We start from the raw sequence: 57671 nt of genomic DNA, 5'->3' as shown, positions 1-57671 counted from the left end.
TTGCGATTATCGGCTGTTCATACCCGCATCACGTCGTCACGTTCAGGCGCCGGCCTCAGTTCGCAGTCGGTATTGACAACTTTCGATATGAGTCGAGAGATAAATATCTCAGAGAGATATATAATTCATGGGGTAAATAGGCCCAGGAATTTTGTAGTCCTCTACACGACCAAATGGTTATTTCGTCGAAATCCCCTTGATTTGACTGGAAATAATAATGGAACGCATCAAAAGAATACGGTCACTTTTTGACACTTCCGGCGTTGGTCTGGAAATTGGTGCGAGTTACAATCCTATTCTTCGAAAATCAGATGGATTTAACGTTAAAATCGTCGATCATGCAGATGCGGATGCGCTTAAGTATAAATATAGAAATGTTCCTGGATCTGATAAAATTGAAGAAGTTGATTATGTTTCCGACGGAAGATCATTGATTGATCTGATAAACCTTCATAATTACTTCGATTTTATTATAGCATCTCATGTAGTTGAACATGTACCAGACGTTGTTTCATTTCTAAATGACTGCCATTCTCTTCTGAATGCGAGTGGTGTTCTGGTGCTGGCAGTGCCAGACAAGAGATTTTGCTTCGACGTCTTCCGACCCGTCAGTACCGTCGGCGAAGCTTATGAAGCGTATATGCAGAGGCGCACTCGGCATTCAGCCGCTACGCTGATCGACGACATCATCTACAGCGTCCGAAAGCCATCTGATTTCGTTTGGGTCGAGAAAGATACTGCCGATCTGTGCATGCGGCTTCCAGAGAGCGAAGCACACGCGGCGATCGCCCGCACAAGAGATCTCGCCTACAACGACGCTCACGGTTGGTGTTTTACTCCAAGTTCGTTTCGATTTCTAATCGAGAAATTGAACATGCTAGGGATAATAAAACTTCGCGTTTTGACGCTTAGCAAGTGCTCCGAGCCCATCGACCAACATGAGTTTCTAACTGTCCTCTCCAACCGGGGGGATGCCTCCAAACTGGACGACATTGCTCATTTGCAAGCGATCGAGGACGACCTTCGAGAGATTAGGACACCCGGCCAGATTGCGGCGGAGATCGAGGCGCAAAAGGCAGAGAGTGAACGCATCCGTGTGCTTCAGGACCTTCTTCATCAAGCGGAACGCGACAGGCAAATTGCCCTCGAGCAAGTCGCTGCCGCAGAAGCCGAGGTTGCGCGTATACGTAGTTCCAAGACTTGGCGATATACCGAGACTGCGCGCAACCTCTACGCTCGCATGCGACGAAGTTAGCCCGCTTGGCACGAGCGTTTCGCTGCAATATGCAGCTATGCAGCTATGCAGCAAAATGAGAGCCCTATGTCTGAATTAGCAAAATCGAAAGTCGCTCCAAAAGTGGTTGTCGTGATCCCGTTTTATAACGGATCCGATACGATTGAGAGGGCCGCACGAAGCGTTCTTGATCAAACCATCCCGGCCACCGAGTTCGTCGTTGTTGATGACGGATCGCGAAAGGACGAAGCTGACAAGCTTGATGAGATCGCCGCTCGAATGGGGTTCCGTGTCCTGCGAAAAGAAAACGGCGGACAGGGATCAGCGCGGAACGCTGGTGTCGCCGCAACAACATCACCTTTCATCTGTTTTCTCGATCAAGACGATTTTTACCTTCGTCATCACATTGAGGTGCTCGCTGACGCGATGCCCGAAAACGACTCGCACTTTGGTTGGGTTTATGGCGAACTGTTCGAGGCGGAAAAGGACGGGTCCGTTGTTCGAACGAGCATCGTCAGTCACCATGCCAGCCATCCAAAAACCAACATCTTCGATCTTATTCGATACGATATGCACGTCCTGCCTTCAGCTGCGATGATTGGCCGGGAAGCCTACGAGGCAGTTGGTGGGTTTGATCCTCAGTTCATGGGTTATGAGGATGACGATCTATTTCTTCGAATGTTCCGCAAAGGATATACGAATTACTTTACTGAAAAGCCGGTTACCGTCTGGTGCATTCATACTGAAAGCACTTCATATGGGATTAGAATGGCGCGATCTCGACTTCGATACTTTAAGAAGCTTGCGGGTAGCTTCCCAGATGATGAAATAAAGCGTCGATTTTTTATGAGAGATCTGCTTATACCGCGCTTCCATAACCTTATAATGGATGAGGCTATTCTTGCCTCTGTTGGTGAATTAGGTAAATATGAAACTTATAAAGAAGAATACATTCAGATTGCGAACGAATACGGGGCGATAGTTATTTCGGATAAGTCTGTTCCGAGGCAGCTAAAGCGCCGATTGGCTCTTCATTTGAGCCTAATAAATAGCCCAAGATGGGCAAAACGCATTTACAAGCTTCGTCCATTTATTGGCGTTATTCGTGCAGTAAAGTCTCGTATTCTTCGTATATAGGTGTTTAGTCTCAGGTTTGATGGTGCATTGTTTTCTTCAGAATGGAAGGATGCGCGATTGATGCCCTCAATCCTTACAGCCATGTGATGCCGGAGATCGAAACCGATCTGGACGGGTAGGTTGACGCCGCTATCCAGCGAGCCGTAAAGCGTGCAGTTGGAGGCGTCTAGTAGCAAATCGGTAGTAGCGGCGGCGTAGAGGGCTGCTACAGGTCGAACAGTTCAATGAAAAGAATGCTCGGAAGAGAAGCGTCCCCGGTGGGGCGTCCGGACTTCAAATCCGGGAGGGGCCGTGAGCCGGTCCCTGGTGGGTTCGACTCCCACTCTCCTCCGCCAATCTCTTGAAAGCGGCCTTCGATGAGCGAAACCCATCCTTTCGTCGCTGAACTGGAAGGCGCCGCGCGCGAGAGCGAGCGGGCCGAGGCCGAGTTCCGGCGCACGATGAACGCGCGCGTGGCCGAGCTTGCCCGCCAGAGGGCCTTCGCGTTCCGCCGGATGAACCTGATGAAATCGTTGTTCTCCACGGTCGGGCAGGCGCCCTCGCAGGAGATCGCGCTCGCCGCCGCGCTCGCGGCCCTGCGCACGCGGCTCGGCTGGGTGGAGGATTCGCCGGCCCGCGAGGAGGTTCTGGGCGAGTATGCCAAGGTCGCCGCCAGCGCCTTCGCCGAATTGCATCCGGAGGGCGCGGGGGCCGAAGGCGCACAGGCCCCGCCTGTCCTTCTCGCCTCGCTCGCGCCGGAAGGGCCGGCGGTGAACACGCGCACCGCGCTGGAGCGGTTCGAGGCATGGTATGGTGAGACACGCTCGACACCCTTCTGGGTGCTCTTCGAGCACTACATGCCGGAGACGCAGCTTGTCGATTTCTGAGGATCGGCCGAACCGGTTCAATGACTGGTTGCGCGCCGAATTCTCGGCGCAGGGCGATTTCACCGTTCTCCTGATCCTCGTGGAGATCGGCGAGCCGAGCGTCACGCCGGTTCGCTCCACCTTCCTGAACGTCATCGGCGACGAGGTTCGCTGGAAGGACATGGTCGAGCTCTTCGACCGCTCGGGCGCGGCGTGGAACGGCGCGGCCTTCTTCCCGCTGGAAGGGCTGGTGCCCAGCCAGGCGGCCCGCCTGCATCTGCGCGAGCTGGAAGAGCGGGTGCGCGAGGACCGCCGCGTTTTGAACGAAGGCCATTTCTTCGACGCCTCCGGCCGCCGGATGACCATCGAGGAGGTGATGCGGCATTGAGCGGGGCTCCGACCATCGAGACGGCGCGGCTGCGCCTGCGCGCTCCTACCCTGGAGGATTACGAAGCCTATGCGGCCATGTGGCGCGAGCCGCAGGTGTTGCGCTACACGCTGCGCGAGGCGCCCGGCCCGGAACAGATGTGGGTTCGTTTCCTGCGCAATCCGGGCTTCTGGGCCTATCTCGGCTTCGGCCTCTTCACGGTGGAGGAGCGCGTTTCGGGCCGTTTCGCGGGGCAGGTCGGGTTCTTCGATTCGCGCCGGGAGATCGACCCATCGCTCACGGGCGAGATGGAGGTGGGGTGGACCTTCGCCTCCCGGGCACAGGGCCAGGGCTATGGGAGGGAGGCCACGACCGCGCTGTTCGCCTGGGCGGGGGAGCGCTTTGCCGGGCGGCGCGCGGTGGCCATCATCGATCCGGGCAACGAGGTCTCCCTGAAGGTCGCGGCACGGCTCGGCTTCACGCAGGTGGCGCGGACCACCTATCACGGCGAGGTGGTTCTCCTGTTGGAGCGCACCCTTTAGAATCGTGCGGCGCGCGGCTCGACAGCGCTGCGCGCGGGCTTTAGTTTCCTGGCAGGTTGACGACTCAGCTTCGCCGATGCGCCGTGTGCGTTCGGGGCTCGCAGGTCTCAAGGCGGGGTCCGCCGCCCTTGTGCTCCAAGGGTTCGCCGCAGGTCTCGGAGGGTTCGCCTCCCGGTCTCGAAGCGTCGCCTCCGGTCGATAACAACCCATCGAATTCTCGGAGGAAACCCCATGCATCGCGCCCTGCGCGGCGCGCTTCTCGCCGCGAGCGTCCTGCTCGCGCCGGCGGTTGCGCTCGCCCAAACCCCCACGCTCTACTTCTCGGCGATCCCGGACGATGACGAGACGCGGCTGATGGAGCGCTTCGGCAACGTCGCCGCCTATCTCTCGGAGGAACTCGGCGTGCCGGTCGAGTACGTTCCGGTGAAGAGCTACGCGGCCTCCGTCACCGCCTTCCGCAACAACCAGATCCAGCTCGCCTGGTTCGGCGGTCTTTCCGGCGTGCAGGCGCGCCTGGCCGTGCCTGGCTCGCTCGCGCTGGTGCAGGGCGACGAGGACATGGAGTTCGTCAGCTACTTCATCGCCAACACCGAAACGGGCCTGGAGGAAAGCGACGAGTTCCCGCTCGATGCGCAGGGCCTCAGCTTCACCTTCGGCGCCTCGACCTCCACCTCCGGCCGCCTGTTCCCCGATTTCTACATCCGCGAGGAGACCGGCAAAACGCCGGAGGAGTTCTTCAGCCGCGTCGGATTCTCGGGCGACCATGGCCAGACGCTGCGGCTGGTGGCGAGCGGGGCCTACCAGGTGGGCGCGCTGAACTACACGGTCTACGACACCGCCGTCGCCGAAGGCGCGCCGGAGGCCGAGACCACCCGCATCATCTGGAAGACGCCGCCTTACCCGGACTACAACTTCACCATCCGGGGCGATGCGGACGAGACCTTCGGCGAGGGCTTCACCGAGCGTGTGCGCGAGGCGCTTCTTTCGCTCGACGATCCCGACCTTCTCGCCTCCTTCCCGCGCGCCCGCTTCGTGCCCGCCTCCAACGAGGATTACGCGCCTATCGAGGAGACCGCCCGGCAGATCGGCGTTCTCGACTGACGCGGATGGCCCGCCCCCTGATCGACGGCGAGGAACTCGGCTACGGCGCGACGGTCGTCCTGCGGGACGTGACCTTCGCGCTCGCGCCGGGCGAGCGCGTGGCGGTGCTCGGCCGTTCGGGGGCGGGCAAGTCCACGCTGCTCACCAGCGTCTACCGGCGGCTCACGGCCGCCGGGCGGCGCGTGGCGCTGGTGCCGCAGGACCACGCCCTGGTGCCCCAGCTCTCGGTGTTCCACAACGTGTTCATGGGCCGGCTCGACGAGCGGTCCAGCCTCTACAACCTCGCCAATCTCGCCTGGCCGTTTCCTTCCGAGCGTGCCCGCGTGGAGCCGGTGCTGGAAGAGGTCGGCCTGTCCGGCCTCTCCCGGCGGGAGGTGGGCGCGCTTTCGGGGGGGCAGAAGCAGCGCACGGCGCTGGCGCGCGCGATCCATCGCGGCGGCGACATCCTCATCGGCGACGAGCCCGTCTCGGCGGTGGACGAGCACCAGGCGGCGGCCATCGTGGCGGGGCTGAAGGACCGCTTTCCCACCATGCTCCTCTCGCTCCACGACGTGGAGCTGGCGCGCGGCATCGCCACGCGCATCCTGGGCATCAAGCGCGGCCGGATCGTCTTCGACCGGCCGGCCGGCGAGCTGGAACAAGCCGATTTCGATGACCTCTACACCGCTTGACGCCGCGCCGCCGCGCCGCCTCTCGCGGGTGGGCGTCGCGCTCCTCTTCGTGGCGCTGGCGCTGGCGGCCATTCCCTTCGCCGACCTTTCCATCTCGGGGCACGATCCCTGGCGCGTCGTCTCGCTGATGGCCGCCGGCCTTCTTTCGCCCGACTTCTCGGCGCTGGAGAGCCTGGCCCATGCTGGCGCGGCGACCGTCTCCTTCGCGCTGGTGGGCGTGGCGTGCGGGGCGGGGGCGGGGCTGGCACTCGCGCCTTTCTACCGCCTGCGCCTCGTGCGCGGCCTGTGCGTGGCGGTGCGCGCCATCCACGAACTGTTCTGGGCGCTGGTCTTGATGCAGGTCTTCGGCATCAGCGCCACCACGGGCATATTGGCGCTGGCGCTGCCCTATGCCGGCATCTTCGCCAAGGTCTTCTCCGAATACATGGAGGAGGGGGACCGCCGGCCGGCCGAAGCCATGCCGCCGGGCGCCTCGGTGCTTTCGGTGTTCTTCTACGCGCGGGTGCCCCCGGTGGCGCGGGAATTGGGCGTCTACACGCTCTATCGCCTGGAATGCGGGATGCGCTCCTCGGCCGTCCTCGGCTTCATCGGCCTGCCGACGCTCGGCTTCCAGCTCGACACCTTCTTCCGCCAGGGGCATTACGGCGCCGTCGCCGCCGTCCTCATCCTCTACTATTTCCTCATCGCCACGATCCGCCTGTGGATGCGCTGGCGCCTTTCGCCGCTCTATCTCGGCGCGGCGCTCTGGTATCTGGCCGGTCTCTCCTGGCCGCCCATGGGTTCCGGGGCGCTCTGGCGCTTCCTCGGCCACGACATCGTGCCGGCCCCTCTGCGGGGCGGGGCGCTCGGCGATGCCGCGACCTGGGAGCGGTTCGGCTCCTGGCTTCTCGACATCGTCGTGGGGCAGGGGCTGCCGGGCCTGTTCGCCACCATGCTCGTGGCGCAGATGGCGCTCGTCCTCGCCGGGCTCGTCGCGATCCTCGCCTTTCCCCTCATCGTGCCGCAGCTCACCGGGCGCATCGGTTCCGCCTTCGGTCATCTCGGCCTCGTCGTCGGCCGCTCGACGCCCGAATACATGCTGGCCTACATCCTCGTGCAGGTCTTCGGCCCCTCCATGCTGCCGGCCGTCGTCGCGCTCGGGCTCCACAACGGGGCCATCGTCGCCCATCTCCTCGGCCGGCAGACGGAGGGGTTGCATGGGCGGCTGCGCGTGGACGCGCCGCGCGGGCTCAACCTCTATGCCTTCGAGGTGCTGCCGCGCATCTACGGCTCCTTCCTGGCGCTGCTCTTCTACCGCTGGGAGATCATCGTGCGCGAATCGGCCATCCTCGGCCTCCTGGGCGTTGCGACGCTCGGCTTCTATGTCGACCTGGCCATCGGCGAGATCCGGCTGGACCGGGCGATGGTGCTGCTCGCCCTGACCGTGGCCGCCACGCTGTGCGTGGACGGCGTATCGCGGCGCCTTCGCGCCGGGCTCGGCATCGCCTCCCTCTCCTCCCGCGCCGCCACGGCGCGCGAAACGACCTGAGAGGCCGCCGTCTCAGGTGCGCCAGGAGAGGAAATGGCGCTCGGCCCGCCCGATCAGCCAACTGATGCTCAGGCCCAGGATCGAAAGCATCGCCACGCCCGCGATGAGCTGGTCCGTGGCGAAGATCGCGCCCGCCATCAGGATGTAGGCGCCGATGCCGTATTGCGCGCCGATCATCTCGGCCGCGACGAGCAGCACGATGCCGAGCGAGGCGGAGATGCGAAAGCCCGACAGGATGGCCGGCAGAGCGCCCGGCACGATGATCTTGCGCACGATGGACAGCCAGGACAGGCCGAAGGACTGCCCCATGCGGATCAGGTTGCGGTCGACATTGTCCACACCGCCATAGGTGGCGATGACGGTGGGGAAGAAGGTGCCGAAGAAAATGGTGGCCACCTTCGACCCTTCCCCGATGCCGAACCACACGATGAAGAGGGGAAGCAGGGCGATCTTCGGAATGGGAAAGAGCGCCGAGACGATGGGCGAGAAGCCGGCGCGCGCGACGGAGAACAGGCCGATGGCCAGCCCCGCGAGGACACCGGCCAGCGTGCCGAAGGTCCAGCCCAGCGACAGGCGATAGAGGCTCGCGCCCGCATGGGTCCACAGCATCCCCGTGCGCGCCAGGTCCATGAAGGCGTTGAAGGCCTCCGAGGGCGCGGGAAGGGCGATGGAGCTGATGATGCCCGTCCGCGAGCCGGCCTCCCACAGGCCGATGACCAGGGCGAAGACGAGGGGCGAGACGTAGCGCATGCGCCGCGTGGTGAACCCGCCGCCGCGAAACGGCACCGGCCGCAGGGCCGGCGCGGCCGCCGGTTCGCGCGCGGCGGGCGCCGTGCTCGTCATCTCAATCGACATCGGCCAGCTCCCGGTCGGCGGCGCGCGCTTCCTCGCGCATCAGGTTCCACAGGTGGCGCTGGGTCTCCTCCAGCTCGGCCTGCCGCTCCGGCCGCTCGGCCAGAGGCATGTCGATCTCCACGACCTGGCGCACGCGGCCCGGGCGGCGGGAGAGGACGACGATCTTGTGGCCGAGCCGAACCGCCTCGGCGAGGTTGTGCGTCACGTAGCAGGCGGAGAACCGCTCGCGGGACCACAGCTCGACGAGGTCGTCCAGCAAAAGCTCGCGCGTCTGGCTGTCGAGCGCCGAGAGGGGCTCGTCCATCAGCATGACGGCCGGGTTGACGGCCAGGGCGCGGGCGATGGCCACGCGCTGCTTCATGCCGCCGGAAAGCTGGCGCGGCAGCGCCTTGCGGAAATCGGAGAGCTTGGTGCGCCGCAGCACGTCGTCGATGATGGCCCGGGCCTTTCCGCCGCGTATGCCGTGATCCTCCAGCACGAGGCTGACATTGCCCTCCACCGTGCGCCAGGGCAGGAGGGCGAAGTCCTGGAAGATATAGGTGAGCGGATTGAGGGAGCCCGCCGGCGCCTCGCCCGCCACCAGCACCTGCCCCGATTCCGGCCGCTCCAGCCCGCCGACGATGCGCAGGAGGGTTGACTTCCCGCAGCCCGACGGGCCGATGATGCAGATGATCTCGCCATCCCTCAGGTGAAGGTCGATACCTTCGAGCACGGGCGTGTCCCCGTATCGGTGGCTGATCTTGTCGATGATGAGTTCCATGCATCCTCCTGCCGCGGCGCGGCGAGGCGGGGCCGGGCGTCCTGCCCGGGCCCTCCTGTCCGGTTCAGCGCGTTTCGACGAAGCGCGTGTCGAGAAGGGTTTCCAGCGAGGCGCTGGCGGGCACGAGGTTCTCGGACTTGAACCATTCGAGCTGGTCTTCGATGCTCGCGAGATTGAGCGCCGCGTTCTCGTTGATGCGCATGGCGCCCGCCCGGATCGCCGGCTCGGCCGCCTCGATCGGGCGGTCCGTGTAGACATATTCGTGGACCATGGCCACGATCGCCTCGCTCTCTTCCGGGCTCGTGGTCTCGTCCACGAAGGTGGCGTTGTAGTCGGCGACGCCCCTGGAGAAGGCCGAGAGGAAGCGTTCGGCAAGCCCCGGATCGTTCTCCATGATCCGGGCAGAGGTGAAGAGGGTGGTGGTCTGGTAGCCCTCGACATAGTCCGCGATGGAGCCGATCTCGAAGACCTCGCCGCTGGCCACGAGGTCCTCGGCGATGTTCGGCGTAATGGACCATGCGTCGATCTGGCCGGATCGCAGGGAGGCGATGACCGCCGGCACGCTGTTCAGGGGAACGAGTTCCATCGAGCTGCGCGCGAAACCTTCCCGGTCGGCGATCTTGTGGGCCATGTAGTGGAAGGAGGAGCCGGCGGTCGTGATGCCGAAGCGCCGGCCCTCGAGATCGGCGGGCGTCGTCACGCCGGCCTCGTGGGCCGCGCGCGAGACGAGGATCTTCTGCCCCTCCACATCGGGCGTCTCCTGCAGGGCGCCCCCGATGAGCTTGACCGCGCCGCGCTCGGCCAGGCTGATGAGGCCGGCGGTGAGCGCCGTCATGCCGAAATCGACATCGCCTGAGGCGATGGCGACCGCCATAGGCTGGGCGGCCTGGAACATCACGAATTCGACGTCGATGTCCTGCTCGTCGAAATAGCCCTTGCCCTCGGCGATGATGCTCGGCGAATGCGAGGTCAGCGACAAGAGGCCGACCTTCACCGGTTCGGCATCCGCCCGCGCCGTGCCGGCGCAAAGCAGCGTTGCGGCCGCAAGAGCCAGGATGGTTCGACGTGTCGTTGATGGCATGAAGGTTCCTTCCTCCCGTTGCATCCGCGTTCGGATGGCGTGGCTTGGCGATGGGCGCTGGTTCTGGATGGCGCTGGCGGGTCTGCTCTCTTAGCGGGCGCGTTGCAAGCGCGCCGCCGGCTCGCTCCGGGCCGGCCGCGCCGCGCGCCCGAAACGGCCGCTGCCAGCGGGCGGGCGAGGATCGCCGCCCGCCCGCCGGGCGCCGGCCGCGCGCCGCATGGCGGACACCGGCCCGCGCGCCGGGGCCGCCTTCACGATCTTCCGTCCGAACACAGCGCCTCCGGAAGCCGTCCAGAATCCTCGATTTCGGGAGGTCTAAGTGATTGACGCGGAAAATGTCAACGAAATGAAGCCTGCCTGTAAGGGATACGCGCCGCGAAGCGCCGAAGGCCACGCGGGACGTTCGGCAGCTCCCAAGACCCGCCGCCCGCCACGCGTCCGAGCGACCCACTGCCCAATGTTGCCGGGAGCTTGCACGGCGGGCGTGGATGCCGGTTGACGAATTGGCGGAAATCGGAGAAACACCCCCCAGCGCTGCGGTAGCTCAGTGGTAGAGCACTCCCTTGGTAAGGGAGAGGTCGAGAGTTCAATCCTCTCTCGCAGCACCAGCTTATCCCTTTGAAATATATGTGCTTCCGGGCGAGGCGCTCCGCATGTATGTGCTCGGTGCCGTTTGTCCGCCTTGCGCGTTTTCCTGCGCTGCTGGCGGCGCACGGTTCTTCGCAGCGGCGGTTCTAAGGGGAGGTGGCCGGCGCGCTGGATTCTTTCCGGCAGAGCGAAGTGGGGCGAAGGCCTGTCTGTCGCTGTCGGGTGGTGCGTGCGGAGAGGATCGACGAGCTGAAGGGGTGTGCCCGTCTCGATGAGGCAGGGCGATCTTCCCGGGCCGGTGATGGGGCGTCGATCGCCGGCCTCGCCGCCGCATGCGCCGGCGGCCGGCTTTTTTTTGAATGATTCCAGGAAAGTGGCGGCAAAGCCACATTGCGATCCTGATTCCGCCACACTGAAACATGAGTCGCGGACTCAACTTGAGATTCGGGGGCGGGCTGCGTAAGCAACCAGCAGCGGCCCGCGAGGCCGGGACGTGCCGAAATCCACCCGACATACGCTCGACTGCGTCAGCGCTGCCGTGGGCTCCTGCCTGCGGGGCTAGGAGACATTTTGCCATGAAGAGATGGCCGCCCTTCAACCGTACGCTGACCGCTTTCGGTCTGGTTCTGTCGGTAACGCAGTTGGGCGTGGTCGGCGCGAAAGCGCAAACGCCTGCCGAGGAAAGCGAGATCGTTGAATCGGAGATCACGCTCGACGAGGTGATCATCCTTTCGGCGGACGAGCAGCTCAAGCAGGCGCCGGGCGTCTCGCTGATCACCGCCGAGGATATCGAGCGCCGGCCCGCGACGAACGATCTCTCCGACATCATCCGCCGCCAGCCGGGCGTGAACCTCACCGGCAATTCCGCCTCGGGCGTGCGCGGCAACAATCGCCAGATCGACATTCGCGGCATGGGGCCGGAGAACACGCTGATCCTCATCGACGGCAAGCCCGTGCTCTCGCGCAACTCCGTGCGCTACGGCCGATCGGGCGAGCGCGACACGCGCGGCGACACCAACTGGGTTCCGCCCGAGGCGGTGGAGCGCATCGAGGTGCTGCGCGGCCCGGCGGCGGCCCGCTACGGCTCGGGCGCATCCGGCGGCGTGGTGAACATCATCACCAAGCGCCCCGAGACGCTGAGCACGACGGTCTCGACCTATGTCAACATTCCCCAGCATTCCGATGAAGGCAAGACGGTCCGCCTGAACGTCTTCTCAGGCGGTCCGCTCGGCCAGCACGGCGCCTTCCGAATCTACGGCAACTACAACCGCACGGGCGCGGACGACCCGGACATCAACGCCGATGCGGCCCTCGTCTCCACTGACGTGCCGGCCGGGCGCGAGGGCGTGGAGAACCGCGACGTGCGCGGCGTCTTTACCTGGTACGCCAACGACGAGAACGAGTTCGACTTCGAAGCGGCCTATTCGCGCCAGGGCAACATCTATACAGGCGACCGGCAGCTTGCCGGCGTCAGCGATCTGCTCCAGCAACTGGCGGGGGAGGGGGCGGAGACCAACACGCTCTACCGCACCACGCTTTCCACCACCCATCGCGGCACCTATGGCTGGGGCACCACCAACAGCTACGTGCAGTGGGAGAACACGCGCAACTACCGCTTCCTGGAAGGCACGGCGGGTGCGTCCGAGGGGCGCATCACCGACAGCGCGGAAAAGGGCGTCATCACGCTCCAGAACTGGACGGCCAAGTCCGAGGCCAACATCCCCGTCACGATGATGTTCGACCAGAACGTGACGCTGGGCGCCGAATTCCGGGGCGAGAAGCTGGACGATCCGATCTCGATCCTCCAGGCTGGCGTTCCGGGCCTCGGTACGCCCGCCGACCCGGCGGATCGCGAGACCGAGGCCTCCTCTGAGTTGTATGCGCTCTATGTCGAGGACAACATCTACGTCACCGACAAGCTCATCCTCACGCCGGGCATCCGCGGCGACTACCATTCCGAGTTCGGCGCCAACGCCTCGCCGAGCCTGAACGCCTCCTATGACCTGACCGACGAGATCAGCCTGAAAGCGGGCATCGCGCGCGCCTTCAAGACGCCGAACCTCTACCAGCTCAACGAAAACTATCTCTACTACACGATGGGCAACGGCTGCCCGGCGGGTTTCGGCCTCGGGAGCCTGGGCGGCGGCTGCTACGTGCTCGGCAATCCCGATCTCGATCCGGAGATCAGCGTCAACAAGGAGATCGGCATCGCCTACACCAATGATGGTGGCTGGGCGGCGGGCCTCACCTATTTCCACAACGACTACAAGGACCGGATCACCACGGGCATCAACCAGGTGGCGCTGGTGGCGGCCGCCACCGGCACGGCGCGCGTCTTCCGGTGGGAGAACACGCCGGAGGCGGTGGTCTCGGGGCTGGAAGGCAATCTTCTCGTTCCCATTCTCGACACGCTGAACTGGCGCACCAACGGCACCTATATGATCGAGTCGGAGGACAAGCAGACCGGCCAGCCGCTCTCGCTCGTTCCCGAATACACGATCAACACCGCGCTGGAGTGGCAGGCGACGGATCGCCTGGAGTTCGTCCTCTCCGCCGCCCACTATGGCAAGACAGAAGCGCCGACGCTCAACGTGGTGACCGGCAACGCGCAGGCCAACACCGATTCGCTCGACCCCTACACGATCGTGAATATCGGCGTGGACTTCGAGGCGCATGAGAATCTCCGCCTCGGCGCGGGTGTCACCAACATCTTCGACGAGCGGCTGTTCCGCCAGGGCAGCGGCACCAGCGCCGGCGCCGCCACCTTCAACGAGCCGGGCCGGGCCTTCTACCTGAGGGCCAGCGCGACCTTCTGATACGATCCTCCAGTCAGTCTCACGGAAGCCGGCGGTCGTCCCCGCCGGCTTCCGCCGTTTCGGAAAACGCGGGGCCTCTCCTCGATGACGAGCACCTATGTCGACGATATCGCCTATGTGCACACCGCCCATCGGGAGGCCTCGCCGGTCTGGCTCAATGCCGTTCTCGCCGCGCTGGGGCAGAAGGCGCCGAGGCTGGAGGGCCTTCGGATCTGCGATCTGGGCTGCGGCACCGGCTTCTTCAGCGCGCTGACGGCCGCCGCGCTGCCGTCGTCCACGGTGCAGGGCTACGATGCCTCCGCGCGCCACATCGCCCATGCGCGGGACCTCGCGGGCGAGGCGGGCCTTGCCAATCTGACCGTCGAGGAGGCCGATATCAGGGAACTCGCGGCCCGACCGACGCTGCCGCAATTCGACTTCGTCATCGTCCACGGCGTCCTGTCCTGGGTCTCTCCGCAGGTCCGCGAGGCGATCTTCCGCTTCATCGAGCGGGCGCTGGCGCCGGGTGGCCTGGCCTATCTCCACTACGCGGCGCAGCCGGGCGCGGCCGTCTTCGGCTCCGTGCAGAAGGCGCTGAGCCTTGCCGGCACGCCGGGCAACCGCTCCGACCAGCGCCTTTCCGAGGGGCTGGCGCTGCTCGAGGGGATGCGGGAGGGGGCGGGGCTGTTCCTCGCCCATCCGCAGGCCGCCGCCTCGTTCGACCATCTGCTTTCGGAAAGCCCGGCCTTTCTCGCCCACGAATTCATGGGTCCCGACTGGACGCCGCTGCACAGCGCCGACATCATGGGCCGGATGGAGGCGGCCGGCTGCCGCTTCGTCGGCAGCGCCTCGCCGGAGGAGAATGTCGATGCGCTCTCGCTGCCGGCGCAGACCCTGCCGAGCATTGCGAAGGCCGCGACGCCCGCCCTGCGCGAGACGCTCAAGGACATCGCGCGCGACCAGTCCCTGCGCCGCGACATCTATGTGCGCGACCCCCGGCCGCTGGAGGCGGGGGAGCATCTGGCGGCGCTGCGCGCCCTGTCCTTCCGCCTGCAGCCGGGCAGCCCGGTTGCCGGGCCGCTCGTCTTCGCCACGCGGGCGGGTCCGGTGGACGGGGGCGCCGCGACATTCGATCCGCTTCTGGCGCGCCTGTCGCGCGGGCCCGCGCCGTTCGGGGAACTGGAAAGGCTCGCCCCCTTCGCCGGCCGGCCCGGTCTTCTCAACCAGGCGCTCGCCATGTTGATGTTCGCCGGCTTCGCCTACCCCATGGCGCCGGACGGCGACGGGCGGCCCGCCGCGCGCTTCAACGAGGCGGTGCGCACGCGCCTGCGGGAGGGCACACTCTACCCCGCCTTCGCCGACGCGGCGACGGGCGGCCCCATGCCGGTCTCCCCGAGCGTGCCGGCCCCTTGATGACAGCCGCTACAGCCCGGCCAGCAGCATGAGGGCGGCTGCCACGGGGCGACGCTGCATGGGGCCACCGATGCCGACAGCCTGGGCACATGGTTCACCGCGGCGCTTTCGGTTTTCGTGAAGCAACGGCGTCATCGTCGAGGCGCTCGCGGCGGCGCCCGCACCCCGCCCTCAATGGGCCGACGGCGCGGGGCCGCTCGCCACGGGCGGTTTTTTCAGGAACAGTGTCAGGGCGCAAAGCGCGACGAAGAGAGCGGTCAGCGTCAGGAAGATGTCGGCGAAGGCCATGACGCTGGCCTGCTGGCGGACGATGTCCACCATCCGCGCCGTCGCGCCGGCCTGCCCGTCCACGCCGTGGGTTCCCAGCGAGGCGGCGATCTCGGCCATGCGGTCGTCCACCATCCGGCGGCCCCAGGACACGCTCTCGGCCAGCCGCTCGTAGTGAAGGGCGCTGCGATCCTGGATCATGGTGTTGATCACCGCAAGCCCCACCGCGCCGCCCAGGTTGCGCGTGAGGTTGAAGAGGCCCGACGCGCCCTTGAGGCGCTCGGGCGGCAGCGAGCCGAGCGAGATGTTGTTGATCGGCACCATCGCCATCATGAGGCCGAAGCCGCGCAGGATCTGCGGGATCAGAAGCTCCTGGAAGTCCCAGTCCTGCGTCAGGGAGGTTATCATCCATGTGCCGAGCGCGAAGGCCGCAAAGCCGACCGCCATCATCACGCGCGGGTCCAGCTTGCGCGAGAGGATGCCCGAGACCGGCGCGGTCACGAACATGGCCACGCCCGAGACGAACATCGTCTCGCCGATCATCAGGCTGTCATAGCCCCGGATGCGCGAGAGATAGACCGGGTAGAGATAGGTCAGCCCGTAGAGGCCCACGCCCATGATGAAGGAGAAGAGCGAGCCGAAGGCGAAATTGCGGTTCGCGAAGGCGCTCAGGTCCACGATCGGCTCCCTGGCCGCGAAGCAGCGGTAGAAGAAGAGGATCGCCCCCGCCACCGTCACCACGGCGAAGACCGAGATCGCGCGGTCGTCGAACCAGTCGTTCAGCGGGCCTTCCTCCAGCACGTATTCCAGCGAGCCGAGGAAGGCGGCCAGGCCCGCAAGGCCCAGCCAGTCGAATTTGCCGAAGAGCGACAGCTCCGGCTCGTCGAAGTCGACGAGGTTCCACACGGTGATCGTAACGAGGATGCCGAAGGGCACGTTGACGAGAAACAGCCAGTGCCAGGAGAGAGTGTTGCTGAGATATCCGCCGACCGTGGGGCCGATGGTGGGGGCGAGGGTCGCCACGAGCCCGATCATCGGCGAGACGAAGGCGCGCCGGGACGGCGGGAAGATGGTGAAGGCGGCCGCGAAGACGCTCGGGATCATCGCCCCGCCGATGAAGCCCTGAAGCGCCCGGTAGACGATCATCTGGTCGATGGAGGTGGCGGTGGCGCACAGGGCCGAGGCGGCGGTGAAGCCGCCGGCCGCCAGCGTGAACAGGATGCGCGTCGACAGCATCCGCGCGAGGAAGCCCGAGAGCGGGATCATGATCACTTCGGCGATGAGATAGGCGGTCTGCACCCAGGCGATCTCGTCGGACGAGGCCGAGAGGCCGGCCTGGATCTCGGCCAGCGAGGCCGAGACGATCTGGATGTCGAGGATGGCCATGAACATGCCGAAGACCATGGCGAAGAACGCCACGATCCGGCGGGTGGGGATCGCATCCGGGGCCGCGCTCGGCATCGGGGCGGACGGGGCCGCCGCCCGGGGAGGAACGGACATGGGTTTCGTGGCCTTGCGAGGAAAGGGCGAGCGGGTGCCCCGTCAGGGGCGCCGGGCCGCCGAAAGGTCGATGCCGCCCGCCGCCGGTGCGGTGCGCGTGTCCACCGCCACCGTCACGGACAGTCCGGGCCGCAATTGCGTGGCGATATCGGCGGGCGCGTCGATGGCGATGCGCACCGGCACGCGCTGGACGATCTTGGTGAAGTTGCCGGTGGCGTTCTCGGGCGGCAGGAGCGAGAAGACCGAGCCGGAGGCAGGCGACAGCGAAACCACGGTGCCGCTGACCTCGAGCCCCGGAATGGCGTCCGCCTCGATGCGCACCGTCTCGCCGACCGCGATCTCGTGCAACTGCGTTTCCTTGAAATTGGCGTTGATGTAGCTGGCGTTCAGCGGAACGACGGCGGCGAGCTGCCGGCTCGGCGAGACGAGGTCGCCCGTCTGCACGGAAAGGTTGCCGACCACGCCGTCATAGGGCGCGCGCAGCGTGGTGAAGGAGAGGTCGCGCGCGGCCATGTCGCGGCTGAGCTCCAGCTCCTTGATGAGGGCCTGCGCCTGTTTGGCCTGCGCCTCCAGAACCGTGACACTCGCCTCGGCGGCGCCAATGGCGGCGTCGGCCCCGGCCAGCTTGGCGCGGGCCTGCGCCTCGGCCGCGCGGGCGGCGTCCAGCGGCGCGCGGGCGCCCGCGCCCGACTGCGACAGCGCCTCGGCGCGCTCGCGGTCGAGCTGCGCCTGGTCGACGACCGAGGAAGCCGACTGCCGGTCCGCCCGGGCCTGCGCCACCTGCTGCACGGCCGCCGCGCGTTGCGCCTCGATGCTGGCGACGGCCAGGCGCTGCGTCTCGATCCGGGCATTCGCCGCGTCGAGCTGCAGGCGGTAATCGAGCGGGTCGATCTCCACCAGCGGGTCGTTGGCCTTGACCACCTGGTTCTCCACCACCGGCACGCTGGCCACGTAGCCGGTGATCTTGGGCGTCACGATTGCCATGTCGGAGGCGATGTAGGCGTCGTCCGTGGAAACGAGGAAGCGCCCGTCCGTCCACCAGCCATGGCCATACCAGGCCCCTGCCGAAAGCGCGGCGAGGAGCATGGCGAGCCCAAAGCCCTTCTTCAACGTCCCTGAGTGGCGGGACGGCGCCTGCGCGGGGGGAGGGGCGTCGCCCCGCGCCGAGGGGGCGGGGCCGGGCGAGCCCTCCCGTGCCTCGTCCCGCAGCGTGTCGTGCGAGCCGGCGGAGCGGCCGCGTTCGGAAACGTCATCAAGCATCGTGCCATCACCCGATCGAACCGAACCGTTCGGTTCGATGTTGACTTAGCCAGTCTCCGTGGGCATTTCAATAGAGGCCGGGCCCGAGGCAGCGCGGCCTCTCGTCTTGTTGAAAAGGAGCCTTCCCATTTGAGCCGGATCGCAGCCATCGAGCGCAAAGCGGGGCCGGCCGGCGAGGGCCGCGCGGCGGCGGGCGACGACCCTGTCAAGCGCCGGCAGATTCTCGACGGCGCACGGCGCGTCTTCGTGTCACGCGGCTTCGACGGCGCTTCGATGAACGACATCACGCGCGAGGCGGGCGTCTCGAAATCGACCCTCTATGTCTATTACCGGTCGAAGGAGGAATTGTTCCGGGCGCTGATCGAGGAAGAGCGGGAGCGTTATTTCGCCGGGCTCGGGCCCATCTTCGCCGACACGCTGCATCCCGAGACGGTCCTCTACCGCTTCGGCCTCAGCCTTGCCGAACTCTCCATCTCGCCGGCCGCGATCCACGCCAAGCGCACGGTGATCGCGGTGGCGAGCCGCATGCCCGCGCTCGGCCGGGAATTCTACCGCGACGGTCCCGCGCGCGCCCATTCGCTGCTGGTGGCCTATCTGCGGGCGGCGGTCGCGGCGGGGCGGCTCTCCATCGACAATATTCCGCTGGCGGCGTCGCAGTTCATCGAGCTCGTGGGGGCGGGGTTCGTGCGCCGTTCGCTCTTCGACGACGAGGCCCCGCTGGTGACGCGCGCCGAACTGGAGGAGACCGTGCGCGCCGCCGTGCGCCTCTTCCTGTCGGGATATGCGGGCAAGGAGGCCGGTGAGCCCAGTGCCTAGCAGGCCCCGCGCGGGTCAGGCCCGCCGCGCGAGCCGGCTGGGCGCGGGCACGGGCGCCGGGGCTCTTGCCCTCTGGCGGGCCTGGGCGGTGGCCACCCGTGCCATGTTCCCGCCGTCTCTCTTGGCCCGATACATCAATTCGTCCGCCTCCCGGATGAGGTCCCTGTAGCTCCGGCCATGGTCCGGCGGCACGACCAGCGCCCCCATGCTGCACGCCGCCGAAGCGCAGCTTTGCGCCAGCACGCCGGTGAGCCGCTCGTGCAGCCGCGTGCCGAGGCGCCGGCCCTCTTCAACATTCGCAACGCGCAGGGCCAGCGCGAACTCGTCGCCGCCCATGCGGCCGAAGCGGTCCCCGCGCCGGATTTCATGGGCCGCGAAACTGGAAAAGGCCCTGAGAACCCTGTCGCCCGCTTCATGGCCATGGGTGTCGTTGATCAGCTTGAAGTCGTCGAGATCGACGAAGGCGATCAGCAATGTCTCGTCCCGCACGCGGGCCGCTTCCACCATGGAGCGCGCCTCCGCCTCGAAGGCCGTGCGGTTCAGCGCGCCGGTCATGCCGTCCTGGCGGGCCATGCGCGCGGTGCCTTCGTAGAGCCGGCGGAAGCCCAGCACGATGAGAGCCACGACGGTGAAGGAAGTGGCGCGGATCAGCCCGGACACCAGGAAGGGAACGACGCCCGCCTCCCCGAAGAGCAGGGGATGGCGCGCATACATGCATCCGACGACGAGCGCGACGACGGCAAGGCCGCGCCTGGGGCCGAACATCCAGCAGGCGAGCGTCACCGGCAGGACGTAGAGGGAGCGCAGGTTGATCGCGTCGGCCGAGGCGAGGGTGAGGTCCGCCCACGCGATCGCCGCCACCGGCAGGAGGACGAGAGCCCAGCCCTGCCAGGCGGTGCGGCGCAGAAGCCACGCCGCGAACCGGTCGAAGGAGTCGAGGAGGTTCGCCGTGCGTACCCCGTTCATCTTGCTGGCATGGGCTGTCTCAGCCACTGGTGTCATCTTGGGGCTCGCGAGGGGACTGTCCGGGACGTCCGGCATTCGCGGGGTACAGCATTCTCGGCCCTCCGCGGAAGCGGAAGAGACACTTGTCACAGGATCGTTAAGGGAAACTTCTCCGCGCGCCTCCCTTGCCCCTCAAATATCGGTTCCCCGCCTCAAAGCCCCTGGACGAGGTCGCGCCAGGCCGGGTCTTCGCCGGCATCGCGCTCGCGAACGCCGAAGAACTGCGCGACAAGGCCGCCGTCCGCATCGAAGAGCTCGACCGAGGTCAGCAGCCCGAAGCTCGTCGGCTTCCTGACGGCGAAGGCCTCCGCCACCAGATCCTCGCGCAGGTGAAGGTCGAAGCCGGGATCGAGAACGTTGATCCAGGGACCCATCGCCTTCACCGTCTTCACCGGCCCGGTGTGGATCTGGATGCAGCCCCGGCTGCCGACGAAGCACATGATCGGAAGGCCCCCGGCCGCCGCCGCCTCGAGAAGCTTCGTGGCGGTGGCGGGGCCGAGCGCGCGGGCGTGCTCGTCGCCCATGACGGTCAGGGAGCCGCGACGGTCCAGCCCGTGCCGGCGCAGGAGGGGGAAGAACTCGTGCACGTCCTTCATGGCCGCGAAGTCGCGCCGGAACGCCTCGGTGTCCGGCGTTCCCTGCGGCGCCTCGGCGGGGTAGGGGGCCACCGCCAGCGGCTCCGGCGCGGGATCGGCGAAGCGCGTGCGCAGCGCCTCGAAGGCCGCCGCGTCGGAAGCGGGGCGCAGATGCACCTTGATCGCCGCCTCGCCGCTGGCGTCGAAGACCTGCACGCTGCGGCGCGGCCCCTTCTCGTCCGGGATCTCCACCGCGAAGGCATGGACCCAGTGCTTGAGGAACAGGCGCAGATCGAGCGGAGGATTGAGCACGAGGCCCATCTGCCCCGAAATGGTGATGGCGCCGAATTGCCCCACCTTCTCGTGCACGGCCGCCTCGTTGCGTGTCAGCGACATCACCTCGCCCAGCGCGGGAAGTGCCTCCACCAGCGCCGCCATGTCGGGGCGCAGTCGCACCACTTCCGGCCCGTCGTGGCGTGCCAGCAACTCGGCCTCGGAGAGGCCGAGATCGCGCGCCAGGTCGCGCGGGCGCCGGGGCGAGCGGAAGAATGGCGTGGGGGCTTCGGGAAGGTCCATGAGAGCCTCTAGAACGGGACCGCGCATTGCGGCAGGATGAAGGGCATGCCCGCCGGCGGAAGCGCGCCGACCGGGAGGCGAAGACGGAAGGCCCCGGCGATCAGATCGTCGGTGACGATCTCTCGCGGCGCGCCGTCGGCAAGGACGCCGCCCTGCGACAGGACGATCATCCTGTCGGCGAAGCCGGCGGCCAGGTTGAGGTCGTGCAGGACGGCGACGACCCCGCCGCCGCGCGCCGCGAAGTCTCGCGCGATCGAGAGGACCGCGATCTGGTGGCGGATGTCGAGGCTGGAGACGGGCTCGTCCAGAAATAGGAAGCGCGGCTCGCCGCCGCGCATTGGCTCGCCGATCTGGCACAGGACACGGGCGAGATGGACGCGCTGCTGCTCGCCGCCCGACAATTCGCCGTAGAAGCGGTCCGAGTAGCCGGCAAGATCGACCCGGGCGAGCGCGGCGAGGATGTCGGAGGCCTGGCTGCTCCGTCCGCTGGCCTCGAAGCCGATGCGCACCACCTCCGCCACGGTGAAGGGGAAGGAGAGCGCCGAGCTTTGCGGCAGAACGGCGCGCCGCCGCGCGAGGGCCGCCGCGGGCATGCGGGCGATGTCCATGCCGTCGATGAGGACGCGGCCCGAGGTCGGCGCCAGCTCGCCCGTCATTACCCTGAGGAGCGTGGACTTGCCCGCCCCGTTCGGTCCCACGATCACCGTCAGCGTGCCGGCGGCGATGGCGAGGCGGGTGGGCTCGAGCGCGGCGTGGCCGCGATAGGAGACGCTGGCGTCGTCGAGGAGGATCATCGCGCGCGCCCGTCAGATCTCGCTCACGCCGCGCCGGCGCAGGAGAATCCACAGGAAGACGGGCGCCCCGATGGCCGCCGTGATGATGCCGATCGGCAGCTCCGCCGGGGCGACCACCGTGCGCGCCACCATGTCGGCGGCCAGCAGCAGGATCGCGCCGAACAGGGCCGAGGCGGGCAGAAGGTAGCGGTGGTCGGGGCCGAGCCGAAGGCGCAGGAGATGGGGCACGACGATGCCCACGAAGCCGATCGTGCCCGACACGGCGACGGCCGCGCCCGTGGCGAGCGCCACCAGCACCACGGTCAGCCGCTTGAGCGCCTGCACGCGGATACCGAGGTGGAAGGCTTCCGCCTCGCCCAGCACGATGCCGTTGAGCCCGCGCGAGACGAAGGGGGAAAGGAGAAGGGCGAGCAGCATCATCGGCGCGCCCGCCATCAGCTTCGCCCAGGTTGCGCCGCCCAGGCCGCCGAGGTTCCAGAAGGTCAGGTCGCGGAGCTGCTCGTCGTCGCTGATATAGATGAGGAAGCCGGTGCCCGCGCTGGCGAGGGCCGCCAGCGCGATGCCCGCCAGAAGCATGAGCGCGACGGAGGAGCGGCCGGTGTGCGTGCCGATGCGGTAGATCACCAGCGTCGCGGCAAGGCTGCCCACGAAGGCGGCGACCGGCAGGGCGTAGATGCCCATGAGCGCGGCATAGGGCGCAAGCACGGTGCCCGACAGGACGATGGTGGCCACGGCCGCGAAGGCGGCGCCCGAGGAGACGCCGATCAGGCCCGGATCGGCCAGCGGATTGCGGAAGAGGCCCTGCATCATGGCGCCCACGGTGGCCAGCGACGCGCCGATCAGCGCGCCGAGCAGAACGCGCGGCAGGCGGATCTGCCAGACGATCACCGTGTCGGCGAGCGGGGCGACGTCGCCGTTCGGCCCGGCGAGGAGGATGCGCGCGACCTGCGCGGGCGAGAGCATGGCCGGCCCGACGCCCACCGCGACAATGAGCGTGGCCAAAAGCGCGGCGACGAGAACGACGATGGCGGCCCGGGCGCGGGCGCGCCGGTCGCCGAGAAGCGCGGAACCGTCGCGGCGGAAGGCCAAGGGGAACGCGCTAGCGGACATCGGCGCGCGTCTGAAGGCCGAGATCGGGATAGAGCTGGGCGGCAAGCTCGCGCAGCGCGGCCGGCGTGCGGGGGCCGAAGCCGAGGAGGTAGAGCGCATCCATGCGCAGCACCGCGCCGGCCTGGCCGGCGGGCGTGGCTGCCAGCGCCGGCACGCTCAGCGGGTCCGCGGCAGGCTCGGCCCCGCCACGGCTGACGGTCAGGATCACGTCCGGCTGCAACGCCGCCACGGCCTCCGAGGACAGGGTCTTGTAGCCCTTCGCCTCGGCGAAGACGTTCTCGCCCCCGGCCAGGCGGATGATGGCGTCCGCACCGGTGTCGCTGCCGGCGGCATTGGGGCGCCCGTCGACCAATGAGAGGATGAAGAGGACCCGCTTCTTGCGCTCGATGCCCGCAAGGTCGGCCTCCAGCGCCTCGAACTCCCGCGCTATGCCCGCGGCCATCGCCTCCCCGGCCTCGGCCTCGCCGACGGCCGAGCCGACCTCGCGCACCTTTTCCAGAAGCTCGGGCACGGAATGGCCCGTGGGCACGTGCCGCACCGTCACGCCGGCCGAGTCGATGAGGTCCACCGCCTCCTTCGGGCCGGCGCCCTCGTCCATCAATATGAGGTCGGGCGAGAGCGACAGGACGCCCTCGGCCGAGAGCGCGCGCATGTAGCCGACATCCGGCTTCTCGGCGAGGGCGCTGGGCGGGTGGAGGCTGGTCGTATCCACCGCCACGACCCTGTCCTCCTGGCCGAGCGCGTAGAGAATCTCCGTGATCGCCCCGCCGATGGAGACGATGCGCTCGGGCCGTTCCTGCGCGCCAGCGCCGGACAGGCCCGCGACGAGCACGGCGGTGGCGAGGATGGCAGAGGCGGGCAAGCGCATGGACGAGCGTCCCTTTCGAGCGGCGGGCAGGATGCTGCTTCTCCCATCCGCGCAAGATGGTCAAGCAACAATTCCGTCATTCTGTGGCAGATATAAGTATAGAACTCTTCTAAAATAGAACGACTACAATCTGGAACGATTCGAATGTGTCTTAAAAGTGGCATTTCAATTGACTCGAGGACATTTATGGAAGTAGTGGAGCCGAATTGAAGCGGATGCATAAGCATTCGTGGAATTCTTCAAAATATAAACACCCTGTGGTTGCGCTCAGCACAGTTTCGTCGAGGGGAATGAATATGCGTCCGATACGCGGTTTGATGGCGAGCGCGGCGGTCTGCGCGCTTCTGGCGGAGCCTGTCGCCGCGCAGACGGCGGCCGAGGAGGATGCGGTGGCCCTGCAGCCGGTCATCGTCCAGAGCGGGGAGGCCGGGGCGGCCGATGCCGGCGGCACTGCAACCACCAGCACCACGACGCGCGAGACGATCGACAACCGCCTGATCGATTCCATCCAGGATCTGGGGCGCACGGAGGAGGCGGGCGTCAGCTTCAACCGCAACACCCGCTCGGTCAACATTCGCGGCCTGGAGGGCGCGCGCGTGCTGACGACGATCGACGGCATCCGCGTGCCCTACCTCGCCGACGCCACGCGCGGCGCGACGGGCGGTGCCGACAGCTTCGACTTCAACACGCTTTCGGCGCTGGACCTGACGCGCGGCTCGGACCCGATGCTGGGCTCGGGCGCGCTCGGCGGCGTGCTGGCGCTGCGCACGCTGGACCCGGAGGACCTGCTGCTGGGCGGGCGCCGGATCGGCGTTCTCACCAAGAGCGGCTACGATTCGGCCGATGAGAGCTGGTTCACCGCCAATGCCGTGGCCATGCGCGCCGGCGACACCTACATGCTCCTTCAGGGTGGCTACCGGGGCGGCAGCGAGACCGGCAGCCAGGGCGATCTCGGCGGCATCGGCAGCACCCGCACCGAGCCCAATCCCCTCGACTACGACCAGTACAACCTGCTCGCCAAGGTGCACCAGTATGTGGAGGGCGGCCATCGCTTCGGCCTCGTCGGCGAGATCTTCAGCCGCGAGGACGACATCGAGACCCGCACGACGCAGACGGCGGCCGGCGCCTATCGCGAGGGCAACCATTTCTCGGGCGAGGAGGTCGAGCGCCGGCGCGTGGCCCTGACCTACGACTACGCAGCCCCCGAAACCGGCGGCTGGTTCGACGAGGGCTCGGCCGTTCTCTACTACCAGACGATCGAGCGGCATTCGACCGTGGACGCCATCCGCTCCACCTCGCCGACCGGAGAGTTCAGGCGCGACAACAGCCTCGAGGAGGAGACGTTCGGCTTCAACGGCGACCTCTCCCGCTCCTTCCAGATCGGAGAGACGCTGCATCGCCTGACGCTGGGAACGGAGCTGCGCACGGCCACCACCACGCAATATTCGGCCGGCGTCGACGGTTGCCCCGATGTGACGCCCTATCCTGCGGCCTTCCGGGCCTGCGCCAACCTGCACACCAACCAGGCCGACACGCCGGAGGTGGAGGGCAGCGCCATCGGGCTCTTCGCGCAGAACGAGATCGGCTTCCAGGGCGGGCGCCTGCGCGTGACGCCGGGGCTGCGCTTCGACTGGTACGAGGAGAAGCCGGGCCTGACGCCCGAATACGAGCAGAGCGCGGCCTATGACGGGACGCTGCCGCCCTCCTCGAGCGACACGGCCGTCTCGCCCAAGCTGCTGGTGGAATACGACCTCCTGCCCGAACTGACGGCCTACGCCCAGTGGGGCATGGGCTTCCGCGCGCCCACGGTGGGCGAGCTCTATTCCCGCTTCGGCGCGGTGGGTACCTATCTGCGCACCGGCAACCCGGAGCTTGAGGCCGAGATCAGCAACGGCTTCGATATCGGCCTCAAGCTCGGCACGGACGATCTCGGCGCCCATATCAACATCTTCCGCACCGAGTACGAGAACTTCATCGACGTGGTGCAGGTCGCGCCTCCGGGCGGGGAGTATCCGCAGGGCGGCATCTCCAGCTACTACAACATCCCGGACGCGCGCATCTCCGGCGTCGAGCTGGGCGCGCATGTGCGCTTCCTCGATTACTGGCGCGCGCGCGGCTCGCTGGCCTATGCCGAAGGGCGCAACCTGACGGACGACACCTATCTCGACTCCGTTTCTCCTCTCACCGCCATTCTGGGCCTCGGCTACGATCGCCAGGAGTGGGGCGGGGAGGTTTCCACCAAGCTCGCGGCGCGCCGCGACAGGGTGGACAACGGCTTCGTCGCGCCGGGCTACGGCGTGGTGGACGTGACCGCCTGGTACGAGCCCGCGCGCCTGCCCGGCCTCAAGCTGGCCGGCGGCATCTTCAACGTGCTGGACAAGACCTATTACGACGCGGTCAACGTGCCCGACAGCCGCGCGCAGCCGGACCTCTACTATTCGGAGCCCGGCCGGTCCTTCAAGCTGAACGTGAGCTACCGCTTCTAGGGGCATCTGCCCCTGCGAAAGGCCCGCCTTTCGCGCGATATCCCTTGATTGGCGCCGGCCGCGGGCTTCCCCGCGGCCGGCGTTTCGTCCTAATCCTGTGTCGCCGGCCGGTCGGCCGGCTGTCGACCAACGGCCACGGGAGATGTTCATTGGCTGGATCGCGCCTGCCCTTCACCTGCGAGAAGCGCCCGGCCTCCGGCGCGCTCGGGGTGGTTGTGACCAACGCGCCGCTGGGCTCGGCGGCCGGGGCGGAAATGCTGGCGGCCGGCGGCAACGCCATCGACGCGGCGGTGGCCGCGCTGCTGACGCTGACGGTGGTGGAGCCCATGATGGTCGGCATCGCGGGCGGGGGGCTCTCGCATGTGCGGCTGGCGGACGGGCGGCATGTCGTCATCGACGCGCTCTCCACGGCCGGCGCGGCGATGACGGCCGACATGTACGAGCCCGTCTCCGACCTGCCGCCGGACTATATGGAGACCCGCGAGCGCCGCAACCGCGTGGGGCCCTCCGCCGTCGCCGTTCCGGGCAATCTGCGCGGCTGGTGCCTGATGCACGAGCGGTTCGGCAAGCTGCCCTTCGCCGACGTGGCTGAGCCGGCCGCCCGCACGGCCGCGCGGGGCTTTACCGTCAGCCACTATCTGCACGGAGCGATCCGCGAGCACGAGGCGGACCTTGCCGCCGACCCCGAAACGGCGCGCCTGTTCCTGCCGGGCGGCGCGCCGGCCCGGCCGGGCGAGCGGATGGTGATGGGCGATTACGCGCAGAGCCTGCGCCTCGTGCAGGCCCACGGCGCGGCGGCGCTGCATGGCGGGGCGCTGGGCGCGGCGCTCGTCGAGCGGCTGGCGACCGGGGGCCCGGATGCCGGGCGGCTGACGATGGACGATCTGGTCGGCTATCGCGCGATGGAGCGCGAGGCGATCTTCGGCACCTATCGCGGCCATGAGGTTGCCGGGCCGCCGCCGCCGGCGTCCTCGGGCGTGCATGTGACACAGATGCTGAACATGCTGGAGACCTGCGACATGCGGGCGCTCGGCTTCGGCAGCGCCGAGAGCCTGCGCCTCCTGGCCGAGGTGATCCGCATCGCCTTCGAGGACCGGCGCGCGGCTTCCGGCGACCCGGACTTCGTGGATGTGCCGGTGGAGCGCTATACCTCCAAGGACTATGCCCGCGCCTGCCTTGCCCGGATGGCGCAGCCCGCGCGCTCGCTCGGGCCCGCGCTGCACGAAAGCGCCGATACCACCCACATCACGGTGGCCGACCGCGATGGCAACATCGTGTGCGCCACCCACACGATCAACGGCCTGTTCGGCGCGCGCATCATGGTGCCGGGCACGGGAATCATCCCCAACAACTACATGCTGAACTACGATCCGCATCCCGGCCGGGCCATGTCCATCGCGCCGGGCAAGCGGGTGCCGACCTCCATGGCGCCGATGATCGTGCTGAAGGACGGCCGGCCGCGCTTCGCGCTCGGCCTGCCCGGGGCGGTGCGCATCTTCCCCTCCGCCATGCAGGCGATCGTCAACCTGATCGACCATGGCATGGACTTGCAGTCGGCGGTGGAAGCGCCCCGGCTGTGGACGGACGGGCAGCATGTCGAGCTGGAGCCGGCCTACGCCGCGATGGAGGGCGCGCTTGCCGCCGCCGGGCACGAGGTGAGGCTGGTCAAGACCATCGGCGGGGGCATGAACGCCATCGAGTTCACCCCCGACGGCATGATGACCGGCGCGGCCTGCTGGCGTGCCGACGGGGTGGCGATGGCCCAGGGCGGCGGGCTGGCGAGGCCCGGCGTCCGCTTTCAGATCTGACGACGGACCGGAGACGTGACGATGACCCGACTGGTGATGCTCGACCCCGCCACGCCCGAGCGGCTGGAGCGCATCCGCCCCCTCCTGCCGGAGGGCTGGGACCTTTCGAGCGCCGCCTCGCGCGAGGCGGCGGACCAGGCGGCGGTGCTGGACGGGGCCGCCTTCGCCATCACCGGCGACGCGCCCGTGACGGCGGCGATGATGGCCCTGCCGGGCGTGAAGGCCATCCACAAATGGGGCGTGGGCTACGACAGCATCGACCTCGACGCCGCGCGCCGCAACGGGGTGCGGGTGCTGCGCACGACCGGCGCGAACGCCGTGGCGGTGGCCGAGACGACGCTCGGCCTCATCCTGGCGCTGAACCGCAACATCGTGCGCGGCCATGTGGGGCTTTCCGATGGCCGGTGGCGCAAGGGCGAGCTGGCCGCCAGCTCCATGCGCTTGTCGGGCCGCACGGTCGGCATCGTGGGCATGGGGTATATCGGCAAGGCGCTGGCGCGGCTCCTTTCGGGCTTCGGCTGCACGCTCCTCTACACCAAGCGCCTGCCCCTCGACCCGGAGGAGGAGGCCCGCATCGGGGCCCGCTACGCCTCGCTGGAGGAACTGCTGTCGCGCTCCGACGTGGTGACGCTGAACTGCGAGCTGAACGCCTCCACCCGCAACCTCATCAACCGCGAGAGGCTGGCGCTGATGAAGCCGGACGCGATCCTCGTCAATGCCGCGCGCGGGGGCGTGATGGACGAGGAGGCCGTCGCCGACGCGATCTCGGAAGGGCGCCTGCGCGGGGCGGGCGTCGATGTCTTCTCCATCGAGCCCGCGCGCGCCGACAACCCGCTGATGGGCCTGGAGCGGGTCATCGTCACGCCGCATATCGGCGCGGTCTCCGCCGATTCCTTCGTGCCGACGATGGAGCGGATGATCGCCAATCTGAAGGCCGTGGAGGACGGGCGCGAACCCAACGCCATCGACATCCTGGTGTAAGGGGCCGCGTTCAGGCCCCGGCGGGCGCGGCCAGGGGCCGCTCCCTCGGCAGGAAGCCGAGTTCGGGCGCGATCCTCGCCGCCACGCGGCGCGTCGTCTCGATGAAGTCGAGGACGATGGGCGAGGTCTCGCCCGTCGGCCACGCCACCACGAGGTCTATGGAGCGCGGCAGGTCCGCGATGGGGCGGAACTCCAGATAGGGCGAGCGGATATTGGCGATCCAGGCGGGCATGATCGCCGTGCCGAGGCCCGAGGCCACATGCGTGGCCACCGCCATGGTGTGCGTGCACTCGCGCACCACCCGCGCCTGGAGCCCGGCGCGCCTGAGCGCCGTCATCATGATCGTCGCGTAGTTGGCGCCCAGGATCGAGGCATAGCCGATGAGCGATTCGCCGAGGAAGTCCTCCAGGTGGACCTCGTCCTTCTCCGCCAGCCTGTGGCCCCTCGGCAAGGCGGCGACGAAGCCCTCGCTCATCAGGGTCTCCATCTGCATGAAGGCGGCGCGCTCGGTGGGGCGGATGAAGGCGATGTTGATCTCGCCCGTTTCCAGCGTGCGCAACTGCTCGCCCGTGCCGAGCGGCAGCACGTCCACGATCACGGCGGGCCAGCTCTTGCGGAACTCGGCCAGGATCGGCGGGATCACATGCGTCATCGCCACGCTGACGCCGGCGATGGCCAGGCGCCCGGTCTCCTCGCTGGACATGGCGCGGGTATGGGCGACAGCGCGCTCCACCCCGTCCAGGATCGTCCGCGCATGGCCGAGCAGCGTCTCGCCGGCCGAGGTGAGGCGCGTGCGCCGCGTGGTGCGCTGGAAGAGCACGACCCCCAGACGCTCCTCCATCTGCCGGATCTGCTGGCTGAGCGGGGCCTGGGCGATGCCGAGCCGCTCGGCCGCCCGGCCGAAATGCAGCTCCTCCGCCAGGCAGACGAAATAGCGCAATTGCCGAAGGTCGAATCCCGCATTCATATGTTTTCCATATCAAGTATGTGCGCGTTTACCAATTGATCCCACCGGGGACGCGTGTTTCGCTGGCTTCATCGTCGCCGGCCGAGGAACCCCGTTCCCTCCATGACACGCTTCTGGCTGATCAAACTGGCACGCACGATCCTGACGCTCTGGTTCGTCGTGACCTTCACCTTCATCGTCCTGCGCACCTCGGGCGACCCGGTCGTGGCGCTGCTCGGGGCGGATGCCATGCCGAACGAGATCGAGCAGTTCCGCGTGCAATGGGGGCTCGACCGCCCGCTGGGCGTGCAATACCTGCACTATGTGGCGCAGATGGCCACCGGCCAGTTCGGCGACTCCCTGCGCGACCACCGGCCGGTGCTGGACATCATCCTGGAACGGGTGCCGGCCACGCTCACGCTCGGCCTCGCCGCCTATCTCATGGCCGCGCTGGTGGGCATTCCGGCCGGCATCGTGGCGGCGCTGCGCCGGGGGCGCCTGATCGACCGGGCCATCATGGCTTTTGCCGTGTTCGGCTTCGCGCTGCCGAACTTCTTCCTCGGCATTCTCATGATCCTCCTCTTCTCGCTCGTCTGGCAGGTGCTGCCCTCCTCGGGGACGGGCACGATCTGGCACCTGCTCATGCCGGCCGCCACGCTTGGCACCTTCACGGCCGGCACGCTCGCCCGCTTCACCCGCTCGGCCATGCTGGAGGTACTTGAAAAGCCCTATATGCGCGCCGCCGCCGCCAAGGGCGTGCCCTTCGGCAAGCGCATCCTCCTTCATGCCTTCCCGAACGCGGCGATCCCGATCGTGACCATCGTGGGCCTCAATCTCGGCCAGCTCATCGCCGGCGCCATCGTGGTGGAAACCGTCTTCGCCTGGCCCGGCGTCGGGCGGCTTCTCGTCACGGCGGTCTCGCAGCGCGATCTTGCCCTCGTTCAGGGGCTGGTGCTCGTCATCGCCGTCACCATGGTCCTGGCCAACCTCATCGTCGATCTCACCTACGGGCTTCTCGACCCGCGCATCCGTGGAGGCGCGCGGTGAGCCGGCGTCCCTCCATCGTGGTGCTCCTTTCCGCCGCCGTCCTCGGCGCGGTCGTCCTCGTCGCGCTGCTGGGCAATGTCCTCACGCCCCATGCCGTCACGGGGCAGGACCTCCTCAACCGGCTGAAGCCGCCCGCCTTCCTCGGCGGGCCGGAGCAATATCCCCTCGGCACCGACCGGCTCGGGCGCGACATGGTCGCGCGGCTCGTGGCCGGGCTCCAGATGTCGCTGGCCGTGGCGCTGGCGGGCACGCTGATCGGGGCGGTGTTCGGCACGCTCGTCGGCTTCGTCGCGGCGCATTTCCGCGGCTGGGTGGAGGAGGTGCTGATGATGGTGGTCGATTTCCAGGCCTCGCTGCCCTTCATCCTCATCGCGCTGACGCTTCTGGCCTTCTTCGGCAATTCGCTGACGCTGTTCGTCATCCTGATGGGCATGTTCGGCTGGGAGACCTATGCGCGCCTGGCGCGGGGCGTGGTGCTTTCGGCCGCCTCGCAGCCCTATGCGCGCGCGGTGGTGGCGCTGGGCGCCCATCCCGTGCAACTCTACGGCAGGCACATCCTGCCCAACGTGGCCTCGGCGCTGATCGTGCAGATCACCCTGACCTTCCCGCAGATCATCCTCCTGGAGACCTCGCTCTCGTTCCTCGGCCTCGGCATCCAGCCGCCGAACGCCAGCCTCGGCCAGATCCTCGGCGACGGGCGCGACTATCTCTCCACCGCATGGTGGATCTCCGTCTGGCCGGGCGCGCTCATCTTCGTGATCACGCTGTCCATGTCGGTGCTGGGAGACGCGCTGCGCGACCGGCTCGACCCCATGCTCAAGCAGCGCACGAGCTGACGAACCATCCGCAACGACAAGGAGTGAGACCGATGATCACCAGACGCAGCTTCGGAAAATACTCACTGGCCGCCGGCGCGGCGCTCTCGCTCCCCGGCGGGCGGGCCTTCGCGCAGTCACGCCCGACCCTGACCGTGGCGGTGGACAATCTGTGGGCCAACATCAACACGATCAACGGCATCTCCACCACCACGCGCCGGTTCTTCCCCAACATCTATTCGCACCTCATCGAGCGCGACTACATGGCGGACGAGCAGGGGCTGGCCCTGAAGCCCGGCGTGGCGACGGAGTGGACGCAGGACGGCACCGTCTGGACCCTCAAGCTGCGCGAGGGGGTGAGATTCCACGACGGCGAGACCATGACCGCCGAGGACGTGGCCTTCACCCTCGGGCCCGAGCGGCTGTGGGGCGAGCAGCCCTTCGAGCCGCGCGGCAAGACCTTCACCGCCGGCTTCGTGCGCGTCGAGGCGCTGGACGATCTGACGCTCGAAATCGAGACGGACCGCGTCGATCCCTACATTCCCGGCAAGCTCACCGGCTATATCGGCTTCGTGGTGCCCAAGAAGGCCTATCTGGACAAGGGCGTGGACGCCTTCGGACAGGCGCCGGTGGGCTCGGGCCCCTACAGCGTGACCCGCTTCCGCTCCGGCGAAGTGCTGGAGATGGAGGCGTTCGACGATTACTGGGAGGGTCCGCCGCCGGCCGAGAGGATCGTCTGGACCATCGTTCCGGAGTTCTCCGGCCGCATGGCGGGCCTCGTCTCGCGCGAGTTCGACTTCATCGCCAACATTCCCACCGACCAGGAAGCGCAGCTCGAAAGCTACGACAATGTGACGGTGGCGCGCGCGCTGGCCGGCAACTACCCCGCCTTCGCCTTCAACTGCCGGGCGGACCCGGAGGACAACCCGCTGGTGGATGTCAACCTGCGCAAGGGCATGGTCCAGGCCATCGACATGGACACGATCGTGCAGGCCCTGTTCGGCGACACCACCTTCCACCCGGCGGTGCCCTTCAACTTCCCCGAATACGGCCCCTTCTACGACCCCGACATGCCCAACCCGCTGCCCTACGACGTGGAGGCCGCCAGGGCGCTGATCGAGCAGTCGGGCTATGACGGCCAGCCGCTGCGATGGCACATCACGCGCCAGTTCTACCCGAACTACGAGGCGGCGGCCGAGATCATGGTGGAGATGTGGCGGCAGGTCGGCGTCAACGTTCAGGCCGTGGTGCTCGACAATTTCGAGCTGGTCTATTCGCGCCCCTACCACCTGATGAACATGTCGATGTCCACCGACTTCATCCCGGGCGACCCGTACCAGCCGCTCTGGCTCGACTGGGGCCCCACCGCCAGCCGCTCCACCGCGCACTGGAAGACCTGGGACCCGACGCCGGACTATCTGGAGGCCGGCAGGGCGTTCGAGGAGGCCGTGGAGTTCGAGGACCGCAAGGCCGCCTATCTCAAGCTCTCGCAGGCCTGGCAGGACGTGACGCCGGGCTACTACATGTGGAAGAGCGTCTACAATTGGGGCCATCGCTCGGACATCGAGTTCTTCGCCCGGCCGGACGGCGAGATGCGCATGTTCGGCGACCATGTGACGCTGCCCGCTTGACCGCGCGCCCCGTGAAGCACGCCCTGAAGGAGATGACGGTCGCGGAGTTCCGCGACCGTCTCTCCCCCGACACGGTCGTCCTCCTGCCCTTCGGCAGCCACGAGGAACAGGGGCCGCACGCGCCCATGGGCGACTACATGCTGGCCGAGGCCATCGCGCTGAAGGCGGCCGAGCTTTCCGGCGCGCTGGCCGCCCCTTGCGTGCCCTTCGGCTATGCCGAGTTCTTCCGGGGCTTTCCCGGCGGCGTCCAGCTCCGCGCGCAGACCTTCTGCGCGGTGGTGGAGGACGTGGTCGGCGCCTTTCTCGATCACCGTATCGAGCGGCTCCTCATCCTCAACGGCCATTCCACCAATTCCAGCCTGATCGACCAGGTGCTGCGCAAGATCCGCCGCGAGCGCGGCGTGGCCGTCGCCTCGCTCGACCTCTGGCGCGCCATCCCCGACGATCTCTGGCGCGCCATCCACGGCGGGAACGCGCCCCGCGCGCGCGGCCACGGCGCCGACCCGATCACCTCCGTGGGCCTCTATCTCCATCCGCAGCTCATGCGCCCGGACCTGATGCGCCCCTCGGCGCCGGCCACCGCCTTCGGCCTGCCGGGCGCGAGCTGCGCGGGCGCGCGTTTCGAAGGCGTGCAGGTGAATCTGCCGCTGGACGCTCATGAGGTGAACGCCGACGGGATGCTGGGGGGCGACGCCTCGCTCGCCTCGGCCGAGGCGGGGCGGGCGATCTTCGAGCATCTGACGGGCCTGTGCGCCCGCCTCGCCTCGCATCTGCGCGACTGCGATCCGCGCCAGCCGCAGGCTTCCCCCACGCCGCAGGCCGCCTCATGACGCAGGCGCCGCTGCTCGACATCCGCAAGCTGTTCGTGCCGCTGCCCGGCGGCGCGGACCGGCCCTATGCCGTGGAGGACCTCTCCCTCACGCTCTCCAAGGGCGAGATCCTGTGCATCGTGGGCGAGACGGGCTCGGGCAAGTCGCTCACCGCCATGGCGACGATGGGGCTGCTGCCCACGAACCTGCCTCGCCCGCGCGGCGAGGTGCTTTTCGAGAACCGCAACCTCCTGACCCTGCCCACGGCCGAGCGCCGGCGCATGGCGGGCAGCCGCCTGGCGATGGTGTTCCAGGAGCCTGTGGCGGTGCTCAACCCCATCTACCGCGTCGGCGCGCAGGTCTCGGAGGTCTTCCGCCAGCACACGAAGCTGGGCGCGGGGGAGATTCGCGCCCGGGTGATCGACCTGTTCCGGGAGGTTCGCCTGCCGAACCCGGAGGAGATCCTGCGGGCCTATCCGCACCAGCTCTCGGGCGGGCAGTGCCAGCGCGTGATGATCGCGACCGCGCTGGCGCTGGACCCCGCGCTGCTGATCGCCGACGAGCCGACGACAGCGCTGGACGTGACGACGCAGGCGCAGATCCTCAAGCTGATGCTGGATCTGCGCGAGCGGCACGGCACCGGCATCCTCTTCATCACCCACGATTTCGGCGTCGTCGCCGAGATCGCCGACCGCGTGGCCGTCATGCGCCACGGGCGGCTGGTGGAGGTGGGCGCGGCGGCGCAGGTGCTGAACCGGCCCGAGGCGGACTATACCAAGCAGCTTCTGGACGCGGTGCCCCGGCTGCAACCGCGCGCCTCGCGCACCGGGCTCGGCGCCCCGGTGCTCAGCGCGCGGGGCATCGCCAAGATCTTCAAGGGCCGCACTTTCTTCGGCGCGGGGCGCGAGGTGAAGGCGGTCGACGATGTCGACATCGCCATCGCACGGGGCGAAACCGTGGGGCTGGTGGGCGAGAGCGGGTCGGGCAAATCGACGCTGGCGCAATGCGTCATCCGCCTGACCGAGCCCGACAAGGGCGACGTGACCATTGCGGGCGGCCGCTTCACCGGCCTGTCCGGCGCGGCCCTGCGCCACGCCCGCCGGCGGGTGCAGATCGTGTTCCAGGACCCCTATACCGCCCTCGACCCCCGCCAGGCGGTGGGCGCGGCCATCGCCGAAGGGCCGATGATCCACGGGCTGGCGCGAGACGAGGCGAAGGCGAGGGCGCGGGAGCTGCTGGAGGCCGTGGGGCTCGACCGCGCGGCGGCCGAGCGCTACCCGCACGAATTCTCGGGCGGGCAGCGCCAGCGCATCTGCATCGCCCGCGCGCTGGCCGTGGAGCCCGAACTCCTGATCGCGGACGAGAGCGTCTCGGCGCTCGACGTTTCCGTGCAGGCGCAGATCCTCGATCTTCTGGCCCGGATGCAGGAGCGCCTGCAATTCGGGATGCTGTTCATCACCCACGACCTGCGGGTGGCGTCGCGCATCTGCGACCGCATCGCGGTGATGCGCCATGGCCGGATCGTGGAAGAGGGCGAGCCGGTGCGGCTGTTCACCAACCCGCAGGAGCCCTACACGCGGGAGCTTCTGGCGACCGTGCCCGGCGCCGACTGGCAGGCGCCGCGCGCGAGCGGCGGCGAAAGGAGCGCGCCATGAAGAAATACCATATCGGCCCGGTGCCCGAGCAGATCGACCCCGCCCTGGCGGCGGGCCTCGGCGCGGTGGAGGTCGCCACGATCGGCCATTTCCGTCATCGCGGCTTCGTCAGCCATCGCCTGCGTCCCATCGCGCCGCTCGGCGGCGTTCTGGTGGGCACGGCGATCACGGTGGCCATTCCGGGCACGGATTCCACGCTTCTCCACCACGCCATGTCGGTCGTGCGGCCGGGCGACGTCGTCGTCATAGACCGGCTGGGCGATACGCGCCACGCGTGCCTGGGCGGCGGCGTGGCGCTGGCCGCGAAGGTGGCCGGGGCCATCGCCGTGGTGCTGGACGGCCCTTGCACCGATGCCGAGGAGATCGTGGAGGTCGGCCTGCCCGTCTTCTGCACCGGCGTTTCGGGAATCACCACGCGCCTGAACGATCTGGGCGGCAGCCTGAACCGGCCGGTTTCCTGCGGCAATGTCCCTGTCCTGCCGGGCGACGTGGTGATGATGGACGATTGCGGGGTGCTGGTGCTGCCGCCAGACGAGGCGTTCGAGGTGCTGGAGGAGGGCGCGGCGCGGCAGGCGCGCGCGGGCCGCAACCGCGGCCGCGTCGAGGCGGGCGAGAAGCTGGGCGAGTTGTCCGGCGCCAGCCGCCTCGTGGCGGCGGCGCTGGAACCGCAGGGCTGATTGGAGTCCATACCCGGCGTCAGACGAGATACTGCACATGCAGCCTGCCATGGAGGGGGGAAGGCGCCACATGGGCCCGCACCCCGAAGACCGATGCGATCATCGCCTCGCTCAAGACCTCCTCCGGCGTGCCTTCCGCCACCAGCCGCCCCTCCTTCAGGATGGCGAGCCGGTTGCAGAACATGGCCGCGAGGTTCAGGTCGTGGAGCGCCAGCACCGTGGTGACGGGCAGTTCCGCCACGAGCTTGAGGATTTCGAGCTGGTGCTGGATGTCGAGATGGTTGGTGGGCTCGTCGAGGAGGAGGTCGGTCGGCTCCTGCGCCAGCGCGCGGGCAAGGTGAACGCGCTGCCGCTCGCCCCCCGAAAGCGTGTGCCAGAGCTGGCCCTGCCGGTCGGCCAGCTCCACGCGGGCGAGCGCGCGTTCCACGATCTCGTCGTCGGCCCGCGTCCAGGGCGAGAGGGGCGAGCGGTGCGGGATGCGCCCCAGCCGCACCACGTCCAGCACCGTGACGTTGGCCTCGGTCGTGGCGTGCTGCTCGACCAGCGCGATGCGCTGCGCGAGCCGGCGCCGGCTCATGCGCCCCACCGCCGCCCCGTCCAACTCGACTGCGCCGGCGGCGGGCGCGCGAAGCCCGGCCAGAAGCCGGATGAGCGAGGACTTGCCCGAGCCGTTGGGGCCCAGAAGGCCGAGCGTCGTCCCCGGCGCGGCCTTCAGCGTGACGCCGTCCACGATGATCTTCCTGCCGGCCTTCCAGACCACGGAGCGCGCCGAAAGCGTCACGGCGCGCGCCGCCCGCGATAGAGGATAACGGCGAAGAAGGGCACGCCGACCAGCGCCGTGACGACGCCGATCGGCAGAACCTGCTGGGGCAGGATCACCCGCGAGACGATGTCGGCGAGCACCATGAAGATCGCTCCGGCCAGCGTGCACACCGGCAGGAGCCGGATATGGCGCGGCCCCACGATGAACCGGGCGGCATGGGGAATGACGAGGCCCACGAAGCCGATGGACCCCACCAGCGACACCATGGTGGCCGTCATCAGCGCCGTGACGAGGAAGAGGACGAAGCGCACGGTGCGCACCGGCACGCCGAGGGAGGCGGCGGCATCCTCGCCGAAGGCGAAGGCATCGAGCGAGCGGGCATGGCGAAGGCAGACGACGAGCCCGACCCCCACCACGCCGGCCGCGAGCCCCGCATCCGACCAGCGTATGCCCGAGAAGCTTCCCAGCAGCCAGAACATGACGCTGCGCGCCTGCTCCGCGTCGGCCGTGGTGGTTACGATATAGGCGGTAAGCGCGTTGAAGAGCTGGGATGCCGCCACGCCCGCCAGGATCGTGCGCTCCGCGATCCCGCCCGCGCCGCCCGCCAGGAGAACGACGAAGAGAAAGGCGAGCACCGCCCCGGCGAAGGCGCCGGCCGAAAGCGTCACGGAGCCCGCGCCGAAACCGAGCAGCATGACGCAGACCGCCCCGGTGGAGGCGCCGGCGGAGATGCCCAGCACATAGGGCTCGGCCAGCGGATTGCGCAGGAGCGACTGGAGGATGGCGCCTGACAGCGCCAGTCCCGCCCCGCAGCATGCCGCCACCAGCGAGCGGCTCAGCCGGTAGTCCCAGATCACGCTTTCCTGGATGCGGCTCAACTCGTGCTCGGTCCAGCCGAGCCGGTTCGTCACCGCCGCCAGCGTCGTCTCCAGTGGGATGGGCATTTCCCCGATGCCGACGCCAAGGGCGATGGCGAGCGGCAGGAGACAGCCCGAGAGTGCCAGGAGGACGCCGAGCCAGAGGCCGGGCCGCCGGTCGATGACCGTTCTCAATCGAGGAGCCCGAAGCGCTCGATCGAGGCGGCGAGGGTTTCCAGCCCGTCGATCGTGCGGATGGTGGGGTTCATGGCCTGGGCGTCCATCTCGACGATGCGCCCTGACCGGACGGCGGCAAGCTCGCGCGCGAGCGGGTCGGTTTGCAGAAAGTTCCGCTTCACCGCCGGGTCGTCGCTCGGCTGGTTGCGGCGGCTCATCGCCCCGATGACGATGATGTCCGGATCGGCGGTGGCGATGGCCTCCCAGCTCACCAGCGGCCATTCAGCCTCGGTCGCGATGACGTTGCGCAGTCCGAGCGTTGCGGCCATGTAGCCCGAGGCCCCGTTGCGCCCGGCCACCCATGCGTCGCCGGCCACCTCGGGGCTGGAGAACCAGAACAGAACCGAGGTGTCCGCCGCGTGGCGCGAGAGCCGCCGGCGAACGGCGTCCTCGCGCGCCTCGAACCGGGCGATCAGCGCCCGCCCGCGCTCGCTTACGTCGAAGATCGCGGCAAGCTCGGCGATTTCCCGGTAGAGGAGGCCGGGGTTCCACAGATCGGCCCTCGAGCCGTCGGCGCGGGCGTTGCCGGTGGTGGCGCAGTCGGTCGGCGAGATGTAGCTCGGCACGCCGAGGTCGGCGAACTGCCCGCGCGTGCCCACGCGGCCCTCCGGGCCCACGGCCGAGAGGAACTGCACGGCGATGACATCGGGATCGGTGCCCACGACCGCCTCGAAGCTGGGCTGGCTGTTGGCGAGGCGTGGCACGCGCGCATTCTCTTGCGCGACACGTTCCAGGACGGGCGACACCCATATGGCGGTGCCCACCATGCGCTCGGCAAGGCCGAGGAGAAGCATGATCTCCGTGCTGTTCTGCCCAAGGCCCACGGCCCGCTGCGGCGGGGCCTCGAAAACGACCTCCATCCCGCAATTCTCGATGGCGAGCGGATAGGAGGTCTGCGCGGCCGCGCCTCCCGCCAAAGCGGCGAGAAGCAGGGGGCCGGCGAAAAGACTGGGAAGACGCATCGAAACCTCTCGTGATGCAGTTCGCGGCGGACGAACGGCACTCCGAAGGCGGTGCGCGGGGAGAGGTCATGCCGCGGGCCGGCGACGAGGGCCCTGGACAGAAGGGCGGCCCCGGACGGCGCGCCCCAACCCCTGCCGACACACCTCGTCCGGCTTGCTGGTCGTCGTCCCGGCAGGTCTCCTGGCTCGCGGCTCGAGCGCCTCCCGTCCCCTTCCCGGCGCGAGCCAGTGGCATGGACGGCAGGCTTGCCGCTTACAGTTGCGAGGGCAGCCCCGGCCTCGGACCCCGAAGGATCCTCACCGCGTTCCCTTTTCATCCGCGTTCGATAGCGGAACCGTGACCGCCCCTCATAGGCCGCCGGAAGGCGAATGCGCAAGGGACGCCGGGCCTCCTCGGCGCCGTCCGGGGGCGATTCGTTAATCGGATTCGCATAATACTCGCGTCGCGAACTTGACGGCGACCACAACGCGACAATGTCGAGGGAGAAACAGCAAGGACCGGGCCCTGGGCCGGGGCGCTGGGGCGACGCCGGCTCGAACTGGACTTTTCTCGACGATGCACCTTGGACGACAAACCCGCTACTGGATCGTTCTGGGTATGCTGCTCGTTGGCTTCTGCGGCATCTGCGTGCTCACCCTGGTCGAGCTGCGGCGCGATAGCTGGACGAATGCGATGACGGGCGCGCGCAATCTTCTGACCGTTCTTTCGCAGGATATCGAAAGCAATATACGAGCCTATGACAGGGCGCTGACTGCCGTTCAGCAGAAGCTGGCCGATCCGCGCATCGACGAGCTGACCCCGGAGTTGCAGGAGCGCTTCCTCTTCAGCAGCACGCTGATCGAGCCCTATTTCGTCGGGCTCTTCGTCATGAACGCCGAAGGCGAGATCATGCACGACGCGGGCAGCGTCGGCCCCCAGGCGCAGAACTTCTCCGACCGCGCCTATTTCCAGGTGCACCAAAACGGGCAGGCGAGCGGGCTGTACATCAGCACCCCGTTCGAGCCGCGCCGGCACGTCGCGGACACGGTCATCGCGCTCAGCCGCCGCATCGACGCGCAGGACGGTTCCTTCGACGGCATCGTCGTGGGCATCGTGCGGCTCGCATATTTCCACGAGCTGTTCCAGACCGCGCAGCTCAAGCCCGACGATTCGATCAATCTCTTCACCGCCGGGGGCGTGATGCTGATGCGCAGCCCCTATCTGGAAAGCCAGGTGGGGCGCGACATGTCCGCTTCCGAGAACGTGCGGCGCTTCCAGGCCGCGCCCTCGGGCGAGTTCTCGGGCATCGCGGCGGTGGACGGCGTCGCGCGCGTCTACAATTTCGTCCATGTGGGGGATCTGCCGCTGATCCTGAACGTCGCCCTCTCGCAGGAGGGGATATTCGCGCCGTGGCGCGCGCAGGCCGTGCGGATCGGCGCCGTGCTCCTTCTTCTGTGCGTGTTGGCCGTGACGCTGGCGGTGTTCATCCACCGCGAATTCGCCCGGCGAAGGCGGGCCGAGGCAACCATGCGCAGAAGCGAGGCGCAGTATCGGCTGCTGGCCGACAACGCCACCGACGTGATCATCCGGCTCGATCGCGATCTCGTGCGCCGCTATGTCTCGCCAGCCTCGCTGCACGTGCTCGGCCTCGCGCCCGAAGAGCTGGTGGGCAAGCGGACGAAGGAAACCATCCATCCCGACGACTGGCCGCTTCTGGAGAGCGTCGTGCAGGGGGTGCGCGATTCGGGCACCCAGGCCGAGGCGATCTATCGGCTCCGGCACCGGGACGGGTCCTTTGTCTGGGTGGAGGGCCGCTACAATTTCGTGGCCGAGGACCAGGGCTTCATCGTCGTACTGCGCGACATCACCAAGCGCAAGTCGGCGGAGATCCGGCTGGCCGCCGCCCATGCCGAACTCGCCACGTTGGCCAACACGGACGGGCTGACGGGCCTTGCCAACCGGCGGCGGTTCGACGAGGCCCTGCATGCGGAGCACGAGCGGGCGATGCGGGACGGCGCGCTCCTGTCCCTGCTGCTCATCGATGTCGATCGCTTCAAGCGCTTCAACGACCGCTATGGCCATCAGGCCGGCGACGAATGCCTGCGGCGCGTGGCCAGGGCGATCGAGTCCTGCCTGCGGCCGGGCGATCTGTGCGCCCGCTATGGCGGGGAGGAGGTGGCCGTGCTCCTGCCGGGCGTGGACGAGGCCGCCGGGGCGCGGATCGCCGAACGCATCCGCCGGGCGGTGGAACTGCTGGACATCCCGCACGAGGGCAACGAGGCTTCGGGCGGCCGTGTGACCATCAGCATAGGCTGCGCCACCTTCGATCCCGCTCGCGCGCCCGCCGATGGCGAGGACGCGGCGCTCGTGGCCGAGGCCGACCGCCTCCTCTACGAAGCCAAGCGCACCGGGCGCAACCGTGTCGTCTCGCAGGGCTCCATCGGTTCCGGGCCGGGCATTCCCATCCCGGAGCGGGAGGAGGAGCGTCTCGCGACCGTGGACGCCTATCGGGAGGCGGCGCGCGCCGTTCCTTCGGAAAGCCTCGACCTTGTAGCGCGCCGCGCCGCGCAACTGCTCGACGCGCCTGTCGGCTTCGTCTCCCTTGTCGGCGCGGACGATGTCACGCTGATCGGCCGCCATGGGCTGGACGCCGAGAGCGTTCCCCGGGAGGTCGCCTTCTGCGTGCATACGATCTGTGGGCAGGAGCCGCTCGTCGTCGCGGACGCGCGGGACGATCCCCGCTTCCGCGGCAGTCCCATCGCGAGGGGCGAGGGGGGAATGCGCTTCTATGCGGGCGCGCCGCTGCTCGATCCGCAAACAGGCCAGGCGATCGGCGCGGTCTGCGTGTCCGACGTGCAGCCGCGCAAACCTTTGCTGCCTTCTCAGCGCGATATCCTGAAGGACCTGTCCGGGCAGGTGGTCAAGCAGATGAAGCGATAGGCGCCGCCTGCGCGGGGTGCTCCCTCAGCGCCAGCCCAGCCCGGGCGCGACATGGCGCAGGATCGCCTCGATCACATGGGCGTTGTAATCGACGCCGAGCTGGTTCGGCACGGTGAGGAGCAGGGTGTCGGCCTCGGCGATGGCCTCGTCCCTCGCCAGTTCCTCCACCAGCCTGTCGGGCTCGGCGGCATAGGAGCGGCCGAAGATCGCCCGCGTGTTCTCATCGATGAAGCCGATGGAATCCTCCTCCTTGCCGCGCCCGAAATAGGCCCTGTCGCGGTCGTCGACGAGCGCGAAGATGGAGCGCGAGACGGAGACGCGCGGCTCGCGATTGTGCCCGGCTTCCTTCCACGCCTGGCGATAGGCGCGAATCTGCCTGGCCTGCTGGACGTGGAAGGGCTCGCCCGTCTCGTCGTCCTTCAGGGTGGAGCTTTGCAGGTTCATGCCCATCTTCGCCGCCCAGACGGCCGTGGCGTTGGAGCCCGAGCCCCACCAGATGCGCTCGCGCAGGCCCGGCGAATGCGGCTCCAGCCGCAGGAGGCCGGGCGGGTTGGGGAACATGGGGCGGGGGTTCGGCTGGGCGAAGCCCTCGCCCTTCAACATGTCGAGGAAGACCTCCGCATGGCGGCGGCCCATGTCGGCGTCGCTCTGCCCCTCGGCGGGCTGGTAGCCGAAATAGCGCCAGCCGTCGATCACCTGCTCGGGCGAGCCGCGGCTGAGCCCCGGTTGCAGCCGGCCGCCGGCGATGAGGTCTGCCGCGCCGGCATCCTCGGCCATGTAGAGCGGGTTTTCATAGCGCATGTCGATGACGGCGGTGCCGATCTCGATGCGGCTCGTCCTGGCGCCCACGGCCGCAAGAAGCGGGAAGGGGGATGCGAGCTGGCGAGCGAAATGGTGCACGCGGAAATAGGCGCCGTCCGCGCCCAGCTCCTCGGCTGCGACCGCCAGGTCGATGGATTGCAGGAGCGCATCGCCCGCCGAGCGCGTGCCCGATTGCGGCGAGGGCGACCAGTGCCCGAAGGAGAGAAAGCCGATCTTCTTCATGGAATTGCCGTGTGTCCGTCGAGCATGGCTGGGATGGGCGCTTATGTGATGCATCCCGCGCCCGTCCGCCAGCGCCATACGGGCGACGGGGGGCGAACACTATGTTCAGCCCGGGCCTCATTGCACGGCAAGGCTCGCGCTTCCAAGCAGGCCCGCGCGGCGCTTCAGTCCCGCGGCGCGATCGCCTGCCAGGCCTCGTAGGCGGCCAACACCGTGCGCATCTGCGCCTCATGGCCGAGGCGGAAGGCCTCGCCGTAGATCGTCTCGTCGGGATATTCGGTGATCAGCGTCACGGGCACCGCGTGGCGCGTGTCCTCGACCACCGTCACGGGGAAGCCGGACATGATCTCGAAGCCCAGCTCGCCGGCATGGATGCGATAGAGGGCGATCTGCTGCTCGTTGAGGGCGAGGAGGCCCGGCACCTCGGCAAGGCGCGCGGTGACGGCGCGGGCGAGGCGCCAGGATTCCTCACCGAAGCCCGGGTGATGGCGCAGCACGAGGAAGAAGCCCTTCGGCACCGTCCAGAGCGCGAAATTGCGCGGCACATAGCCCGTCAGCGGGCGCGTCCATTCATGGGCGGGGTAGCCGTGGAGATTGACGTGGAGGCCGGGCCGGGCCCGCTCGACCAGCGCCTCGCGGGCCGAGCGCTCATGGAGCTGCATGCCCTGCCGATACTCCAGGTCGTCGCCGAGCGCGGTGTAGCGCGCGGCGTGGTGCATGTGGCGTGGCTGCGTGCGGCGCAGCCGGGCGCACAGGGCGTAGCCGTCGGGGTTTTCCAGCGGCAGGACGGCGAAATGCGCGCCGTCCCGGTCCGCCAGCACCCTGGCGGCGCGCAGCGCCCCCACGACCCCGGTGGGCTCGTTGGCGTGCTGCCCGCCCGAGACGAGGACCAGCGCGTCCGGGCCCTCGCGATAGCGGCCGGCAACGGCGCGTCCGCACACGGAGCGCCCGCCGAGCGCCTCCCCGCCGAGGGCATGGAGCGCGGCCTCGACATCGGCCACCGAAAGCGGCTCGCTCGCCTCGTCGAGCGGCTGCGAGGGCGCGGCTGGCTCCTCCTCCCGCTCGTGCGGGCGAAGGGAGATGCGCAGGCTCGCCGGCCCTTCCGAAAAGCCGATATCGGGCACGATGCGCCCCGGCTGGAGGCCGCGATCGCCCGAGGGGCGGCCCGAGCGCGCCTGGAAAATCTCAAGGCCCGAGAAGTAGAGGTCCTCGTGAAGCGCCTCGGTCAGGCTCACGGCTTCCTCGCCGATGGCCAGCGGGCGGTCGGGAACCGGCAGGCTCGCCTCGATCCGCAATTCCTCGAAAAAGGGCTCGGCCACGCCCCAGTCATGGCCGGCGATGGCCGAGACCGCCGTTTCGAACAATGCCTCGAACTCGGTCTCCAGCCGCGCGTCCTCCACGGGCGCGCCGTCGCGGAACGTCCGCAGCCAGCCCGTCGGGGACAGGACGCGCACCCCGGTGTGATCGACATGCACCCGGTTGGGCGCCTCGACGGCCACAATGCGCGCGCTCCCGTCCTGGCCCGTCAGGGTCACGTCGTAGCGAAGGGCGTCGTCCTGGCGAGGGGAGAAGGAGAGGGGAATGTCGACGAGGCCCGCCAGCGGATAGGCCTCCAGGAGGAAGCGCCGTTCCTCCGCCTCGCGATGGACGGGATAGGCGATGTGGACCGAGCGCGCGCCGGTGAGGTCGATCTCTTCCAGGAAGGCGTGCACGAGCGGCTTGTAGGCCGAGCGCAGGCACGCCTCGACGCCTTTCTCTGCGAGCTTCGCCTCGCCTTCGCGCCGGGCCGCCTCGCCCTCGAAGAGCCAGGCCTCGAGGCGCAGGCCCGGCATGTCCTCGAAACGGGCCAGGAGCGCGTCCAGCGTGCGCGGGAAGGTGCGGGCGAGGGAAAGCGTCATCGGCTGGTGCGTCCGGTCGGGTCGAGCCTGTCGCGCAGCCAGTCGCCGAGAAGGTTCAGGCCGAGCACGGTGAAGAGGATGGCAAGGCCCGGGAAGACGCTGACCCACCAGGCGGTCTGGAGATAGGTGCGCCCGTCCGCCAGCATCCCGCCCCAGGAGGGGGTGGAGGGATCGACGCCGAGGCCGAGGAAGGTGAGGCTCGATTCGAGGAGGATGTTGTTGGCCACGTTCAGCGTCACCAGCACGATCACCGGGCCCATGAGGTTCGGCAGGAGGTGGTGGCGGATGAGGTTGAAGTCCGAGACGCCGAAGGAGCGGGCCGAGAGCACGAATTCGCGCTCGCGCAGCGTCAGCACCTGCCCGCGCACCAGCCGCGCATATTGCACCCATTGCGACACGATCATCAGGAGGATGATGTTGACGAGCCCGCCGCCGATGATCGCCATGAAGGTGATGGCCAGGAGGATGAAGGGCAGGGCGAGCTGGATGTCGGCGAAGCGCATCACGATCACGTCCCAGACGCCGCGGTAGAAGCCCGCGACGAGGCCCATGGCGACGCCGATCACCACGGCCCCGGCGACGGAGAGGACGCCCACCGCCAGCGAGATGCGCCCGCCCGTGATGACGCGCCCCAGGACGTCGCGGCCGAGCGGATCGGCGCCGAGAATGTGGTTCCAGTCCGTGAAGGGCGCCGTCAGGCGCGCCATCAGGTTCACGCCCATGCCGCCATCGGGAAACAGCCAGGGCGAGAGAAGGACGGCGAGCGTCATGCCGCCGGCCAGCACGAGGCCGGCGACGAGCTCGAAGGAGCGGAAGGGCGAGGCGCGGCGGGGGCGCTCTGCGGCAAGGCTCATCGCGCCTACTCCGTGCGGATGCGGGGGTCGACCAGCCCGTAGGCGATGTCGACGATGAGGTTCACAAGGACGATGAGCAGCGACAGGACGACGATGACGCCCTGCAGGACCGGATAGTCGCGCCCCGCCACCGCGTCGAAGGCCAGCGTGCCGAGCCCCGGCCAGTTGAACACGCGCTCCACCACGACGATGCCGCCCAGAAGCCCGCCGAACTGAAGGCCGAGATAGGTGATGAGCGGGATCGCGCAATTGCGCAGGGCGTGCTTGTAGAGCACCACGCGCTCCGACAGACCCTTGGCGCGGGCCACCGTCACATATTGCTGCTGGAGGGTCTCCAGCATGGCGGTGCGCACGAGGCGCACATTCGTCGCGGTCAGGATGATGCCCATGGTCAGCGCCGGCATCACGAAGCTCTGCCAGCCCTCCATCCCGCTGGGCGGCAGCCATTGCAGGCCGATGGAGAAGACCAGCACCAGCATGATCGCCAGCCAGAAATTGGGGAAGGAGAGGCCGACGAGGGAGAGGACGCGGATCACCTGGTCCGGCCAGCGGCCGCGCCGCGTGGCGGAGGCGACGCCGAGCGGAATGGAGATGACGATGGAGACCAGGAGCGAGGCGAAGGCGAGGGAGAGGGTGGCCGGCAGCGCGCGGGCGATGAGCTGCATCACCGGCGTGCCGCCCATGAAGGAGCGGCCCAGATCGCCCGTGAACAGGCCGGCGAGGAAGTCGAGATACTGCACGTGGAAGGGCCGGTCGAGGCCGAGGCCGATGCGGATGCGCTGAAGGTCGGCCTCGGTGACGCTGCCCGCGCCCTGGCTCAGCATCAGGGCGGGATCGCCCGTCATGCGGATCGCATAGGCCACGATCAGCGTGACGGAGACGACGACGAAGATCGCCTGCAGGAAGCGTTTGATGAGGAAGCCGGCCATCGATCCACCTTGGGAGCGCAGGAGCCCGCCCCGCTGGAAGGGCGGAGCGGGCGATACGTCGGAAAAACTACTCGACGGTGACGTCGGTCAGCCGCAGGCGGCTGTCCGGGGGCGCGACGAAGTTCTTCACGCGCGTGTTGATCGCGTAGATCTGGTTCAGGTTGTAGAGCGGCATCTCGATGGCCTGCTCCGCCACATAGGCGGCGATCTCGTGCAGCACGCGTTCGCGCTCGGCCGGATCGGTCATGCCGCGCTGGGATTCGAGCAGGGCGTCCAGCTCGGCATCCTCCCCATAGGGGTTCCAGCGCTCTCCCGTGTGGTACATGAGGTAGGCTGTGTTGTCGTAGTCGAAGGTCCACGCGCCCCAGGTCTGCTGCCACATCGCGCCCGTGCGGCCCGCCGGGATGATGTCGTTGAGAAGGACATTGGTCTCGTAGGGTTGGATGTTGGCCGTGACGCCCACCGCCGCCAGATAGCTCGCCACGACCTGCGCGACCTCGTTGAAGGTCGAATCATTGCCGCGAATGTCGATCTGGACGCTCGCGCCCGGCTCCACGCCCGCCTCCTCCAGAAGCGCCTTGGCGCCCTCGGGATCGAAGGGGATGGCCTCCAGCGAGGGGTCGTTGCCGAAGGTCTGCTCGGACTGGAAGGAGGCGATGGGGCGGGCCTGGCCGGCGAGGATGGCCTCGATGATCGTGGCCCGGTCCACCGCCATCACCAGCGCGCGGCGCACGCGCGGATCGGCGGTGATGCCGTCGCGCGTGTTGAAGCGCAGGGAATAGACCGTGGGGCCGGGCACGGAGACCAGCTCGAGGTTCGAGGCGCTCTCGATGGTGGGGATCGAGCCGATGGGCACGGAGGGCGGGATCACCATGTCCACGCGGCCGGACTGAAGCTCGGCAAGCGCGGTGGAGGGCTCGGTGATGAAGCGGAAGACGACGCTTTCCAGCTTGGGCGCCTCGCCCCAGAACTCTTCGTAGGGCTCTAGGTTCACCGAATCGCGCGCCGCATAGGCGGTCATGCGGAAGGGGCCGGTGCCGACCGGGTTGGTGTTGAAATGCTCGTCGCCGTGTTCGGCGATGTAGGCCGGCGGCACGATCATCGCGCCGTAGCCGGAGAGCTTGGTGAGCAGCACCGGGTCCGGGCGCGAGAGCTTCATCTCGACCGTGAGCGGATCGACGATCTCGACGCTCTCGATGGCGTTGTAGTTCGATTGCTGCGGGCCGGCCGCGCCATCCTCGCCCAGGAGGCGGTCGAAGGTGAACTTCACGGCCTCGGCGTCGAAGGGCTCGCCATTGTGGAAGGTCACGCCCTCGCGCAGGGTGAAGCGGTAGGTGAGGCCGTCCTCGCTGATCTCCCATTCGGTCGCGAGGGCGGGCACGATCTCCAGCTCGGGCGTGCGCGCCACGAGGCCGTCGAAGACATTGTTGGCGACCGCCGACCAGTTGACGAGGAAGGTGTCGATCGGGTCCCAGCTTCCCGGATCCTGCGGGGAGGAGATGGTCAGCGTGCCGGCGGGCTGGGCCTGCGCGGCGGCGGCGAACGCGAGCGCGCTCGTCAGAAGGGCGCCCTTGAGGGCCCGGTTCCAGCTTTTCATGCCATTCTCCTTCCTGAGGGGGACGTTCAGTCTTCCACGGCCACGAAATGGCCGGGAGCGATCTCGCGATGGGCCAGGATCGCCGGGCCGGCGCCCACGGGGCGCACGGGGCTCGGGATCTCGCCTTCCAGAAGCGGCAGGCGCTCGCGCCGGCCGGGCTCGGCCACCGGCACGGCGGAGAGCAGGCGGCGCGTATAGGGGTGGGCGGGCGTCTCGAACACCTGCGCCCGCGAGCCCATCTCCACGATCTGGCCGAGATAGAGAACCGCCACGCGGTGCGCCATGCGTTCCACCACCGCCATGTCGTGGCTGATGAAGAGGTAGGCCAGCCGGCGCTCTTCCTGGAGCCCCATGAACAGGTCGATGACCTGCGCCTGCACCGACACGTCGAGGGCCGACAGCGCCTCGTCGGCGATGATGAGCCTGGGGTCGCAGCTCAGCGCCCGCGCGATGCAGATGCGCTGGCGCTGGCCGCCGGAGAACTGGTGCGGATAGCGCGAGGCGTGCGCCGGATCGAGCCCCACCTTGACGAGCAGCTCCTCCACCCGCGCGCGGATCGCCCGTCCGTCCTTCAGGATGGCGTGGGTGCGGATCGGCTCGGCGATGGAGAAGCCCACGGTCTTGCGCGGGTCCAGCGAGGCGAAGGGGTCCTGGAAGATGTACTGGATCTCGCGCTTCAGCTGGCCCGCCTCGGCGCCGGTCATCGCGTCCACCGGCCGGCCCTCGTAGAGGATGCGCCCGCCCGTGGCCCTCTGGAGGCCCTGGAGCGTGCGCCCGATGGTGGACTTGCCCGAGCCCGATTCGCCGACAAGGGCCAGCGTCTCGCCGGGGCGGATGTCGAAGCTGACCTTCTCGGCGGCGTGCACGCGGTGCGTGGCCCGCCCGAAGATGGTCTTGGCCACGTCGAAGCGCACCGTCAGGTCTTCGACGCTCACCAGCGGGGGTGCCTGCAGGTCGGCGGTGTCGTGGTCGCGGTCCTCGCCGATGCGGCTCGGTGTCTCGCCCTCCATCACAGTCAGCGCGAGGCGGCGGGGCAGGGCGCGGCCGGTCATGGCGCCGAGGCGCGGCACGGCGGCCAGAAGCGTTTGCGTATAAGGATGCCGCGGCCGGGCGAAGATGTCGGCGACCGGCCCTTCCTCCACCTTGCGGCCGCGCCACATGACGACCACCCGGTCGGCGATCTCGGCCACCACGCCCATGTCGTGGGTGATGAAGACCACGGCCATGCCGAATTCGCGCTGGAGATCGGCGAGGATGGCGAGGATCTGCGCCTGGATGGTCACGTCGAGCGCGGTCGTGGGCTCGTCGGCGATCAGCACCTTGGGGCGGCAGGCGAGCGCGACGGCGATCATCACGCGCTGGCGCATCCCGCCCGAGAGCTGGTGCGGGTAGCGGTCCAGCATGGTGGGCGCGTCGGAGAGGCGCACGAGGGTGAGCAGCCGGGCCGCCTCGGCGCGCGCCTCGCGCCGGCTCATGCGCCGGTGGAGCATCAGCACCTCGCAGATCTGGTCCCCGATGGTGAAGACCGGGTTCAGCGAGGTCATCGGCTCCTGGAAGATCATGGCGATCTCATTGCCGCGAAGCCGGCGCATCCGGGCCTCGTCGGCCTGAGCGAGATCGCTCGGCCCCTCGCCGGCGTCAAAGCGGATCGAGCCGCCGGCGATGCGCCCGTTGCCGTGTTCGACGAGCCGCATGATCGACAAAGAGGTCACGGACTTGCCCGAGCCCGATTCGCCGACGATCGCCAGCGTTTCGCCGGGGGCGACGCTGAAGGAGAGGTCGTCGACGACGCGGGTCGTGCCGGCCGCGCCGGAGAACTCGACCGACAGCCCTTCGACGGAGAGAATCTGCGCGCGCGCGCCCATCGTGGAAGCCTCCGTCATCGCTCAGACCGTCGCCGCGGCGCGCGAGGCCTGGTCGTAGGACCCCGACAGGAACCGAAGGGCGGCGGCGATGCGCGACAATTCCTCCTGCGAGGGTCCCGAATCGGACATGCCGTGCACCAGAAGCTGCTCGCGAATCTGCGCGTAGCGCCCGCACAGCTCCAGCCCCTTCTGCGAGATTTTCACCGTCTTCTCCTTGCCGGCGCGTCCGGTGTGGATCAGCCCCGCCTTCTCCAGCTTGCGGATCGCGTAGCTCGCCACATGCGTGTCGCCGATATCGAGGACCAGGCAGATATCGGCCAGCGTCTTGGGGCGGTCGCGGTGGCGGATCGAATGCAGGATGAGGATTTCCGTGGGCGAGAGGCCCGGCTCGCCCGCCGCCGTCATGCAGCGCGTCATCCAGCGCGAGAAGGCGTGGGAGATGAGGATGACGCCGTATTCCATCTCCGACAGGCCCGGCGAGGAGCCGGCTGCCAGATGATGCGAGGACACGATGGGGCCGAGGACGCGCGCGCCCTCGGAGGCGCCGGCGGATGCCTTGGTCTCGTTCGCCGATGCTTGCGGCCTTGCCTTCAAAATCGATCGCCCCGATTGCGTTGACGAGACAATGCCATCATCATATCGATAATTTGTCAACGAAATGAGCGTGATTAATTCGCGAGCGTCTCGAACGGGCGTGAAAGGCTGGGGGTTTCCATGAGACAGGGCGGCGAAGCGACGGGGCGTTGGGACTTCTGGATCGACCGGGGCGGAACGTTCACCGACGTCATCGGCCGCGACCCTTCCGGGACGCTCCTGGCGCGCAAGGTGCTGTCGGAGAACCCTTCCGCCTATCGCGACGCCGCCGTGCAGGGCATCCGCCTGCATCTCGGTCTCCAGCCGGGGGAGGCGATTCCCGCCGGGCTGATCGGCGAGGTGCGCATGGGCACCACGGTGGCCACCAACGCCCTGCTGGAGCGCAAGGGCGAGAGGCTCGCCCTCGTCACCACGCGCGGTTTCCGCGATGCGCTGCGAATCGGCTACCAGGAGCGCAAGGACATCTTCGCCCTGGCGATCGAGAAGCCCGAAGCGCTCTATTCCACGGTGGTGGAGATCGACGAGCGCGTGCTGGCCGACGGCACGGTGGAGCGCGCGCTCGACGAGGAGGGCGCCCGCGTCGCGCTCCAGGCCCTGCGGGACGAGGGCTATGACGCGGTCGCCATCGTCCTGATGCATGCCTCGAAATTCTTCGAACACGAGGCCGCGCTCGGGCGGATCGCCCGCGCCATCGGCTTTGCGCAGGTCTCGGTGAGCCATGAGGTCTCGCCGCTGGTCAAGCTCGTCGGGCGCGGCGACACGACGGTGGTGGACGCCTATCTCTCGCCGGTCCTCAAGCGCTATGTGGCGCAGGTGGCCGAGGAGCTGGACGTCGAGCGATCCGGCGCTCGGATCATGTTCATGATGTCCTCGGGCGGGCTGACCGCCGCCGAGATGTTCCAGGGCAAGGACGCCATCCTCTCCGGACCGGCAGGCGGCGTCGTCGGCCTTGCGCGCACCGGCGCCTCGGCCGGATTCGAGCGGATCATCGGCTTCGACATGGGCGGCACCTCGACCGACGTGGCGCATTTCGACGGCGAGTACGAGCGGGCCTTCGAGACGGAGGTGGCGGGCGTGCGCGTGCGCGCGCCCATGATGCTCATCCACACCGTGGCCGCCGGCGGCGGCTCCATCCTGCATTACGACGGCAGCCGCTTTCGCGTCGGGCCCGATTCGGCCGGGGCCTTTCCCGGCCCCGCCTGCTACCGCAATGGCGGGCCGCTGGCCGTGACCGACGCCAACCTCATGCTCGGCAAGCTCATCCCCGACTTCTTCCCCGCCATCTTCGGCCCCGGGCAGGACCAGCCGCTGGACCGGGCGGCCGTCGAGGCGCGCTTTGCCGAGATGGCCGGGCGGATCGGCGACGGGCGCTCGGCGCACGAGGTGGCCGACGGTTTCGTGACCATCGCCGTGGCCTCCATGGTGCAGGCGATCAAGAAGATCTCCGTGCAGCGCGGCTACGACGTGACGCGCTATGCGCTGAGCTGCTTCGGCGGGGCGGGCGGGCAGCATGCCTGCCTGGTGGCCGACGCGCTCGGCATGACGAAGATTCTCGTCCATCCGCTGTCGGGGCTCCTCTCCGCCTACGGCATGGGCCTGGCCGATATCCGCGCGACGCGGCAGAAGGCGCTCGACGTGCCGCTCGACGAGGAGGCGCCCGCCGCGCTCATGGCGCTCGGGGCAGGGCTGGCCGCCGAGACCCATGAGGAACTCGCGGCGCAGGGCATCGCGGCCGAGGCGGTGACGACGCATCTGCGCGCCCATATCCGCTATGCGGGAACCGACACGGTGCTGGCCGTCGATTCGCCCTATGGCGAGCTGGACGACGCGGAACGCCTGCGCGCCGTCTTCGAGGCCGCGCACAAGCGGCGCTTCGGCTTCATCGCGCAGGGCAAGGCGCTGACGCTCGATTCGGTCGAGGTCGAGGCCGTGGGCGGGGGCGCGGCAGCCGAGGAGGGGGCGGCGGAGGTCGAGGCCGGGGGCGAGGCGCCTTTCGAACGGACGACACGCTTCTTCTCGCAGGGCGCCTTCCACGATGCCGGCGTCGTGCTTCGCCGGGCCATGCGGCCGGGGCACCGCGTGACCGGCCCGGCCATCGTGATCGAGCCGAACCAGACCGTGGTGGTCGAGAAGGGCTGGCAGGCCGAGCTGACCGCCCGGGACCATCTCGTCCTCTCGCGCATCGAGGCGCTGCCGCAGCGCGTGGCCGTGGGCACGGCCGCCGATCCGGTGATGCTGGAGATCTTCAACAACCTCTTCATGTCCATCGCCGAGCAGATGGGGGTGACGCTCCAGAACACGGCCTATTCGGTCAACATCAAGGAGCGGCTGGACTTTTCCTGCGCGGTCTTCGACGCCCAGGGGGCGCTCGTGGCCAATGCTCCGCACATGCCGGTGCATCTGGGCTCGATGGATGCCTCGGTGGCCACCGCCATCCGCGAGAACCCGGTCATCCATCCGGGCGACGTCTTCCTCATCAACGCGCCCTATAACGGCGGCACGCATCTGCCGGACCTGACGGTCTGCACGCCGGTCTTCGACGAGGACGGCACGACGCTGCGCTTCTGGGTGGCCTCGCGCGGGCACCACGCCGACATCGGCGGCATCGCGCCGGGCTCCATGTCGCCGCAGGCCCGAACGATCGAGGAGGAAGGCGTCTATATCGACAATTTCAAGCTGCTCGACCGGGGCGTCTTCCGCGAGGAGGCGCTGGCCGCGCTGCTGACGGGCGCGAGATACCCCGTGCGCAACCTCGTGCAGAACGTCAACGACCTGAAGGCGCAGGTCGCGGCGAACGAGAAGGGCGTGGCCGAGCTGAAGAAGACGGTCGCCCAGTTCGGCGTGGAGGTGGTGGAGGCCTATATGGGCCATGTGCAGGACAATGCGGCCGAAAGCGTTCGCCGCGTCCTCGACAAGCTGCCGGACGGAGCCTTCACCTACGAGATGGACCAGGGCTGCCGGATCGCGGTCCGCATCACGGTGGACCGGGCCGCGCGCGAGGCCACGGTGGACTTCACCGGCACCTCGCCCCAGCGCGACGACAATTTCAACGCGCCCGCCCCGGTGACGCGCGCCGCCGTGCTCTACGTCTTCCGCATGCTGGTGCGCGCCGACATCCCGATGAACGCGGGCTGCCTGCGCCCGGTCAGGATCGTCGTGCCGGAGGGCACCATGCTCTCGCCGAAGCATCCGGCCGCCGTGGTTGCGGGCAATGTGGAGGTGAGCCAGGCGGTGACGGACACGCTGTTCGGGGCCGTGGGCGCCATGGCGGCCGCGCAGGGCACCATGAACAACCTCACCTTCGGCAACGAGACCTACCAGTATTACGAGACGATCTGCTCGGGCGCGCCCGCCGGGTCGGGCTTTTCCGGCGCCGATGCGGTGCACACCCACATGACGAACTCCCGCCTGACCGACCCGGAGATCCTGGAGTCGCGCTTCCCCGTGGTGCTGGAGGACTTCCATATCCGCCAGGGGTCCGGCGGGCGCGGTCGCTGGAGCGCGGGCGACGGCACCAGCCGGACGATCCGGGCGCGAGAGGCGCTGGACTTCGCCATCCTCTCGGGCCACCGGCGCGTGCCGCCCTTCGGGCTGGAGGGCGGCGAGCCGGGCCATCTCGGCCGCAACGAGGTGATCCGCGCCGACGGGCGGCGCGAGACGCTGGGCGGCTGCGACCATGCCCGGTTGGAGCCGGGCGACGCCTTCCTCGTCGTGACCCCGACCGGCGGCGGATACGGAACGCCCCTGTGACGGGGGCCTTCCGGCGGCATCGCGCCCGGCATTCGTTGGGCATCCATACAAAGTCATCCGCCGGACATACGCGTCCTTAATCCCGGCGCGAGACTGTGCGGCAGCCGGAGGCCGCGATGCAGACCATTCTCACATGTATCCAGGAGGCTCACGATAGCCAGTTGCTGATCGTCGCAGCCTTGGTCTGCACGATCGGCGTCTATGGCTCGTTCTCCGTTGCCCGGCATGCCGTGCGATCGACGGGCCGGCGGCGAAGGATCCTGGCCGCCACGAGCGTCATCGCCGCCGGCTGCACGGCCTGGGCAACGCATATGATCGCCCTGCTCGCCTTCCATCCGGGAATGCCGGCGGCTTTCGAGCCCTTCGTCACGGCGCTCTCGCTCGTCATCGGCATAGCGGGCATCGGGAGCGGCATTCTCCTGTCGTTCGGCCGGCGCGGGCGCGCGCGGCATTTCGCCAGCGGGCTGGTGCTGGGGCTGGGCATCGTGGGGCTGCACTATCTGGGGCAGTCCGCCTATGTCGTGCGCGGCCATGTCGCATACGATGCGGGCCTCGTGGCGATCTCGATCCTGGCCAGCCTGCCGATCTTCGCGGTCTCCATGGTCGCGGCCGGCCAGCGGAACAGGCGAGCGCGCCTTCTGGGCGCGCCGCTGCTGCTTCTGGCCATCGCCGTCCTGCACCTGACCGGGATGGCGTCCCTGCGGCTGACCTTCGATCCCCGGGTCCAGCTCCCGGCTCCGGCCCTGCAACCCGATGTCCTGGCGCCGATCGTGGCGGCCGTCTGCATCGGAATCCTCGCCGTCGCGGTCATCGGGCTTCGCCTGACGCTCCATGCGCAGGCGACGCTTCGCCGCGAACGGGAGCGGCTGGGCGAGCTGGCCAATCTGGGGCTGGAAGGGCTGGCGATCTGCGACGAGAACGTCATCGTCACCGCGAACGAGAGCCTCGAGCGGCTGAGCGGGCGCCGCGATCTGGCCGGCTACAGTCTCGAAGCCCTCGTTCCCGCCCTCGACCTCGCCGCGCTGCCGGAACGCGAGGAGGTCGATGCGAAGCTCGTCGATGCGGCGGGCGGGCTCGTGCCGGTGCGTGTCATCCGCAGCGAGGTGCGCCTCGGGCTGCGCTCCCAGAAGGTCTTCGCGTTTCGCGACCAGCGCGAGCGGCTGCGCAGCGAGGAACAGATCCGCACGCTGGCCTTTTCCGATCACCTGACCGGCCTTGCCAACCGGCCCCGCTTCCTCGATCTCCTGGCCGTCGCGGTCGCGGAAGCCGCGGGAAGCGGGCGGGGCTTCGTCGTCTCCCTCCTCGATCTCGACGGCTTCAAGGGCGTCAACGACGCGCTCGGCCACCATGGCGGCGACGAGGTGCTGCGGATCGTCGCCGGGCGGTTGCGGGCGGTGGCGGGCGCCGGGCCGGTGGCCGCGCGGCTGGGCGGCGACGAGTTCGCCATCCTGACGCGCGAGGGATCGGACCCCCTGCACGCCCAGGCGCTGGGAGCGCGGCTGATCGAGGCGATCGAGGAGCCGATCCACGTCGCCGACCAGGTCGTCCACATCTCGGCGAGCGTGGGCATCATGCCTTCGGCGGACCGGCGGTTCGAGCCGATGCAGATCCTGGATAACGCCGACCTCGCCCTCTATGATGCCAAGGGCAGCGGGCGCGGCCGGGTGCGGGTGTTCACGCCCGAGTTGCGCCGGGCCGCGGTGGAGCGCACCGGGCTTGCGCTGGAGCTGCGCGAGGCTTGGGAAGACGGGAATTTCGAGCTTTACTACCAGCCCCAGGTTCGCCTGCCCGACGGCGCGCTCGTGGGCGCGGAAGCGCTGATCCGCTGGAATTACCCCTACAGGGGCGTCCTCGCCCCGGGGGCCTTCCTTCCGATCCTGGAGAACAGCCCGATCGCCGCGCCGCTCGGCCAGTGGATCTTGCTGACGGCGTGCCGCCAGGCCGCCGCCTGGCGGGCGGCTGGCCTCAACGATTTCCGTATCGGCGTGAACCTCTTCTCCGCCCAGCTTCGATGCCCGGACTTCGTCGAGCAGGTGGAAGAGGCCCTTGTGCAGAGCGGGCTTCCCGCCGGCGCCCTGGAGCTGGAGGTGACGGAGAACATCGTCCTGCAGAACGAGGCGCTGACGCTCAGCCATCTGGCGCGGCTGCGCAAGCTCGGCGTCGGCATCGCCTTCGACGATTTCGGCACCGGCTTCGCCTCGCTGACCATGCTGAAGCGGATCGAGATCGACCGCCTGAAGGTCGACCGCTCCTTCGTGCGCAATGTCGAGGCCGACGTCCGGGACCAGGCCATCGTGGAGGCCGTCGCGCGGATGGCGCAAGGCTGCGGGCTCACCGTCATCGCCGAAGGCATCGAGACGGAGGGGCAGGCCCGCTTCATGCAGCGCCACGCAACCGAGGGGCAGGGATATCTCTTCGGCCGCCCGATGACCGCCGCCGCCTTCGCCAGCCGCTTCGGCGCCGACGGGGCGGGCGCATCGGCCGCGGCATGAGCCCGGGCGAGGGGCCGCGCTGTCCGACCCCGCCGGGCGGAGCCGGACAGCGCCGGGACGGTCAGGGCTTGTCGCGGTCCACGGCGAAGGGCGCCCAGGCCTGGCGGGTCGGCATGATCTCCAGCCGGTTGATGGCCATGTGCGCCGGAAGGGTCGCCACGTAGAAGATCTGCTCGGCGATGTCCTGCGCCGTCAGCGGCGTCGTTCCGGCATAGAGGGCGTCGGAGGCCGCCTGGTCGCCCTTGGTGCGCACCAGCGTGAACTCGGTCTCGGCCATGCCGGGCGCGATATCGGTGACGCGCACGCCCGTGGCGATCAGGTCGCTGCGAAGGTTCAGGCTGAACTGCTTCACGAAGGCTTTCGTGG

45 protein-coding genes, 2 tRNA genes and 1 riboswitch (1 of these 48 cut by a window edge) are annotated in these 57671 nt (G+C 68.4%); of the genes, 25 read left to right on the top strand and 22 right to left on the bottom strand.

The genetic code is table 11. The features are described 5' to 3' along the window. Positions 1-217: 217 nt before the first annotated feature. From J7654_RS01560 to J7654_RS01520, 9 genes are all read left to right on the top strand, one after another. Positions 218-1255 carry a class I SAM-dependent methyltransferase gene (locus tag J7654_RS01560; RefSeq protein ID WP_209737601.1) on the top strand — a complete coding sequence of 346 codons (1038 nt, stop codon included), beginning with the start codon at positions 218-220 and terminating at the stop codon, positions 1253-1255. A gap of 66 nt (positions 1256-1321) precedes the next feature. Continuing rightward, complete coding sequence (locus J7654_RS01555) at positions 1322-2371, top strand: glycosyltransferase family 2 protein (RefSeq protein ID WP_245195594.1); 1050 nt, start codon at positions 1322-1324, stop codon at positions 2369-2371. Between the two features lie 239 nt (positions 2372-2610). Continuing rightward, a tRNA-Sec gene (locus tag J7654_RS01550) sits at positions 2611-2706 on the top strand. Between the two features lie 21 nt (positions 2707-2727). Then, positions 2728-3237: a hypothetical protein gene (locus tag J7654_RS01545; protein ID WP_209737597.1), complete on the top strand. Its 510-nt coding sequence runs from the start codon at positions 2728-2730 to the stop codon at positions 3235-3237. Further along, positions 3224-3604, top strand: a complete 381-nt coding sequence (locus J7654_RS01540; protein ID WP_209737596.1) for a hypothetical protein — start codon at positions 3224-3226, stop codon at positions 3602-3604. The genes J7654_RS01545 and J7654_RS01540 overlap by 14 nt, the downstream gene beginning before the upstream one ends. After that, positions 3601-4125 (top strand): GNAT family N-acetyltransferase, encoded by a 525-nt coding sequence (locus J7654_RS01535; RefSeq protein WP_209737595.1) that lies wholly within the window; start codon positions 3601-3603, stop codon positions 4123-4125. Before J7654_RS01540 ends, J7654_RS01535 begins: the two co-directional genes overlap by 4 nt. A gap of 231 nt (positions 4126-4356) precedes the next feature. Beyond that, a complete protein-coding gene (locus tag J7654_RS01530) occupies positions 4357-5226 on the top strand; it encodes a putative selenate ABC transporter substrate-binding protein (protein WP_209737594.1) in 870 nt (289 codons plus the stop codon). 5 nt (positions 5227-5231) lie between these two features. Then, positions 5232-5897: an ATP-binding cassette domain-containing protein gene (locus tag J7654_RS01525; RefSeq protein ID WP_209737593.1), complete on the top strand. Its 666-nt coding sequence runs from the start codon at positions 5232-5234 to the stop codon at positions 5895-5897. After that, positions 5878-7425, top strand: coding sequence for a PhnE/PtxC family ABC transporter permease (locus J7654_RS01520; RefSeq protein WP_209737592.1), 1548 nt, complete (start codon positions 5878-5880; stop codon positions 7423-7425). Before J7654_RS01525 ends, J7654_RS01520 begins: the two co-directional genes overlap by 20 nt. A gap of 12 nt (positions 7426-7437) precedes the next feature. Here the strand turns inward: J7654_RS01520 and J7654_RS01515 are convergent, their stop codons facing one another. From J7654_RS01515 to J7654_RS01505, 3 genes are all read right to left on the bottom strand, one after another. After that, positions 7438-8268, bottom strand: coding sequence for an ABC transporter permease (locus J7654_RS01515; protein WP_245195731.1), 831 nt, complete (start codon positions 8266-8268; stop codon positions 7438-7440). Position 8269: 1 nt separating this feature from the next. Then, positions 8270-9040 carry an ABC transporter ATP-binding protein gene (locus J7654_RS01510; protein ID WP_209737590.1) on the bottom strand — a complete coding sequence of 257 codons (771 nt, stop codon included), beginning with the start codon at positions 9038-9040 and terminating at the stop codon, positions 8270-8272. 64 nt (positions 9041-9104) lie between these two features. Further along, positions 9105-10121: an ABC transporter substrate-binding protein gene (locus J7654_RS01505; protein WP_209737589.1), complete on the bottom strand. Its 1017-nt coding sequence runs from the start codon at positions 10119-10121 to the stop codon at positions 9105-9107. Positions 10122-10654: 533 nt separating this feature from the next. Between J7654_RS01505 and J7654_RS01500 the strand changes: the two genes are divergently transcribed. The 3 genes from J7654_RS01500 (at position 10655) to J7654_RS01490 (ending at position 14917) form a co-directional block, all read left to right on the top strand. Beyond that, positions 10655-10729, top strand: a tRNA-Thr gene (locus J7654_RS01500). Between the two features lie 555 nt (positions 10730-11284). After that, on the top strand, positions 11285-13525 hold the full coding sequence (locus J7654_RS01495; protein WP_209737587.1) for a FepA family TonB-dependent siderophore receptor: 2241 nt from the start codon (positions 11285-11287) through the stop codon (positions 13523-13525). 84 nt (positions 13526-13609) lie between these two features. After that, positions 13610-14917 carry a class I SAM-dependent methyltransferase gene (locus J7654_RS01490; RefSeq protein WP_209737585.1) on the top strand — a complete coding sequence of 436 codons (1308 nt, stop codon included), beginning with the start codon at positions 13610-13612 and terminating at the stop codon, positions 14915-14917. 171 nt (positions 14918-15088) lie between these two features. Here J7654_RS01490 and J7654_RS01485 read toward each other — a convergent pair whose 3' ends face one another. Together J7654_RS01485 and J7654_RS01480 are read right to left on the bottom strand one after the other, a co-directional pair. Beyond that, positions 15089-16684: a DHA2 family efflux MFS transporter permease subunit gene (locus J7654_RS01485; protein WP_377946391.1), complete on the bottom strand. Its 1596-nt coding sequence runs from the start codon at positions 16682-16684 to the stop codon at positions 15089-15091. A gap of 42 nt (positions 16685-16726) precedes the next feature. Further along, entirely contained in the window at positions 16727-17944 is a 1218-nt protein-coding gene (locus tag J7654_RS01480) for an HlyD family secretion protein (protein WP_209737583.1), read from the bottom strand. Between the two features lie 129 nt (positions 17945-18073). On the opposite strand from J7654_RS01480, the gene J7654_RS01475 reads away from it, so the two are divergent. Then, on the top strand, positions 18074-18760 hold the full coding sequence (locus J7654_RS01475) for a TetR/AcrR family transcriptional regulator (protein WP_209737581.1): 687 nt from the start codon (positions 18074-18076) through the stop codon (positions 18758-18760). A gap of 15 nt (positions 18761-18775) precedes the next feature. Here J7654_RS01475 and J7654_RS01470 read toward each other — a convergent pair whose 3' ends face one another. The 5 genes from J7654_RS01470 to J7654_RS01450 form a co-directional block, all read right to left on the bottom strand. Continuing rightward, positions 18776-19753 carry a GGDEF domain-containing protein gene (locus J7654_RS01470; protein WP_209737579.1) on the bottom strand — a complete coding sequence of 326 codons (978 nt, stop codon included), beginning with the start codon at positions 19751-19753 and terminating at the stop codon, positions 18776-18778. A 164-nt stretch (positions 19754-19917) separates the two neighbouring features. After that, on the bottom strand, positions 19918-20916 hold the full coding sequence (locus J7654_RS01465) for a hemin-degrading factor (protein ID WP_209737577.1): 999 nt from the start codon (positions 20914-20916) through the stop codon (positions 19918-19920). 8 nt (positions 20917-20924) lie between these two features. Continuing rightward, complete coding sequence (locus tag J7654_RS01460) at positions 20925-21710, bottom strand: heme ABC transporter ATP-binding protein (protein WP_209737575.1); 786 nt, start codon at positions 21708-21710, stop codon at positions 20925-20927. A gap of 12 nt (positions 21711-21722) precedes the next feature. Continuing rightward, positions 21723-22820 (bottom strand): FecCD family ABC transporter permease, encoded by a 1098-nt coding sequence (locus tag J7654_RS01455; RefSeq protein WP_209737574.1) that lies wholly within the window; start codon positions 22818-22820, stop codon positions 21723-21725. Next, positions 22810-23688, bottom strand: a complete 879-nt coding sequence (locus J7654_RS01450) for a heme/hemin ABC transporter substrate-binding protein (protein WP_209737573.1) — start codon at positions 23686-23688, stop codon at positions 22810-22812. Before J7654_RS01450 ends, J7654_RS01455 begins: the two co-directional genes overlap by 11 nt. A 296-nt stretch (positions 23689-23984) precedes the next feature. Between J7654_RS01450 and J7654_RS01445 the strand changes: the two genes are divergently transcribed. From J7654_RS01445 to J7654_RS01435, 3 genes are all read left to right on the top strand, one after another. Beyond that, complete coding sequence (locus tag J7654_RS01445; RefSeq protein ID WP_209737572.1) at positions 23985-26174, top strand: TonB-dependent hemoglobin/transferrin/lactoferrin family receptor; 2190 nt, start codon at positions 23985-23987, stop codon at positions 26172-26174. Between the two features lie 149 nt (positions 26175-26323). Then, positions 26324-27982 carry a gamma-glutamyltransferase gene (gene ggt / locus J7654_RS01440; protein ID WP_209737571.1) on the top strand — a complete coding sequence of 553 codons (1659 nt, stop codon included), beginning with the start codon at positions 26324-26326 and terminating at the stop codon, positions 27980-27982. A gap of 21 nt (positions 27983-28003) precedes the next feature. Beyond that, positions 28004-28963, top strand: coding sequence for a 2-hydroxyacid dehydrogenase (locus tag J7654_RS01435; RefSeq protein ID WP_245195730.1), 960 nt, complete (start codon positions 28004-28006; stop codon positions 28961-28963). Positions 28964-28973: 10 nt separating this feature from the next. On the opposite strand, the gene J7654_RS01430 is transcribed toward J7654_RS01435, so the two are convergent. Continuing rightward, positions 28974-29930 carry a LysR substrate-binding domain-containing protein gene (locus tag J7654_RS01430; protein WP_209737570.1) on the bottom strand — a complete coding sequence of 319 codons (957 nt, stop codon included), beginning with the start codon at positions 29928-29930 and terminating at the stop codon, positions 28974-28976. 102 nt (positions 29931-30032) lie between these two features. On the opposite strand from J7654_RS01430, the gene J7654_RS01425 reads away from it, so the two are divergent. From J7654_RS01425 to J7654_RS01400, 6 genes are read left to right on the top strand one after another with little or no spacing between them, the layout of a single operon-like run. Beyond that, positions 30033-30956 carry an ABC transporter permease gene (locus tag J7654_RS01425; protein WP_209737569.1) on the top strand — a complete coding sequence of 308 codons (924 nt, stop codon included), beginning with the start codon at positions 30033-30035 and terminating at the stop codon, positions 30954-30956. Continuing rightward, positions 30953-31792, top strand: coding sequence for an ABC transporter permease (locus J7654_RS01420; protein ID WP_209737567.1), 840 nt, complete (start codon positions 30953-30955; stop codon positions 31790-31792). Before J7654_RS01425 ends, J7654_RS01420 begins: the two co-directional genes overlap by 4 nt. Positions 31793-31824: 32 nt before the next feature. Further along, entirely contained in the window at positions 31825-33402 is a 1578-nt protein-coding gene (locus J7654_RS01415; protein ID WP_209737565.1) for an ABC transporter substrate-binding protein, read from the top strand. Next, a complete protein-coding gene (locus J7654_RS01410; protein WP_245195593.1) occupies positions 33399-34232 on the top strand; it encodes a creatininase family protein in 834 nt (277 codons plus the stop codon). Before J7654_RS01415 ends, J7654_RS01410 begins: the two co-directional genes overlap by 4 nt. Then, positions 34229-35866: an ABC transporter ATP-binding protein gene (locus tag J7654_RS01405; RefSeq protein WP_209737564.1), complete on the top strand. Its 1638-nt coding sequence runs from the start codon at positions 34229-34231 to the stop codon at positions 35864-35866. The genes J7654_RS01410 and J7654_RS01405 overlap by 4 nt, the downstream gene beginning before the upstream one ends. Continuing rightward, positions 35863-36543 carry an RraA family protein gene (locus J7654_RS01400; RefSeq protein WP_209737562.1) on the top strand — a complete coding sequence of 227 codons (681 nt, stop codon included), beginning with the start codon at positions 35863-35865 and terminating at the stop codon, positions 36541-36543. The genes J7654_RS01405 and J7654_RS01400 overlap by 4 nt, the downstream gene beginning before the upstream one ends. 19 nt (positions 36544-36562) lie before the next feature. Here J7654_RS01400 and J7654_RS01395 read toward each other — a convergent pair whose 3' ends face one another. From J7654_RS01395 to J7654_RS01385, 3 genes are read right to left on the bottom strand one after another with little or no spacing between them, the layout of a single operon-like run. Next, positions 36563-37324, bottom strand: a complete 762-nt coding sequence (locus J7654_RS01395; protein ID WP_209737560.1) for an ABC transporter ATP-binding protein — start codon at positions 37322-37324, stop codon at positions 36563-36565. Beyond that, positions 37321-38358 carry a FecCD family ABC transporter permease gene (locus tag J7654_RS01390; protein ID WP_209737558.1) on the bottom strand — a complete coding sequence of 346 codons (1038 nt, stop codon included), beginning with the start codon at positions 38356-38358 and terminating at the stop codon, positions 37321-37323. Before J7654_RS01390 ends, J7654_RS01395 begins: the two co-directional genes overlap by 4 nt. Continuing rightward, positions 38355-39362: an ABC transporter substrate-binding protein gene (locus tag J7654_RS01385; protein ID WP_209737556.1), complete on the bottom strand. Its 1008-nt coding sequence runs from the start codon at positions 39360-39362 to the stop codon at positions 38355-38357. Before J7654_RS01385 ends, J7654_RS01390 begins: the two co-directional genes overlap by 4 nt. Positions 39363-39516: 154 nt before the next feature. Further along, positions 39517-39717: riboswitch (cobalamin riboswitch) on the bottom strand. Between the two features lie 201 nt (positions 39718-39918). On the opposite strand from J7654_RS01385, the gene J7654_RS01380 reads away from it, so the two are divergent. Then, positions 39919-42282, top strand: coding sequence for a diguanylate cyclase domain-containing protein (locus J7654_RS01380; protein WP_209737554.1), 2364 nt, complete (start codon positions 39919-39921; stop codon positions 42280-42282). A 24-nt stretch (positions 42283-42306) separates the two neighbouring features. On the opposite strand, the gene J7654_RS01375 is transcribed toward J7654_RS01380, so the two are convergent. From J7654_RS01375 to J7654_RS01345, 7 genes are all read right to left on the bottom strand, one after another. Continuing rightward, positions 42307-43326, bottom strand: a complete 1020-nt coding sequence (locus J7654_RS01375; RefSeq protein ID WP_209737551.1) for an LLM class flavin-dependent oxidoreductase — start codon at positions 43324-43326, stop codon at positions 42307-42309. 164 nt (positions 43327-43490) lie between these two features. Beyond that, a complete protein-coding gene (locus J7654_RS01370) occupies positions 43491-45224 on the bottom strand; it encodes a M14 family metallopeptidase (protein WP_209737550.1) in 1734 nt (577 codons plus the stop codon). Next, the gene (locus tag J7654_RS01365) at positions 45221-46078 is read right to left on the bottom strand and encodes an ABC transporter permease (RefSeq protein WP_209737548.1); all 858 of its coding nucleotides are present in this window, start codon (positions 46076-46078) and stop codon (positions 45221-45223) included. Before J7654_RS01365 ends, J7654_RS01370 begins: the two co-directional genes overlap by 4 nt. A 5-nt stretch (positions 46079-46083) precedes the next feature. Further along, the gene (locus J7654_RS01360) at positions 46084-47007 is read right to left on the bottom strand and encodes an ABC transporter permease (protein ID WP_209737546.1); all 924 of its coding nucleotides are present in this window, start codon (positions 47005-47007) and stop codon (positions 46084-46086) included. Between the two features lie 67 nt (positions 47008-47074). After that, positions 47075-48604, bottom strand: coding sequence for an ABC transporter substrate-binding protein (locus tag J7654_RS01355; protein ID WP_209737544.1), 1530 nt, complete (start codon positions 48602-48604; stop codon positions 47075-47077). A gap of 26 nt (positions 48605-48630) precedes the next feature. Then, the gene (locus J7654_RS01350; protein WP_209737542.1) at positions 48631-50487 is read right to left on the bottom strand and encodes an ABC transporter ATP-binding protein; all 1857 of its coding nucleotides are present in this window, start codon (positions 50485-50487) and stop codon (positions 48631-48633) included. A 3-nt stretch (positions 50488-50490) separates the two neighbouring features. After that, positions 50491-51063, bottom strand: coding sequence for a winged helix DNA-binding protein (locus tag J7654_RS01345; protein ID WP_342451414.1), 573 nt, complete (start codon positions 51061-51063; stop codon positions 50491-50493). Between the two features lie 120 nt (positions 51064-51183). Between J7654_RS01345 and J7654_RS01340 the strand changes: the two genes are divergently transcribed. Then, on the top strand, positions 51184-54813 hold the full coding sequence (locus tag J7654_RS01340) for a hydantoinase B/oxoprolinase family protein (protein WP_209737540.1): 3630 nt from the start codon (positions 51184-51186) through the stop codon (positions 54811-54813). Positions 54814-54929: 116 nt separating this feature from the next. After that, entirely contained in the window at positions 54930-57305 is a 2376-nt protein-coding gene (locus J7654_RS01335) for a putative bifunctional diguanylate cyclase/phosphodiesterase (protein WP_245195592.1), read from the top strand. Between the two features lie 61 nt (positions 57306-57366). Here J7654_RS01335 and J7654_RS01330 read toward each other — a convergent pair whose 3' ends face one another. Further along, positions 57367-57671, bottom strand: partial view of an SDR family NAD(P)-dependent oxidoreductase gene (locus J7654_RS01330; RefSeq protein WP_209737538.1) — the end only. Its footprint extends 460 nt past the window's final position; 305 of the gene's 765 nt are visible here — the last part of the coding sequence; the start codon falls outside the window, past its right edge — the gene reads right to left on this strand; it ends in the stop codon at positions 57367-57369.

This window comes from Aureimonas populi, assembly GCF_017815515.1.
Classification (GTDB): domain Bacteria; phylum Pseudomonadota; class Alphaproteobacteria; order Rhizobiales; family Rhizobiaceae; genus Aureimonas; species Aureimonas populi.
The sequence above is the reverse complement of the archived record's forward strand: the minus strand, read 5'-3'. Positions and strand labels throughout refer to the sequence as shown.

Coding starts and splice junctions, on each gene's coding strand:
- J7654_RS01560 (WP_209737601.1), top strand. CDS start 218: ATGGAACGCATCAAAAGAATACGGTCACTTTTTGACACTTCCGGCGTT.
- J7654_RS01555 (WP_245195594.1), top strand. CDS start 1,322: ATGTCTGAATTAGCAAAATCGAAAGTCGCTCCAAAAGTGGTTGTCGTG.
- J7654_RS01545 (WP_209737597.1), top strand. CDS start 2,728: ATGAGCGAAACCCATCCTTTCGTCGCTGAACTGGAAGGCGCCGCGCGC.
- J7654_RS01530 (WP_209737594.1), top strand. CDS start 4,357: ATGCATCGCGCCCTGCGCGGCGCGCTTCTCGCCGCGAGCGTCCTGCTC.
- J7654_RS01525 (WP_209737593.1), top strand. CDS start 5,232: ATGGCCCGCCCCCTGATCGACGGCGAGGAACTCGGCTACGGCGCGACG.
- J7654_RS01520 (WP_209737592.1), top strand. CDS start 5,878: ATGACCTCTACACCGCTTGACGCCGCGCCGCCGCGCCGCCTCTCGCGG.
- J7654_RS01515 (WP_245195731.1), bottom strand. CDS start 8,268: ATGACGAGCACGGCGCCCGCCGCGCGCGAACCGGCGGCCGCGCCGGCC.
- J7654_RS01510 (WP_209737590.1), bottom strand. CDS start 9,040: ATGGAACTCATCATCGACAAGATCAGCCACCGATACGGGGACACGCCC.
- J7654_RS01505 (WP_209737589.1), bottom strand. CDS start 10,121: ATGCCATCAACGACACGTCGAACCATCCTGGCTCTTGCGGCCGCAACG.
- J7654_RS01495 (WP_209737587.1), top strand. CDS start 11,285: ATGAAGAGATGGCCGCCCTTCAACCGTACGCTGACCGCTTTCGGTCTG.
- J7654_RS01490 (WP_209737585.1), top strand. CDS start 13,610: ATGACGAGCACCTATGTCGACGATATCGCCTATGTGCACACCGCCCAT.
- J7654_RS01485 (WP_377946391.1), bottom strand. CDS start 16,684: ATGTCCGTTCCTCCCCGGGCGGCGGCCCCGTCCGCCCCGATGCCGAGC.
- J7654_RS01480 (WP_209737583.1), bottom strand. CDS start 17,944: ATGCTTGATGACGTTTCCGAACGCGGCCGCTCCGCCGGCTCGCACGAC.
- J7654_RS01465 (WP_209737577.1), bottom strand. CDS start 20,916: ATGGACCTTCCCGAAGCCCCCACGCCATTCTTCCGCTCGCCCCGGCGC.
- J7654_RS01460 (WP_209737575.1), bottom strand. CDS start 21,710: ATGATCCTCCTCGACGACGCCAGCGTCTCCTATCGCGGCCACGCCGCG.
- J7654_RS01455 (WP_209737574.1), bottom strand. CDS start 22,820: ATGTCCGCTAGCGCGTTCCCCTTGGCCTTCCGCCGCGACGGTTCCGCG.
- J7654_RS01450 (WP_209737573.1), bottom strand. CDS start 23,688: ATGCGCTTGCCCGCCTCTGCCATCCTCGCCACCGCCGTGCTCGTCGCG.
- J7654_RS01445 (WP_209737572.1), top strand. CDS start 23,985: ATGCGTCCGATACGCGGTTTGATGGCGAGCGCGGCGGTCTGCGCGCTT.
- J7654_RS01435 (WP_245195730.1), top strand. CDS start 28,004: ATGACCCGACTGGTGATGCTCGACCCCGCCACGCCCGAGCGGCTGGAG.
- J7654_RS01430 (WP_209737570.1), bottom strand. CDS start 29,930: ATGAATGCGGGATTCGACCTTCGGCAATTGCGCTATTTCGTCTGCCTG.
- J7654_RS01425 (WP_209737569.1), top strand. CDS start 30,033: ATGACACGCTTCTGGCTGATCAAACTGGCACGCACGATCCTGACGCTC.
- J7654_RS01415 (WP_209737565.1), top strand. CDS start 31,825: ATGATCACCAGACGCAGCTTCGGAAAATACTCACTGGCCGCCGGCGCG.
- J7654_RS01405 (WP_209737564.1), top strand. CDS start 34,229: ATGACGCAGGCGCCGCTGCTCGACATCCGCAAGCTGTTCGTGCCGCTG.
- J7654_RS01400 (WP_209737562.1), top strand. CDS start 35,863: ATGAAGAAATACCATATCGGCCCGGTGCCCGAGCAGATCGACCCCGCC.
- J7654_RS01385 (WP_209737556.1), bottom strand. CDS start 39,362: ATGCGTCTTCCCAGTCTTTTCGCCGGCCCCCTGCTTCTCGCCGCTTTG.
- J7654_RS01380 (WP_209737554.1), top strand. CDS start 39,919: ATGCACCTTGGACGACAAACCCGCTACTGGATCGTTCTGGGTATGCTG.
- J7654_RS01375 (WP_209737551.1), bottom strand. CDS start 43,326: ATGAAGAAGATCGGCTTTCTCTCCTTCGGGCACTGGTCGCCCTCGCCG.
- J7654_RS01370 (WP_209737550.1), bottom strand. CDS start 45,224: ATGACGCTTTCCCTCGCCCGCACCTTCCCGCGCACGCTGGACGCGCTC.
- J7654_RS01365 (WP_209737548.1), bottom strand. CDS start 46,078: ATGAGCCTTGCCGCAGAGCGCCCCCGCCGCGCCTCGCCCTTCCGCTCC.
- J7654_RS01360 (WP_209737546.1), bottom strand. CDS start 47,007: ATGGCCGGCTTCCTCATCAAACGCTTCCTGCAGGCGATCTTCGTCGTC.
- J7654_RS01355 (WP_209737544.1), bottom strand. CDS start 48,604: ATGAAAAGCTGGAACCGGGCCCTCAAGGGCGCCCTTCTGACGAGCGCG.
- J7654_RS01350 (WP_209737542.1), bottom strand. CDS start 50,487: ATGACGGAGGCTTCCACGATGGGCGCGCGCGCGCAGATTCTCTCCGTC.
- J7654_RS01340 (WP_209737540.1), top strand. CDS start 51,184: ATGAGACAGGGCGGCGAAGCGACGGGGCGTTGGGACTTCTGGATCGAC.
- J7654_RS01335 (WP_245195592.1), top strand. CDS start 54,930: ATGCAGACCATTCTCACATGTATCCAGGAGGCTCACGATAGCCAGTTG.